42 protein-coding genes, 1 other RNA gene and 2 pseudogenes are annotated in these 42,791 nt (G+C 63.0%); 23 read left to right on the forward strand and 22 right to left on the reverse strand.

What is annotated here, in order from left to right:
- Positions 1 to 121: 121 nt before the first annotated feature.
- The 5 genes from AB7E35_RS10440 to AB7E35_RS10460 form a co-directional block, all read right to left on the reverse strand.
- A complete protein-coding gene (locus AB7E35_RS10440) occupies positions 122 to 280 on the reverse strand; it encodes a hypothetical protein (protein WP_010791738.1) in 159 nt (52 codons plus the stop codon).
- Position 281: 1 nt separating this feature from the next.
- Positions 282 to 932: a methyltransferase family protein gene (locus AB7E35_RS10445; RefSeq protein ID WP_428167512.1), complete on the reverse strand. Its 651-nt coding sequence runs from the start codon at positions 930 to 932 to the stop codon at positions 282 to 284.
- On the reverse strand, positions 929 to 1,168 hold the full coding sequence (locus tag AB7E35_RS10450) for a DUF2933 domain-containing protein (RefSeq protein ID WP_003090237.1): 240 nt from the start codon (positions 1,166 to 1,168) through the stop codon (positions 929 to 931). The genes AB7E35_RS10445 and AB7E35_RS10450 overlap by 4 nt, the downstream gene beginning before the upstream one ends.
- An 11-nt stretch (positions 1,169 to 1,179) precedes the next feature.
- A complete protein-coding gene (locus tag AB7E35_RS10455) occupies positions 1,180 to 1,434 on the reverse strand; it encodes a hypothetical protein (protein WP_003121532.1) in 255 nt (84 codons plus the stop codon).
- A 301-nt stretch (positions 1,435 to 1,735) separates the two neighbouring features.
- A complete protein-coding gene (locus AB7E35_RS10460) occupies positions 1,736 to 2,170 on the reverse strand; it encodes a hypothetical protein (protein WP_155714379.1) in 435 nt (144 codons plus the stop codon).
- 143 nt (positions 2,171 to 2,313) lie between these two features.
- Between AB7E35_RS10460 and AB7E35_RS10465 the strand changes: the two genes are divergently transcribed.
- A complete protein-coding gene (locus tag AB7E35_RS10465; RefSeq protein WP_428167513.1) occupies positions 2,314 to 2,757 on the forward strand; it encodes a MerR family transcriptional regulator in 444 nt (147 codons plus the stop codon).
- A gap of 121 nt (positions 2,758 to 2,878) precedes the next feature.
- Here AB7E35_RS10465 and AB7E35_RS10470 read toward each other — a convergent pair.
- Positions 2,879 to 3,448: pseudogene (locus tag AB7E35_RS10470) on the reverse strand (IS256 family transposase); the annotation flags it as partial.
- Between the two features lie 246 nt (positions 3,449 to 3,694).
- Between AB7E35_RS10470 and AB7E35_RS10475 the strand changes: the two are divergent.
- Positions 3,695 to 4,042, forward strand: coding sequence for a DUF4148 domain-containing protein (locus AB7E35_RS10475; protein ID WP_404302283.1), 348 nt, complete (start codon positions 3,695 to 3,697; stop codon positions 4,040 to 4,042).
- 85 nt (positions 4,043 to 4,127) lie between these two features.
- Positions 4,128 to 4,370 carry a hypothetical protein gene (locus AB7E35_RS10480; RefSeq protein ID WP_220637467.1) on the forward strand — a complete coding sequence of 81 codons (243 nt, stop codon included), beginning with the start codon at positions 4,128 to 4,130 and terminating at the stop codon, positions 4,368 to 4,370.
- A gap of 34 nt (positions 4,371 to 4,404) precedes the next feature.
- Here the strand turns inward: AB7E35_RS10480 and AB7E35_RS10485 are convergent.
- The 12 genes and pseudogenes from AB7E35_RS10485 to ompA all read right to left on the reverse strand — a co-directional run.
- Positions 4,405 to 4,541, reverse strand: a pseudogene (locus AB7E35_RS10485) (AAA family ATPase); the annotation flags it as partial.
- A 259-nt stretch (positions 4,542 to 4,800) separates the two neighbouring features.
- Positions 4,801 to 6,084: a tyrosine-type recombinase/integrase gene (locus AB7E35_RS10490; RefSeq protein ID WP_287952974.1), complete on the reverse strand. Its 1,284-nt coding sequence runs from the start codon at positions 6,082 to 6,084 to the stop codon at positions 4,801 to 4,803.
- 187 nt (positions 6,085 to 6,271) lie between these two features.
- Positions 6,272 to 7,759: a ribonuclease G gene (rng, locus tag AB7E35_RS10495; RefSeq protein WP_428167514.1), complete on the reverse strand. Its 1,488-nt coding sequence runs from the start codon at positions 7,757 to 7,759 to the stop codon at positions 6,272 to 6,274.
- Between the two features lie 204 nt (positions 7,760 to 7,963).
- Positions 7,964 to 8,542, reverse strand: a complete 579-nt coding sequence (locus AB7E35_RS10500; protein WP_428163494.1) for a hypothetical protein — start codon at positions 8,540 to 8,542, stop codon at positions 7,964 to 7,966.
- Positions 8,543 to 8,737: 195 nt separating this feature from the next.
- Positions 8,738 to 9,943 carry an MFS transporter gene (locus AB7E35_RS10505; RefSeq protein WP_428167515.1) on the reverse strand — a complete coding sequence of 402 codons (1,206 nt, stop codon included), beginning with the start codon at positions 9,941 to 9,943 and terminating at the stop codon, positions 8,738 to 8,740.
- A 61-nt stretch (positions 9,944 to 10,004) separates the two neighbouring features.
- Positions 10,005 to 10,508, reverse strand: coding sequence for a MarR family winged helix-turn-helix transcriptional regulator (locus tag AB7E35_RS10510; RefSeq protein ID WP_428163496.1), 504 nt, complete (start codon positions 10,506 to 10,508; stop codon positions 10,005 to 10,007).
- A 335-nt stretch (positions 10,509 to 10,843) separates the two neighbouring features.
- Positions 10,844 to 11,365: a tyrosine-type recombinase/integrase gene (locus AB7E35_RS10515; RefSeq protein WP_428167516.1), complete on the reverse strand. Its 522-nt coding sequence runs from the start codon at positions 11,363 to 11,365 to the stop codon at positions 10,844 to 10,846.
- The gene (locus AB7E35_RS10520; protein ID WP_428163498.1) at positions 11,343 to 11,669 is read right to left on the reverse strand and encodes an Arm DNA-binding domain-containing protein; all 327 of its coding nucleotides are present in this window, start codon (positions 11,667 to 11,669) and stop codon (positions 11,343 to 11,345) included. The genes AB7E35_RS10515 and AB7E35_RS10520 overlap by 23 nt, the downstream gene beginning before the upstream one ends.
- A 259-nt stretch (positions 11,670 to 11,928) precedes the next feature.
- Positions 11,929 to 12,307: a transfer-messenger RNA gene (gene ssrA, locus AB7E35_RS10525) on the reverse strand.
- 13 nt (positions 12,308 to 12,320) lie between these two features.
- Positions 12,321 to 13,004, reverse strand: coding sequence for an HAD family hydrolase (locus AB7E35_RS10530; protein ID WP_428163499.1), 684 nt, complete (start codon positions 13,002 to 13,004; stop codon positions 12,321 to 12,323).
- Positions 12,989 to 13,702: a bifunctional 2-polyprenyl-6-hydroxyphenol methylase/3-demethylubiquinol 3-O-methyltransferase UbiG gene (gene ubiG, locus AB7E35_RS10535; protein WP_428163500.1), complete on the reverse strand. Its 714-nt coding sequence runs from the start codon at positions 13,700 to 13,702 to the stop codon at positions 12,989 to 12,991. The genes AB7E35_RS10530 and ubiG overlap by 16 nt, the downstream gene beginning before the upstream one ends.
- 77 nt (positions 13,703 to 13,779) lie before the next feature.
- A complete protein-coding gene (ompA, locus tag AB7E35_RS10540) occupies positions 13,780 to 14,439 on the reverse strand; it encodes an outer membrane protein OmpA (protein ID WP_428163501.1) in 660 nt (219 codons plus the stop codon).
- Between the two features lie 228 nt (positions 14,440 to 14,667).
- Here ompA and gyrA point away from each other — a divergent pair, with 228 nt between their 5' ends.
- From gyrA to AB7E35_RS10630, 18 genes are all read left to right on the forward strand, one after another.
- On the forward strand, positions 14,668 to 17,340 hold the full coding sequence (gene gyrA, locus AB7E35_RS10545) for a DNA gyrase subunit A (protein ID WP_428163502.1): 2,673 nt from the start codon (positions 14,668 to 14,670) through the stop codon (positions 17,338 to 17,340).
- Between the two features lie 72 nt (positions 17,341 to 17,412).
- The gene (gene serC / locus AB7E35_RS10550; RefSeq protein WP_428163503.1) at positions 17,413 to 18,534 is read left to right on the forward strand and encodes a 3-phosphoserine/phosphohydroxythreonine transaminase; all 1,122 of its coding nucleotides are present in this window, start codon (positions 17,413 to 17,415) and stop codon (positions 18,532 to 18,534) included.
- Between the two features lie 117 nt (positions 18,535 to 18,651).
- Positions 18,652 to 19,767: a prephenate dehydratase gene (gene pheA / locus AB7E35_RS10555; RefSeq protein WP_428163504.1), complete on the forward strand. Its 1,116-nt coding sequence runs from the start codon at positions 18,652 to 18,654 to the stop codon at positions 19,765 to 19,767.
- A 9-nt stretch (positions 19,768 to 19,776) separates the two neighbouring features.
- A complete protein-coding gene (locus AB7E35_RS10560; RefSeq protein WP_428163505.1) occupies positions 19,777 to 20,661 on the forward strand; it encodes a prephenate dehydrogenase in 885 nt (294 codons plus the stop codon).
- On the forward strand, positions 20,661 to 22,691 hold the full coding sequence (locus AB7E35_RS10565) for a bifunctional 3-phosphoshikimate 1-carboxyvinyltransferase/cytidylate kinase (RefSeq protein WP_428167517.1): 2,031 nt from the start codon (positions 20,661 to 20,663) through the stop codon (positions 22,689 to 22,691). The genes AB7E35_RS10560 and AB7E35_RS10565 overlap by 1 nt, the downstream gene beginning before the upstream one ends.
- Positions 22,692 to 22,846: 155 nt before the next feature.
- Positions 22,847 to 24,550 (forward strand): 30S ribosomal protein S1, encoded by a 1,704-nt coding sequence (rpsA, locus tag AB7E35_RS10570; protein ID WP_428163507.1) that lies wholly within the window; start codon positions 22,847 to 22,849, stop codon positions 24,548 to 24,550.
- 119 nt (positions 24,551 to 24,669) lie between these two features.
- Positions 24,670 to 24,963 (forward strand): integration host factor subunit beta, encoded by a 294-nt coding sequence (locus AB7E35_RS10575; protein WP_428163508.1) that lies wholly within the window; start codon positions 24,670 to 24,672, stop codon positions 24,961 to 24,963.
- 158 nt (positions 24,964 to 25,121) lie between these two features.
- Complete coding sequence (locus AB7E35_RS10580) at positions 25,122 to 25,433, forward strand: LapA family protein (protein WP_428163509.1); 312 nt, start codon at positions 25,122 to 25,124, stop codon at positions 25,431 to 25,433.
- Positions 25,423 to 26,577 (forward strand): lipopolysaccharide assembly protein LapB, encoded by a 1,155-nt coding sequence (gene lapB / locus AB7E35_RS10585; protein ID WP_428163510.1) that lies wholly within the window; start codon positions 25,423 to 25,425, stop codon positions 26,575 to 26,577. Before AB7E35_RS10580 ends, lapB begins: the two co-directional genes overlap by 11 nt.
- A 3-nt stretch (positions 26,578 to 26,580) precedes the next feature.
- Entirely contained in the window at positions 26,581 to 26,931 is a 351-nt protein-coding gene (locus AB7E35_RS10590; protein ID WP_428163511.1) for a ComEA family DNA-binding protein, read from the forward strand.
- Positions 26,932 to 27,019: 88 nt separating this feature from the next.
- A complete protein-coding gene (locus AB7E35_RS10595) occupies positions 27,020 to 29,977 on the forward strand; it encodes a monovalent cation/H+ antiporter subunit A (protein WP_428163512.1) in 2,958 nt (985 codons plus the stop codon).
- Complete coding sequence (locus tag AB7E35_RS10600; protein WP_428163513.1) at positions 29,977 to 30,342, forward strand: Na+/H+ antiporter subunit C; 366 nt, start codon at positions 29,977 to 29,979, stop codon at positions 30,340 to 30,342. The genes AB7E35_RS10595 and AB7E35_RS10600 overlap by 1 nt, the downstream gene beginning before the upstream one ends.
- Positions 30,339 to 32,060 carry a monovalent cation/H+ antiporter subunit D gene (locus tag AB7E35_RS10605; RefSeq protein WP_428163514.1) on the forward strand — a complete coding sequence of 574 codons (1,722 nt, stop codon included), beginning with the start codon at positions 30,339 to 30,341 and terminating at the stop codon, positions 32,058 to 32,060. The genes AB7E35_RS10600 and AB7E35_RS10605 overlap by 4 nt, the downstream gene beginning before the upstream one ends.
- A complete protein-coding gene (locus tag AB7E35_RS10610) occupies positions 32,057 to 32,548 on the forward strand; it encodes a Na+/H+ antiporter subunit E (protein WP_428163515.1) in 492 nt (163 codons plus the stop codon). Before AB7E35_RS10605 ends, AB7E35_RS10610 begins: the two co-directional genes overlap by 4 nt.
- Complete coding sequence (locus tag AB7E35_RS10615) at positions 32,545 to 32,826, forward strand: K+/H+ antiporter subunit F (RefSeq protein WP_428163516.1); 282 nt, start codon at positions 32,545 to 32,547, stop codon at positions 32,824 to 32,826. The genes AB7E35_RS10610 and AB7E35_RS10615 overlap by 4 nt, the downstream gene beginning before the upstream one ends.
- Complete coding sequence (mnhG, locus tag AB7E35_RS10620) at positions 32,823 to 33,194, forward strand: monovalent cation/H(+) antiporter subunit G (protein ID WP_428163517.1); 372 nt, start codon at positions 32,823 to 32,825, stop codon at positions 33,192 to 33,194. Before AB7E35_RS10615 ends, mnhG begins: the two co-directional genes overlap by 4 nt.
- 160 nt (positions 33,195 to 33,354) lie before the next feature.
- Positions 33,355 to 33,750, forward strand: a complete 396-nt coding sequence (gene crcB / locus AB7E35_RS10625; protein WP_428163518.1) for a fluoride efflux transporter CrcB — start codon at positions 33,355 to 33,357, stop codon at positions 33,748 to 33,750.
- 143 nt (positions 33,751 to 33,893) lie between these two features.
- Positions 33,894 to 34,757 carry a TIGR00730 family Rossman fold protein gene (locus tag AB7E35_RS10630; protein WP_428167519.1) on the forward strand — a complete coding sequence of 288 codons (864 nt, stop codon included), beginning with the start codon at positions 33,894 to 33,896 and terminating at the stop codon, positions 34,755 to 34,757.
- A 52-nt stretch (positions 34,758 to 34,809) separates the two neighbouring features.
- Here the strand turns inward: AB7E35_RS10630 and rmuC are convergent, their stop codons facing one another.
- The 4 genes from rmuC to pncB all read right to left on the reverse strand — a co-directional run bounded on the left by rmuC (position 34,810) and on the right by pncB (position 40,290).
- Positions 34,810 to 36,519 carry a DNA recombination protein RmuC gene (rmuC, locus tag AB7E35_RS10635; protein WP_428163519.1) on the reverse strand — a complete coding sequence of 570 codons (1,710 nt, stop codon included), beginning with the start codon at positions 36,517 to 36,519 and terminating at the stop codon, positions 34,810 to 34,812.
- Between the two features lie 63 nt (positions 36,520 to 36,582).
- Positions 36,583 to 37,587: a 2-hydroxyacid dehydrogenase gene (locus AB7E35_RS10640; protein ID WP_428163520.1), complete on the reverse strand. Its 1,005-nt coding sequence runs from the start codon at positions 37,585 to 37,587 to the stop codon at positions 36,583 to 36,585.
- A gap of 20 nt (positions 37,588 to 37,607) precedes the next feature.
- Positions 37,608 to 39,023 (reverse strand): sodium:proton antiporter, encoded by a 1,416-nt coding sequence (locus tag AB7E35_RS10645; RefSeq protein ID WP_428167518.1) that lies wholly within the window; start codon positions 39,021 to 39,023, stop codon positions 37,608 to 37,610.
- 70 nt (positions 39,024 to 39,093) lie between these two features.
- Positions 39,094 to 40,290 (reverse strand): nicotinate phosphoribosyltransferase, encoded by a 1,197-nt coding sequence (pncB, locus tag AB7E35_RS10650; RefSeq protein ID WP_428163522.1) that lies wholly within the window; start codon positions 40,288 to 40,290, stop codon positions 39,094 to 39,096.
- 334 nt (positions 40,291 to 40,624) lie between these two features.
- Between pncB and AB7E35_RS10655 the strand changes: the two genes are divergently transcribed.
- Both AB7E35_RS10655 and AB7E35_RS10660 read left to right on the forward strand, forming a co-directional pair.
- Entirely contained in the window at positions 40,625 to 41,191 is a 567-nt protein-coding gene (locus AB7E35_RS10655; protein WP_428163523.1) for a phasin family protein, read from the forward strand.
- 384 nt (positions 41,192 to 41,575) lie between these two features.
- Positions 41,576 to 42,619, forward strand: coding sequence for an extracellular solute-binding protein (locus AB7E35_RS10660; protein WP_428163524.1), 1,044 nt, complete (start codon positions 41,576 to 41,578; stop codon positions 42,617 to 42,619).
- Positions 42,620 to 42,791 lie beyond the last annotated feature (172 nt).

The following is a 42,791-nucleotide window of genomic DNA, read 5'->3' on the forward strand; positions in this document are numbered from 1 at the left end:
GGAAATCGGGCCTCAGCGCCCCGCGAACTGCCCAAATGGGCCGCGCGAGAGGCATAAAAGTCCAAAAAACTGCGTCATCCAGGTTTGCGCGGAAATTTTCGACGGCTTGTTCAGCGTAGCCTTAGGTCTGGTCGCAGGCGATCAGCATTGCGTGTGTCGACGCCCGGCGGGGCGCGGCGCTCATGTCCGCATCCGAGCGGGAGCCGCAGCCATCGCCTTGTCCGTAGGCTGCAGCCAGGTACGGTCGATTGATGCGCTGACGCCAGCGGGTCTTCTTCATGTCAGCCTCGCTGGCGCGTGTCCGAGAGGGAGGGAAGGAAGCCCGGCGTGCGCGCGGCATAGGCGTCGAACTCGGCGCCGAACTGCTTGCGCATGTCCTTCTCCTCGTTGACAGCCAGCCTCGAATACATCACGACGAGGAAGGGGAACATCAGCAGCGTCAACAGCGTCGGCCACTGCAGCAGAAAGCCGAAAAGGATCGCCACGAAGGCCACATACTGCGGGTGCCGAATCCTGGCGTATGGGCCGCTCACGGCAAGTTGGGCGTGCCGTTGCGCGTGGTAGAGCACCGTCCAGGCGCTCGACAGAAGCCAGAAGCCGCCCCCGATGAAGATGTAGCTCGCGATATGAAGCGGGCTGAAGTGAGGGTCGCCGCTCTCGCCCAGCAGGGTCGACCAGAGATGGCCGCTGTTGTGCGACAGCAAGTCCAGACTGGGATACTTGGTCTGAAGCCAGCCGGACAGCACGTACAGCGTCAGCGGAAAGCCGTACATCTCGACGAACAAGGCAACAATGAACGCTGCGAATGTCCCGAAGGTTCTCCAGTCGCGCGAGGTCTGCGGTTTGAAGAAGCTGAAGGCGAACATGATGAAGACCGCCGAGTTCACGAGGACGAGCAGCCAAAGCCCATAAGCGGGCGCATCGTGGTTCATTTGCGCTCTCCCGGGTACGGTGGATTCGCCTTGCTACCGTCGCCTGGTACGGCATGGCGATGCATCAGCACATGAGCGATGACGCAAGTCGCCAGGAGGACCAGTGGCAGCGCGGCCAGGTAGTGCCCGCGGTGTTCCGTCAGCAGCATGTAGATGCTCACGGCCAGGAAGACCAGAAAGCCCAGGAACCATCGCGAGCGCGAAAACCTTGGACCGGTGCGGTGAGAAGTTGTCATGGTCGTCCTCCTCACTTCGCCGGCTCAGGCATCCGGTCCATCATCATCTGCATCATGGACTGGCACATGTCCATGCGCATTTCGAGCATTTGCTGCCGCTCAGCTGTCGGCGCCGACTCGGCTCCATCCTTCATTGCGCCCATCATCGCCATGCCAGCCCGCATGGCCTGCATGTGTTCGGCCATGAGCGCCTTGCGCTGCGCAGGCGTCTTCGCAGCCACCATCCGTTCGTGCATGGCCTGCATCGACTTCAGTTGCGCATCCATGCCCTCGGTGGTCGGCGCCCTTGGCGTCTCGGCCGCGGTCGGACTCGCACCTGCGGGGTGATGGGCCTGATGGTTGTCCTACGCGAACGCAGACAAGGTGACCAGTGCGGCGCCAACGATGGCCGCGATCGAATGCGTGAATTTCATTTCTCTCTCCTTTAGCCGCGGGTGCCTGCCATTGGGGCGAAACCGATGTCGCCGCAAGCGGACAAAGCCCTATGAAAACTCCGTAGTCGGGTACAGAGTCAAGGCTTATGAGTTGTGCGCCGGGTGTGACCGACACGGCAACTCAAAGGAGGCGCTACAGCGCGAGACGCTCGAACAGCAGCCACGACGGCCGCTTGGGAGGTGGTCGCTGGTGACCCCTCGATGGGATGGCTCGCAGAGCCAACGTCGGAGCCAGCAGCTGGTCTCCATAGGCGGGAGGCGCCAAACCGACGAGGTCGAACGCGAAGGTTGGTGCTTTCTGAATGGCGGACTGGTTGACGTCGCCGCAGAGCTTCAGGCACGGGGCCTTCGACGGGTCGTGGGAACCTTCTTCGTGCTCACCATTGAGGCCTTCATGATTTCCATGCCCGGACGATGGGACATGCTCATACCCGACAGCATGCCGATGTTGCTGCGGAGACTCCAGAAGGCAGGCATTGGCCACCCCGGCCCCGAGCGCAAACAGCCATACCCCGAGCACCATCCACGCGATGGCGCGAATCCTGCGGTGGTTGAGAAGTGTGCGCATGTGCGGCCTATTGACCCATTGACACCTGTGATCCTATTCCCAACTGAGCTGCGGGAAATTGATTTGGATCAAATGGAGGCAAGGGTCAACTACGCGGTACTGCGTTATTCTGTGTTGCTCGTGAATAGACAGTGGATCGCTCGATGAACGAAGGTTTGGGTGATTGGATGACGGTTGGCAGGCTGGCGAAGGTCGCTGGCGTCGGCGTGGAGACAATCCGCTACTACCAGGGACGCGGCCTGTTGCCGATCCCGAAGAACGCCGGCAGCTTCCGGCGCTACCCCGCTTCGATGATCCAGCGGATCGGCTTCATCAAGCGGGCGCAGAGCCTGGGCTTCTCGTTGGATGAGGTGGGATCGCTGCTGGACCTTGAGGACGGACGGAATCGCCGGGCCATCCAGACGGTGACGCGGCGACGCCTTGAGCAGATCGATGAGAAGGTCGGGGATCTGGAACGCATGCGAGGTGCACTGCGTGACATGCTCGCGCGGTGCGAGGAGGCGGGGCAGGCGTCTCCCTGCCCCATCATCGCTGCACTTGTTTGCCCGCCTGCGGACCCACAACCGCCTATCCATCGATTGCGATAGCTCGCTGGAGCGACATCGCTGGAGGATGCGCGAAAGCCAGGGCTGCTCAATTGCACCCGGGCTGTTGCCGTGACACAAAATCTCTGGGCGTGTCCGAATTTTTGTGTAAACGGTTCGGACTTCAGTTGACGGAGATGCGGTCTCCGAACTGAATGGTAAAGCGGGTCAGCGCAGCCTTCCAATCCCGAATCGGCATGGTCCACTTCTGACTGATGTTGCGCAGGGCCAGGTAGAACAGCTTGGTCAGCGCCTCATCGCTGGGGAATGAGCCCCGGTTCTTGGTCAGCTTCCTCAGCCCCATGTTCACCGACTCGATGGCATTGGTGGTGTAGATGACCTTGCGGATGTCGGGCGGGTAATCAAAGAATGGGGTCAGCCGCCCCCAGTTCCTGCGCCAAGACTGGCCAATGGGCAGGTACTCCTGGTCCCATTTTTCTTCAAACTCCCCGAGCATCAGTTCGGCCTCATCCAAGGTGGCGGCGGCGTAAATGCGACGCAGGTCAGCGGCCACTTCCTTCCTGCGTTTCCACGACACGTAGTTCAGGCTGTGGCGCACCATGTGCACGATGCACAGCTGCACCACCGTCTTGGGGAACACCGCCTCGATGGCCTCGGGGAAGCCCTTGAGCCCATCGACACAGGCAATGAAGATGTCCTGCACACCGCGGTTGCGCAGTTCCGTCACGACCTCTGACAGGCTCGCGCCGATCCACTGGCGACTTCTGTCTACCCGTGTGGTAGATCCTCCGTCCTCCGCGTTTGTCCCCCGCGCAGGTCCACCAACTTGCGCTCCAGCTCGCGCCGCTCCCTGATAAAAATGTCATCGGGCTGTCTAGATTCTGTTGGGGTGCGCTCCCTACGATGAACACATCTCCTCAACGCCCAAGCAAGGCATGAGAGATGCAAGTTTTATTCACCATCGCTAGGAGCTTCAACCATGATCCAACAACGCCTCTCCCTTTCTTCCATGATTGCCGCCGCGGCCGCAGTGGTTACCCTGGGCCTTCCAGGGATAGCTTCGGCCGCATACGAACATCCTGCCAACAATGAAAAGGGCGTAATCGTTCACCCGGAACACTTCAAGAGTGAGAAAACGCGAGAGCAGGTCATTGCAGAAACCAAGGCTGCTATGCAGCAAGGACGACACTCTTACGGCCAAAGCAACTTCCCGATGCGCACACCCGATGCAAGTCCTGGCAAGACACGTGAGCAAGTAATCAACGAACTGCGGAGCGAGTCCCCTGAAGAACGCGACGCGCGTCTGCGTCTCAACTCCCAAGGTTGATGGCCAGTTGGGGTTGCAGCGGATTACCGGGGAGGCCGAGGATCGCTGAATCACACGTTCGGTTTTTCTATCCAAGGAGTTCATCATGAAATACTTGCTCATCGCTCTCGTTGGCGCCACGACCCTTGGCTTCAGTCTCTCGGCCAGTGCCGCACCAGACCAAGAAAAGGTCTGTCCTCCCAAGAAACTCGTATTGCAGCTCGACCATGGCCCGCGCGCACAGACGACGCCGTACCTGAACCAATTGCGCAAGGCGCGTTATGAGGCCGAAGTCAAGGCCTGCAAAGATGCCGCAAAAGAAGTCGCCAAAGAAACCAGTACCCCGTAACTTTGGAGATGGGATTGGTCGCTGCGTGCATCTAATGGCTGACCGAGCGCATCGCACGGTCCGTGCCTTCGGCCTGCAGCAGATGCTCGATCAGCCAGCGCGAGTACTTCATGCCCACACCGCCCCCTCGCCGCCGCCTTGCTCGACCAGATCGGCCCACGCGCCGGCCATGCCGTGCGGGCGCAGTGCCTTGAGTTCGACCAGCACAGCACTGCCAGCGATTGGCTGGCCTCAGCCTGCCGAACCGCCTCCGCTTTGTACTCCTGCGTGTACTTGCCACGCACTTGCTTGCCGACCATTTCTTCGCTCCCTTCCAGCACTGTGGTCATGAGCTAAGAAGTCCATTCTTCGGGGGCACTACCCATGCGCAGACAAATCGAGGCACAAGGGCAGGCGCGAGCGCGACCCAGACTTGCAAGCATCGAAATTCTCAACAGGGGCACGCCGCAGTCCTGGGAGACCGCTCCCGCCTTACGACGCTTCGCGAAGAACCCAAAATCGCCGGCGGAGACAATGACCGTTCGCACCCAACGAGAAAGTCCGTCCAGATATGGAGCGCTTCTCGGCGCTCTTCGTAGTAGGTGTACTGGTCATAGATGCCTTCGACCCCCGTCAACTTGTGGTTTAGGCACATCTCCGAAATGTCCCGTTGAACACCAAGTGCACGCATATGCGACTTCATCGTGCTGCGGAAATCATGCGGGGTGAACCGACGAACGTCTGGCTCGTATTGATTGATCCAGTAATCGATTGCCTCGCGTATGGTGTCCTTCGAAACATGAGTGTCGCCGTTCTGGCGACGCACGCGCGCCTGCTTTCTCGCTGGCATCACGTACGCGGAAGATCCGGCCATCACACGCAATTCCTCAAACCAACCGACGACCGTAGGAACCAATGGGATATCCATGGCAGGCCCGGTCTTGCTCTCCGGCACATGCCAGCGAACTTCATCCAGGTGGACGTTCTCCCACTTTGCCATGTAAAACTCAGCACTCCTCACACCACAGGCCAGCAAGATTTTCATCGCCAGGGCGTTGACGCGTCGCATCTTGGCATTAAACAGAAGATGCAGTTCCTCCCGGGTTAGCATCAAGCGCTTCCTAATCGGAGGCCGCGGCCCCAGAAGGGCTGCCAACATGATCCCCTTGCAGGGGTTGGCATCAAGCAGTCGCTTTCCGCAAGCATGGGTGAACACGCTCTTTGTCGCCACGAGCAACATGTTTGACTCCACCCAGGTCAGTTTGCTTTCCTCGATGAGAGCGACGATATCGCCGGCTTCGGCTTCGCGAACGTTCAACGTTCCAAGGCGTCGATCCAACAGCTTGAGATGGCGGCCGTAGCTGCGTTGCGTGCTGCTGCCTAGAGCGGCCAGTTTTTTGAGCCGATAGTCCTGAATGAGATTGCGCAGCGTCCAGTCCCTTGCAAGGACAACCTTGGCTTTGTGCTTCTCGGCGACCGGGTTGACGCCTCGAAGAATGTCAGCCCGCTTTACTGTCGCCATGGCTCGGGCCTCCGCCAAGCCAAGATCGGGATAGGGGCCGAGGGTCAGTTCAAACCGCCGCGTACCAAACCGATACCGCAGCACCCATACCGCCTTGCCCGCGGCGGACAGCGTGAACGTCAAGCCGTTGCCGTCACTTTTTGCCAGAGATTTGCCCGCCTTGGCCCACTGCTTCAACTGCAGGTCGGATAACAGTCCATTCTTGGTCGCCATACTCAATGCTCCTGGGCGCTACGCAGAAGCCGGGTCCAGCGCACCGGCTAGCTACCCACGCAGCTACCCAATAGTGTTGCGAAAGGATGGGACCACAAGACACGACAAGAATGCTCGCCTGACGAAATCTCCTTTCACGACAGTCACTTATGTGTGGCGATTGAGGCAGGATGAGCCCGCCTGAACCTCACAGCAAAACAATGTCGTACTGCTCCTGGCCCATGGCGCTCTCAGCCTGCAGCGAGATCGGCTTGCCGATGAAATCCGACAGGCCTGCCAGGTGCTGGCTTTCCTCGTCCAAAAACAGCTCCACCACCCGCGGCGACGCCACCACGCGAAACTCGCGCGGGTTGAACTGGCGCGCCTCACGCAGCACCTCGCGCAGGATGTCGTAGCACACGCTGCGCGCCGTCTTCACCTGGCCCGCGCCACGGCAGGTGGGGCATGGCTCGCACAGCATGTGGGCCAGCGACTCGCGCGTGCGCTTGCGCGTCATCTCCACCAGACCCAGCTGCGAAAAGCCGCCCACCATGGTTTTGACCCGGTCGCGCGCCAGCTGCTTTTTGAATTCAGCCAGCACAGCCGCCTGGTGGTCTTCGCGCACCATGTCGATAAAGTCCACGATGACGATGCCGCCCAGGTTACGCAGCCGCAGCTGGCGCGCAATGGCGCCGGCCGCCTCCAGGTTGGTCTTGAAGATGGTGTCGTCAAAATTGCGCGCGCCCACGTAGCCGCCGGTGTTCACGTCGATGGTGGTGAGCGCCTCGGTCTGGTCCACGATCAGGTAGCCGCCAGACTTCAGGTCCACCCGCCGCCCCAGCGCGCGGGCTATCTCTTCGTCGATGGCGTACAGGTCGAAGATGGGCCGCTCGCCCTTGTACAGCTGCAGCTTGGCCGACGCCGCCGGCATGAACTCGTTGCCAAACGCCTGCAGCGCCATGAACTGCTCGCGCGAATCGATGCGGATGCTTTGCGTGTCCTCTCCCACCATGTCGCGCAACACGCGCTGCAGCAGGCTCAGGTCTTGCAGCAGCAGCGACATGGGCGGCTGGCGCTGCGCGGCCTCCTTGACACGCGCCCAGGTCTTGCGCAGGTAGGCGATGTCCTCGGCCAGCTCGGCATCGGTGGCGTCCTCACCATTGGTGCGCAGGATGAAACCGCCGCCACCCCCAGCTTCTTTGCTGCCGACCAGCGCCTGCAGGCGCGCGCGCAGCGCCTCGCGCTCATGCTGCGGAATCTTTTGCGATACGCCCACATGGTCGTCCTGCGGCAAGAACACCAGCAACCGTCCGGCAATGCTGATCTGCGTGGACAGACGCGCGCCCTTGGTGCCAATCGGATCCTTGATGACTTGCACCATCAGCGCCTGGCCTTCAAACACCTGCTTTTCAATCGGCACGGGCGGTTCGTCCTTGCGGGCAAACATGGGCGCCTCGCCGCCTTCCTGACGGTGCCAGACGTCCGCTACATGCAAAAAGGCCGCGCGCTCCAGACCAATGTCAATGAAGGCCGACTGCATGCCGGGCAACACACGCGAGACCTTGCCCAGATAAACGTTGCCCACCAGGCCGCGCTCCAGCGTGCGCTCTACGTGAAGCTCTTGCACAGCCCCGTTTTCGACCACCGCCACGCGCGCTTCATGGGGCGACCAGTTGATGAGAATGTCTTGTTGCATGGGCTTTGACTGATAAGACGCTCATGATGCCTGAAACCCAGCTGCGCCATGACGGCAGCGGATCATCCAGCCGAATTGGATCCGCCTCGGTTTCGAGGAGGCTCCAACTCTTGAGCAGATGGAGCCATGAACAAGTCCCCGAAGTTCTCCCCGCCACTGGGCGAGCGCGCCGTACGCCTGACCCAAGATCGCGGATGTCTGCTGCTACACCTGCCTGGCCGTCTGGGCCGGCTGCGCCTTGAGCCAACTGTCGTGCAACCACTTCTCGGTCTTGCGGTGACCGGGGAAGGTGATCCACACGATGTCGCGCTCGAAGACCATCGGACGTTCGTCGCTACCCACGATGACCCAGAACCACCGGCCATCGGCCAGATTGCGCGCTTTGACCTTCATGCCCGTCAGCGTCACGGTTTCACTGCGTCCGTCGCGCTGGACACGGATGGGTTCGTCGTGCGGCTCGATCCAACTGATCTGCATGCGTGGCAGCAGCTCGGGTGCATGGCTTTGCAGGAAGGCGCGTGCAATGGTTTCGGTCCGCTCACGCGACGGCAGCGGCTTACCCGCCAGATCCAGGGAGATATTGGCAAAGCCCTTGAGCGTGCCGTCCGCCGCCACCACGGTGCTGAAGTGTTCACCTTCCAGGCCGGCATTGCGACCATCTTTGCGCTCGTAGCGCGTCAGCTGCGCCGACTCCCCGTCCACGACCACGCTGCGCTGGCTGACCAGTTGGCAGGAGGCTGGAATCAATGCGGACAGCAAGTCGCTTGCATTTTGCGGGGGCATGGTAGTTCCTTTCCGGGAAGTGATGGAGGGAGCAGCAGGCGCGGTGGATGAACGTTCAGTCTGGGCATACGCGACGAGCGCCCCAGAGACACTTGCAACGGCCATGCAAATGGCAAAAGAGCGATGAAGACCTCTCATGTTGAATCTCCTGGTAAGGTGGTTGAACAGACTCCATTGGCAAGGCAGCATCGCCTCTCACGCCGGGTTCATTGCGGACACAGCGGCATTGCGTCCCGTGAATACGTAGAGGGCACCCATGCCCAATAGCGCGGCCAGCAGCGACAAGGTGTACGGCAACGGCCATTGCGCTGTGATTTGCCCAAGCAAGGGGCCCAGGCTGGCGCCGACGAACAGCACGAATGTGTAAAGCGCCACCGCAAGGCCTCGCGCAGGCGCATCCGCTAGTCCCGCAACACGGGCGATGAAACTGGGCACGCTGATACCGACGCCCGCAACAAACAACACACTTGCCCCGAGCAGGCCGTGCAGATGGTCGGTGCCTGCCCAGGCGCACAGGGCCAGTCCCGCCGTGGCGGTGCACAAACCAACCATGACCATGCGCTGCGCGCCAACGCGGGACATCACCACGGCAACGGCCAGCGGCGCCAGGAAGGCCGGCAGTGCCACAGCCCGCGCCGTCAGGGACGTGATGCCTTCTGCGTGGAGTGCAGCGCCGGCATGGATATCCAAGGCCAGGTAGAACGTCACAAAGCACATGAGCAGCAACACTGCCGGCCCATAGACGCGCCGCAGGCGTGCATCCGCCAGCAGGCGGCCCAAGGGCCGGTAGCCGGCCAGCCAGGACGATGGGCCGGACGCCTGGCGTGTGTCGGCGGGCGTCATGGACAACGCCAAGGCCGTGCAGGCATACACCAGCGCAAACGGCAGCATGGCCACGCCCAGGCCCCATCGACCCGCTACTGTGCCGCCATAGATCTGCCCCAGCAGCCCGGCGGACAGAAAGGCCGTGCTGATCCAAGCCACACTCCAGGTGCGCTGGCGGGTGGTTCCGCGTTCGGCCAGATACGCGATTACGACGGGAGGAAACGCGGCGGCAATAAAGCCTTGCAGCGCACGCCCGGCGATCAGCATCGGCGCAGAGTCCGTCCAGGCGATCGTCCCGGAGACCAGGGCTAGCGCGGCCAGTCCCCAGACCATGACGCGACGCCGACCCAGCCGATCCGACAACGGGCCGAAAACCATGAATCCTGCGGCATAGGCCAGGCCGAAGGCGCTCACCACGCCCGCCGCCACACCCGGCGCCACGCGCAGGTCATGGGCCAGTTGCGGCAGGATGGGCAAAGGCAGATAAAGCTGAGAGACCACGGCCAGTGCACACAGAATCAGCAGCAAACGCAGTCCGATCGTTGGTGTGTAGAGGGTTATGTTATTTTTGTTCATCACTGAAATACAGTCAGCTACATATAAAACGAAGAATAGCCAAGCATCGTGGATAGACCTCCTACTCCGATGCGAGGCCCGCAGCGTGGAGTTTGTGCATGAGTTGCTTGAGCATCTGGCGTTCCTCGGCGCTGAAGTGGCGCATCAGGTTCGCCACCCAGGTGTAATGCCCAGGCAGCGCCTGACTCAACAATTCATCGCCCGGCGGAGCAAGGCGGATCAGCCAAGCCCTGCGATCCTGCGGATCGGGGGTGCGCTGGCAAAGGCCCGCGCCCTCCATGCGGTCGATGATGCGCGTCATGGTCTGGGAAGTAACGGTGACTCCCTGTGCCAGCGCACCCACGCTGAGCCCATCGGGGTTACGCTTGAGCAGCAACAGCACGAAGAACTGAGACTGCGACAGCCCCCCATTGCGCGCCAAGTTACCCTCGAAGGCCGACAGCATCTCGCTGGTGGCCGACGCCCACACCAGCCACGTATGCAGGCCGTCCACATCCCGGTTGCCATAGGTGGCCCCGAAGGCGGCAAGCGTGTCATAACTGGGTAGATCCTTGAGTTCAAACATCCAACACCCCCTTAACTGAAATGTAGCAAGCTACATTTATTAAGTCAAGCCAGAAGAATCAGAATTTCGGTGGCTCCTTGGGTAAGGTATGAGGCATTTCGCCGTGCCCGAAAAAGCGCCGACTCGTTGCTTCAACCACATCCGTTTGCGTCGCGCACGGAATGTGCCGATTGCGCCTCTGTTGATTTCCACGCAAACCTAACCAACTATTTCCATCTCGATCTGACCCACCCTTTTGCGTGAACTCGATGCTTGGCCGAATCCCCCGGGTCGAGTACCGTGTCAAACTGTTTCCCAACTTCTACTTCTGACTGACCCAGGAATTCGAGGGGACTTCAAACAGATATGCACGGCCTGGGTAGGCGGGGAACAAGGTGGGGCCGTCCGTTCTCCTTGCCGTCCTTGGTGCGCTTCATGCGCGCAGCAGGGATCGTCCACAGCGCTGCCTCCAGGTCGATTTCTGCCCAACTTGCGCCGCGCAGTTCTCCGGGGCGCAGGAACAGCAGGGGTGCCAGCCGCAGCGCTGCCCGCACCACGGGGCCACCCTTGTAGCCTTTGATGGCGCGCAGCAGCTTGCCCAGCGTGTCGGGGTCAGTGATGGCGGCAAAGTGCTTTCCTCGGTAGGGGGACAGCGCGCCTTTCAGGTCACCGGTAATGTCCCGATTCACCCTGCCTGTGGCTACCCCGTAGCGCCACACCTGCCTAGCCAGCATCAGGCCACGGTCGGCAGTCTCAATAGCGCCACGTTCCTCGATCTTGCGCAGCGTCGCCAGCAGTTCCACGGGTTCAATATCGGCCAGCCGGCGATCCCCCAGCCAGGGAAACAGGTCACGCTCAAACTGGCGCTTTGCCTGCACTGCATGGGCTTCGCTCCACTGAGGTTCTTGCTTTTTCGTACCACTTCAGTGCCACCACTTTAAAGCTGTCGCGCTCAGGATTCGTCGCCTTGGGCTTACTCAGCTTACGGGCTTGGATCACGTCTTGCCCTTCAGCCTTTTGTAGCTTGGCAGCATCACGCGCCCGCTGCGCTTCGCTCAACCCCACCGCCGGATAATTGCCCAGCGCCAGACGGGTTTCCTTATCGTCGCGGTAGATTTTCTGGAACCAGCGCTTGGAGCCCGCCAGACTGATCTCCAGGTACAGCCCCGCGCCCTCGGTCAAGCGCTCCCGCCTCTTGTCGGGCGGGCAGGTGGCATTTCGGCATCGGGCATCATCATGTCCCCCAGTAGGGCCGCTCCCCGGTTCTCTAGGGAAGTTGTTCCCCGACGGCACCCAAAAACAGCATTTGTTCCCCAATGTGTTCCACAGTCACTGGTTGGCTGTCAATATTTGCCCTGATCGCCCTTGCTGTGTAAGCTCTTGATTTGCCAATGAAAAAGGCCACCAAGTGTATGTCCTTGGTGGCCTTTGTTTGGGTTAATGGTGGAGCTGGCGGGAATTGAACCCGCGTCCGCAAGCCTTCGTCAGGCAGATCTACATGTTTAGTGCTCTGATTTGAATCTCGCCATGTAAGCCGCGCAGACACACGCTGCAAACAAGGCCAGCCCCCTTGAGTCTCGCCAAGTACCAAGGTGCCCGGTACCAAGCCAGCTGATGTAAATTCCCTTGCAGCCGGGAGGTATTGCTACCCCCTTGCCCAGCCCATCAGCGTGCTGTTGCAAGGCTCACCGGATTTAAGCGGCGAGTGCGAAACGTTCGTCGTTTGCAGTTACTTTTGTTGAATGGAGATTTACGAGCATCACTCAAGCTCGACATGCACCACACTGATCCCGAACCCACGTCGAAACCGGGACAGCCCCTAGAACTCGTATTTTAGTCCGCTTCCAACATTTTCAAGAGCTCCGCGGGAGAGAAAATCATTGCATCTGCACCCCAGCCGTCTTGCGGCACTTTCGCACCCAAGTAGCCATACATCGCCGCAACCGTTTTCATCCCTGCAACGCGGCCAGCCTGGATGTCTCTTTCATCATCACCCACGTAGATGCACTGATGAGGGGCAACGCCAATCCGTCGTGCGGCTTCAAGCAATGGAGCGGGATGGGGTTTCGGATACGGCGTGGTATCTCCGCTCACTATCGCTCCCGCCCTGGCAAACAGAGGCATGCGCTGCGTTATGAGCGACGTAAAACGCGATATCTTGTTTGTCACTACGCCCCACATGAGCGCGCGATGCGCCAGGGACTCCAAAAGTTCCGGGACGCCGTCGAAAGCGTTTGTCCGCTCATGTAGACAGCGCTCGTAGTTCACAAAGAACTCTTCACGCAAAACTGCAAAGTCGGGATGCTCGGGAGTGATACCGAGCGCTACCGACAACATTCCGCGAGCTCCAGCGCCTGCCATAGAACGATAAAGATGCAGTGGAATTGAGTCCATGCCGCGGTCTGTTCGTAACCTGTCTGCCGCGGCACCAAGATCCGGCGCACTGTCGATCAAGGTTCCGTCCAGATCAAACAAAACTGCACGCACTTTGCCAAAGGGGCTTACGAGACTGGGCATCGCGTCGCAAAAAGGTAGTTCACGCTCGTATCGTCACTGAGCCAATAGCGCCCAGTCAGTGGGTTGTATTGCATTCCTCGCACATTCAGCACATCAAGGCCTGCGTTACGGCATGCGGAAGCGAGTTCACCCGGTTGTATAAATTTTGCATACTCATGCGTGCCACGCGGCAGCATTTTTAGTATGTACTCGGCCCCCACAATGGCCAGCGCGAATGACTTGAGATTGCGGTTGATAGTGGAAAAAAACACCCATCCACCGGGTTTGACAAGCTGGGAACACGCTGTCACCACGGATTGCGGATCCGGCACATGCTCCAGCATTTCCATGCATGTCACCGTGTCAAACGAGGCTGGAGCTTCGCGTGCGAGTTCTTCAACACTGACTTCACGATACTGCACGCGCGGGGTTTGCACCTCTAGAGCATGCAAGCTTGCAACGCGCAAAGCCTTGGCGGCAAGATCAATGCCGAGTACTTCCGCCCCTTTGCGAGCCATGGCGTCTGCAAGAATCCCGCCTCCACAGCCTACGTCCAGGACTTTTTGCCCCTCAAGTGGAGACAGCTGATTAATCCAGTCGAGTCGTAAAGGATTGATTTGATGCAAGGGGCGGAATTCACTATCAGGATCCCACCATCGATGCGCCAACTCTGAAAACTTGGCTAATTCAGCCGGATCGGCGTTTAGAGGCTCAGTCATTTGCTTGCTATCTCGATACGAGCACTTCAGTTAAAAAAAAAGCCCCGTTACCGGGGCTTTTTCTGATTCGCAGACGATCAGTTGGCGCGAGTACCAACCACTTCGATTTCCACGCGACGGTTCTTGGCACGACCTTCTTTGGTCTTGTTGTCGGCAACAGGCTGCTTTTCGCCCTTGCCTTCAGTGTAAACGCGGTTGCGCTCAATGCCCTTGGACACCAAGTACGCCTTCACTGCTTCAGCACGACGCACCGACAGCTTCTGGTTGTAGGCATCAGTGCCCACGGAGTCAGTGTGACCGACTGCAATGATCACTTCCAGATTGATGCCCTTGACCTTGGACACCAGATCATCCAGCTTAGCCTTGCCTTCGGGCTTGAGAACAGACTTGTCGAAGTCGAAGAAAGCGTCAGCGGCGTAGGTCACCTTGCTGGCAATAGCGGGTGCAGCAGCGGCTGCCGGTGCGGCAGCGGCAGGTGCTGGAGCCGCAGGAGCGGCAGCAGGAGCAGCAGCAACCTTGGCAAGAGCGCCATCACAGCCTTCAGCGGCCGTGGCGGGCGTCCAGCCGGCATCGCGCCAGCACAACTCGTTCGTGCCGTTCTTCCAGACCAGCTGGCTGGTACCGTTTTGCCAGTTATCAACGGTTTTACCGCCGTCTGCCGCCTTCACTTGGGCACCAGCCGAGGTAGCAAGCACGGCAGAGGCCAACAACATCGCCAATTTGTTCAGTTTCTTCATGGTTCTCCTCTTGGGGAAAAAGCCGCAGCCGCGCTGCGTATCGGGGACGTCGTCAGTGACCATCACCAAAAACGTTGAAATCATTGTGCCATACGTAACAACCCAAAGGCGGCTTTGACTCGGTACAGACCGTAGGACAAAAGCGCAATCCCGCAGATATGTTGCTTAGCCGCGACAAGGTCTTGCACCTAGAATGCTTGACTCTCGCCGCATCCCTTCACTGCCGTCATGACTCAGTTTGCCAAAGAAACCCTGCCCATCAGCCTCGAAGAGGAGATGCGTCGCAGTTACCTAGATTACGCCATGAGCGTAATCGTGGGCCGGGCACTGCCCGATGCCCGGGACGGCCTCAAGCCGGTGCACAGGCGCGTGCTTTTTGCCATGCACGAGCTCAACAACGACTGGAACCGCCCCTACAAGAAGTCGGCACGTATCGTCGGTGATGTGATTGGTAAGTACCACCCGCACGGCGACAGCGCGGTGTACGACACTATCGTGCGCATGGCTCAGGACTTTTCGCTGCGCCACATGCTGGTGGATGGCCAGGGCAACTTCGGCTCGGTGGATGGGGACAGCGCCGCAGCGATGCGATACACCGAAATCCGCCTGGCAAAGATTGCGCACGAGATGCTGGCGGATATTGACAAGGAAACCGTCGATTTCGGCCCCAACTACGACGGCAGCGAGAAAGAACCGCTGGTGTTGCCCAGCAAGCTGCCCAATCTGCTGGTCAACGGCTCGGCCGGCATCGCCGTGGGCATGGCCACCAATATTCCACCGCACAACCTCAACGAGGTTGTGGACGCCTGCCTGCACCTGCTGCGCAACCCTGAAGCCACCATCGACGAGCTGATGGAGATCATCCCCGCGCCCGACTTTCCCACGGCCGGCATCATCTACGGCATCAATGGCGTCAAGGACGGCTACCGCACCGGGCGTGGCCGGGTCATCATGCGCGCCAAGTGCCACTTCGAGGACATCGACAAGGGCCAGCGTCAGGCCATCATCGTTGATGAGCTTCCCTATCAGGTCAACAAAAAGACGCTGCAAGAGCGCATGGCCGAGCTGGTGCACGAGAAAAAAATCGAAGGTATCAGCCATATCCAGGACGAGTCGGACAAATCCGGCATGCGCCTGGTGATCGAGCTCAAGCGCGGCGAGGTGCCCGAGGTGGTGCTCAACAACCTGTACAAGCAGACGCAGCTGCAGGACACCTTCGGCATGAACATGGTGGCGCTGATCGACGGCCAGCCCAAGCTGTGCAATTTGAAGGAGCTGATCGAAGTCTTCCTGCAGCACCGGCGCGAAGTGGTGACCCGCCGCACGGTGTTCGAGCTGCGCAAGGCGCGTGAACGCGGTCATGTACTGGAAGGCCTGGCCGTGGCGCTGGCCAACATCGACGAGTTCATCCGCATCATTCGCAACGCACCCACCCCGCCCGTTGCCAAGGCCGAGCTGATGACTCGGTCCTGGGACAGCCAGCTGGTGCGCGAGATGCTGACGCGCACGCGCGCCGACGGCGGCCTGGTCAGCGCCGACGACTACCGCCCTGAAGGCCTGGAGCGCGAGTTCGGCATGCAGGAAGGCGGTCTGTACCGCCTGTCGGACACCCAGGCCCAGGAAATCCTGCAAATGCGCCTGCAGCGCCTGACGGGCCTGGAGCAGGACAAGATCGTGGCCGAATACAAAGACGTCATGTCGGTCATCGAAGACCTGCTGGACATCCTGGCCAAGCCCGCGCGCGTCTCCACGATCATCGGCGATGAGCTCTCGGCATTGCGCCAGGAATTCGGCCAGTCCAAGCTGGGCGCGCGGCGCAGCACCATCGAGCACAGCGCGCAAGACCTGTCCACCGAGGACTTGATCACGCCCACCGACATGGTGGTCACGCTGTCGCACACTGGCTACATCAAGAGCCAGCCCTTGTCCGAGTACCGTGCGCAAAAGCGCGGCGGGCGTGGCAAACAGGCGGCTGCCACCAAGGAAGACGACTGGATCGACCAGCTGTTCATCGCCAACACGCACGACTACATCCTGTGCTTTTCCAATCGCGGCCGGCTTTACTGGCTCAAGGTGTGGGAGGTGCCGGCTGGCTCGCGCGGCTCGCGCGGGCGGCCCATCGTCAACATGTTTCCGCTGCAGGACGGCGAAAAAATCAACGTGGTACTGCCGCTCACCGGCGACATGCGCAGTTTCCCCACAGACCGCTATGTCTTCATGGCCACCCGCATGGGCACGGTCAAGAAGACCGCGCTCGACCAGTTCAGCAACCCGCGCAAGGCCGGCATCATCGCGGTTGACCTCGACGAGGGTGACTACCTGATCGGCGCCGCGCTGACCGACGGCGCGCACGACGTGATGCTGTTCAGCGACGGCGGCAAGGCGGTGCGCTTTGACGAAAACGACGTGCGCCCGATGGGCCGCAACGCGCGCGGCGTACGCGGCATGGCGCTGGAGGAAGGCCAGAGCGTGATCGCGATGCTGGTGGCCGAGGACGAACAGCAGAGCGTGCTGACCGCCACTGAGAACGGCTTCGGCAAGCGCACCGGGATCACCGAATACACCCGCCACGGCCGTGGTACCAAGGGCATGATCGCCATCCAGCAAAGCGAGCGCAACGGCAAGGTCGTGGCCGCCACCCTGGTGCATGCCGACGACGAGATCATGCTGATCACCGATACCGGCGTGCTGGTGCGCACCCGCGTGTCCGAGATTCGCGAGCTTGGCCGGGCCACGCAGGGCGTGACCCTGATCGCGCTGGACGAGGGCGCCAAGCTCAGCGGCCTGCAACGCATCGTGGAAAACGACGCCAACGTCGCCGATGTGGGTACAGATGCCGAGGTGGATGCTGGCAACGACTCCGACGCCGCCGAGGACACACCACGACCCGCCGACGCGTAACAAATCACTCCTGAAATAATAGCTACCAGCGCTTGCCATGCAAGGGCTAGTGACATATTTGACCTATAAACCATGAACCGCCCTTACAACTTCTCCGCCGGCCCGGCCGCCATTCCTGAAGAAGTGCTGCAGCAGGCCGCAGCCGAGATGCTGGACTGGCGGGGCAGCGGCATGGGCGTGATGGAGATGAGCCACCGCGGCAAGGAGTTCATCGCCATCTACGAACAAGCCGAAAGCGACCTGCGCGAGCTGCTGGCCGTGCCGCCCGAGTTCAAGATTTTGTTCATGCAAGGCGGCGGCCTGGCCCAAAACGCCATCGTGCCGCTGAACCTCTCGCGCGCGGCCACGGTGGACTTTGTGGTCACCGGCGGCTGGAGCCAGAAGTCGCGCAAGGAGGCGCTGAAGTACGCCGCCGAGGTGCGCACCGCCGCATCGGGCGAGGACAGCCAGTTCACCACCCTTCCCGACCCGGCCGGCTGGCAGCTGAGCCGCGGCGCCAGCTACGTGCACATCTGCAGCAACGAGACCATCCACGGCGTCGAGTTCCACGAGCTGCCCGACCTGAAGGCCCTGGGCAGCGATGCGCCGCTGGTGATCGATTTTTCCTCCCACGTCGCCTCGCGCCCCGTTGACTGGAGCCGCGTGGGCCTGGCCTTTGGCGGCGCGCAAAAGAACATCGGCCCCGCGGGCCTGACCATCGTCATCGTGCGCGACGAACTGCTGGGCCACGCCCTGCCCGCCTGTCCCAGCGCGTTTGATTACCGCGTCGTGGCCGACCACCAGTCCATGTACAACACACCGCCCACCTGGGGCATTTACATGGCGGGCCTCACTTTCCAGTGGCTCAAGCGCCAGACCGAAGGCCAGGGCGCGGGCACTGTCACCGGCATTGCCGCCATGGAGCAGCGCAACATCGCCAAGGCTCGCCTGCTGTACGACTTCATCGACCAGTCGGCTTTCTACGTGAACAAGGTGGTACCGCACTGCCGCTCGCGCATGAACATCCCGTTCTTCCTGGCCGACGAGTCGCGCAACGACGCCTTCCTGGCAGGCGCCAAAGCGCGTGGCCTGCTGCAGCTCAAGGGCCACAAGTCCGTCGGCGGCATGCGCGCCAGCATCTACAACGCCATGCCGCTGGCAGGTGTGCAGGCGCTGGTGGCCTACATGCAGGACTTCGAACGCACCGCCGCCTGACACCACCGCAAGGCAGCCTCCCATAAAAAGTACGGGCTGCGCGCTTGCCTCGCAGGGATTTATTAAGGTTTTCGGCCTTAAACCCACTACAGACAAGCGCGAGCAGCTATCAAAATCATGGCAGACAACCGCTCAAACCCCACTCTCCAGGCCAGCCCCGCGCTGGCCGATCTACGCGTACAGATTGATTCGCTGGATCATCAACTGCTGCAGTTGCTCAACCAGCGCGCCCGCGTGGCCGAACAGGTGGGCGAGCTCAAAAAGCGCGAGGGCACGCCCTTTTTCCGCCCCGACCGCGTGGCCCAGGTCATCGAAAAGATCACCAAGGCCAACCCCGGCCCTCTGAAAAGTGCCCATGTCGCCGCCATCTGGCGCGAGATCATGTCGGCCTGCCTGGCGCTGGAGTCGCCCCAGCGCGTGGCCGTGCTTGGCCCCGAGGGCACGTTCTGCGAGCAGGCGGCCATCGAATACTTTGGCGGCGCGGCCGACCTGATGTATTGCGCCAACTTTGACGAGGTCTTCCATGCCACGGCGGCTGGCAGCGCGCAGTACGGCGTGGTGGGCGTGGAGAACTCCAACGAGGGCGTGGTCACGCGCTCGCTGGACATGTTCCTGCACACCCCCTGCCATGTGGTGGGCGAAGTCAGCCTGCTGGTGCGCCACAACCTGGTGCGCGCCAGCAATTCGGCCGAGGGCATCCAGGCCGTGCTGGCACATCCCCAGGCACTGGCGCAGTGCCAGGGCTGGCTATCCAAGCACCTGCCGCATGCCGAACGCCGCCCGGTGTCCAGCAACGCCGAAGGCGCCCGCCTGGCGGCCACGAACCCCCAGTGGGCCGGCATTGCCAGCGAGCGCGCCGCACAGCAATACGGCCTGCACGTCGTGGCCCACGCCATTCAGGACGACGCCTACAACCGCACGCGCTTTGCCGTGATCTGCCTGCCGCACACGCTGGCCACACCGGCGCCCAGCGGCAAGGACTGCACCAGCCTGATCATCTCGGTACCCAACCGGCCCGGCGCCGTGCACGACCTGCTGGTGCCGCTGAAAAAACACGGTGTGTCCATGACGCGATTCGAGTCGCGTCCCGCGCGTACGGGCCAGTGGGAGTACTACTTCTACATCGACCTCGAAGGCCACCCGGCCCAGCCCAACGTGGCTGCGGCGCTGGCCGAGTTGCAGCAGCTGTGCGCCTTCTACAAGGTGCTGGGCACCTACCCTGTCTCGGCATAAGGGGGCGGCATGTTTGAACAACTGGGATTGATCGGCTGCGGCCTGATGGGCGGCTCGTTCGCCCTGGCGCTCAAAAAGGCAGGCCTGGTCAAGCGCGTGGTGGGCTACAGCAAGTCGCCGTCCACCACCGACCGCGCGCGCCAGCTGGGCGTGATCGACGTGGAGGCGCCCTCGGCGCTGCTGGCCGCGGCGGGCGCCGACATCGTGCTGGTGGCCGTGCCGGTGGCGGCCACCGAGTCCACGCTCAAGTCCATCAAGCACCTGGTCACGCCGCAGATGCTGGTCATGGACGTAGGCTCCACCAAGTCTGACGTGGTGCAGGCCGCGCGCGTGGCGCTGCGCGACCAGATCGGCTCGTTTGTGCCCGCGCACCCGATCACGGGGCGCGAAGTCTCGGGGGTGGAACATGCCGACGCCACACTCTACGACGGCCGCCAGGTCATCCTGACACCCACCGAGCGCACACTGCCCGCCTGCCTGCAACGGGCCGAAGAAGTCTGGCGCGCCCTGGGCTGCCATGTGAGCCGCATGTCGCCCGACGCGCATGACGCCACATTTGCCGCCGTCAGCCACCTGCCCCATTTGCTGGCGTTTGCCATGATCTCGTCGATCACCTCGCAACCCCACGCAGACGAGATGCTGGCCATGGCCGGGCCGGGCTTTCGCGACTTCACCCGCATTGCCGCCAGCGACCCCAAGATGTGGCGCGACATTCTTCGCGCCAACCAGGGCGAGGTGCTGACCCAGTCGCGCCTGTTCAGGCAGGCGCTGCAAAACTTTGAAGACGCCATGCAAACCGACGGCGACCAGGCACTCGAAGACCTGATCACGCTGGCCAGCCACACGCGCGCGCACTGGCGCATGGGCGCGCACCGCAAGAACAAGGATCACTGATGTTCTCCACTGCGTTCCTCGACCTGCCGCCGCTGGCAGGCGCCGCGGGCAGCGTGCAGCTGCCGGGCTCCAAGAGCATTTCCAACCGCGTGCTGCTGCTGGCCGCCCTGAGCCAGGGCACCACCGAGGTGCGCGACCTGCTGGCCTCCGACGACACCCGCGTGATGCTGGACGCACTGCGCCAGCTGGGTTGCGGGGTCGAGGAGTCCGGCGGCGGCACGGTGCGCATCACCGGCCTGGGCAGCCCGCACGGTGCACGGCCACGCTCGCCCGCCAGCCTGTTCATGGGTAACGCCGGCACGGCCATGCGTCCGCTGACCGCTGCGCTGGCGCTGCTGGGTGGCGAGTACGAACTGTCGGGCGTGCCGCGCATGCACGAGCGCCCCATCGGCGACCTGGTGGATGCCTTGCGCCAACTGGGTTGTCGCATCGACTACCTGGGCAATGACGGCTTTCCGCCGCTGCGCATCGCCCACGCAGCGGGCGTGCCGCCGCTGCAGCTGGCAGCGCCGATCCGCGTGCGCGGCGACGTGTCCAGCCAGTTCCTGACCGCGCTGCTGATGGCGCTGCCGTTGGCGGCCCGTCAGCATGACGTGGTGATCGAAGTAGTGGGCGAGCTGATCTCCAAACCCTACATCCGCATCACCCTGGAACTGCTGGCGCGCTTTGGCATTGCCGTGCGGCACGAGCGGTGGCAGCGCTTCACCATTCCCGCGGGCAGCAGCTTCCAGTCGCCGGGGCTGATCCACGTTGAGGCGGACGCCTCCTCTGCTAGTTATTTCATAGCTGCTGGCGCAATAGCAGCGGGCGCCACAGGCCAGGATGGCATCAAGATTCTGGGCGTGGGGCTGGACTCAATTCAGGGCGACATTCGCTTTGTCGAAGCCGCCCAGGCCATGGGCGCACGCATCACTGGCGGCCCCAACTGGCTGCACATTGCGCGCGGCCAGTGGCCGCTGCAAGCCATCGACCTGGACTGCAACCATATCCCCGACGCCGCGATGACCCTGGCGGTGATGGCGCTGTACGCACAGGGCACCACCGTGCTGCGCAACATCGCCAGCTGGCGTGTCAAGGAAACCGACCGCATCGCCGCCATGGCCGCCGAGTTGCGCAAGCTGGGCGCCACGGTGAAAGAAGGCCTTGACTTCATCGCCGTGACGCCGCCTGCCAGCGCCGCCGACTGGCGCGCCGCCCGCATCCACACCTACGACGACCACCGCGTGGCCATGTGCTTCTCGCTGGCGGCCTTCAACCCCGCCGGGCTGCCGGTGCGCATCGAAGACCCCCAATGCGTGGCCAAGACCTTCCCGGACTACTTCGAGGCGCTGTTCCAGGTGGCACAGGCACAGGCCGGCAGCATCCCGGTAATCTGCATCGACGGGCCTACCGCATCGGGCAAGGGCACCGTTGCCGCGGCCGTGGCGCGCGCGCTGGGCTATCACCTCCTGGACTCGGGGGCGCTCTACCGCATCACTGCCCTTGCGGCCAGCCGTGCAGGCCTGCAGATCGGCCCTGCCGACGAACCGCGCATCGCCGAGCTGGCGCGCCAGCTGCCCGTGCGCTTTGAGGGCGCGCGCGTCTGGCTGGGCGACGACGAAGTCACTGCCGCCATCCGCACCGAAGAGGCCGGCATGAACGCATCGCAGGTCTCCGCACTGCCCGCCGTGCGTGCGGCGCTGCTGGCCCTGCAGCACAGCTTTCGCCGTCTGCCGGGCCTGGTGGCTGACGGCCGCGACATGGGCACGGTGATTTTTCCGCAGGCGCCGCTCAAGATATTTCTGACGGCCAGCGCCGAATGCCGGGCCGAAAGGCGCCACAGGCAATTGCTCTCCAACGGGGTTTCGGCTAATATCGCCGACCTTCGCGCACAGCTTGAGGCGCGCGACGCCCGCGACAGCAGCCGCAGCGTTGCCCCCCTGAAGCCCGCGCACGACGCCCTGGTTCTGGACAATTCTGAACGCACGATCGATGAAATCGTCGCGCAAGTGATTGCCTGGTGGCAGGCACGCCAGCCGTTCGGCGCATAAGCTGCCGCGGCAGGTACATGGCCCACACGGCTCCCGCCGCGCCCCAACTGCGCACTGGCCGTGTGGTTCTTTCAACCTCAACCCCGCGGTGTGACGCCGCACAACCTCCGCAAGCAGTCTTAGAAACGAAGGCAATGGTGCCGTCGGAAACCTGCATGCGGGCAAGGAACTACATGTCTGAATCTTTTGCCGCCCTGTTTGAAGAATCGTTGCAACGCACGGAAATGCGTCCCGGCGAGGTCATCACCGCCGAAGTCGTGCGCGTGGAGCACAACTTCGTCGTCGTGAACGCCGGCCTGAAGTCCGAAGCCTACGTGCCGATCGACGAGTTCAAGAACGACCAGGGCGAGATTGAAGTCCAGGTGGGTGACTTCGTGTCGGTGGCCATCGGCTCCATCGAAAACGGCTACGGCGACACCATCCTGTCGCGCGACACCGCCAAGCGCCTGGCCTCCTGGCTGTCGCTCGAAAAGGCCCTGGAGTCCGGCGAATTCGTCACCGGCACCACCAGCGGCAAGGTCAAGGGCGGCCTGACGGTGCTGGTCAACGGCATCCGCGCCTTCCTGCCCGGCTCGCTGATCGACACCCGTCCCGTCAAGGACCTGACTCCGTACGAAAACAAGACGATGGAGTTCAAGGTCATCAAGCTGGACCGCAAGCGCAACAACGTGGTGCTGAGCCGCCGCGCCGTGGTCGAAGCCTCCATGGGCGAAGAGCGCGCCAAGCTGATGGAAACGCTGCGCGAAGGCGCCATCGTCCACGGCGTGGTCAAGAACATCACCGAGTACGGTGCGTTCGTGGATCTGGGCGGCATCGACGGCCTGCTGCACATCACCGACATGGCATGGCGCCGCGTGCGTCACCCCTCCGAGGTGGTGCAGGCCGGCCAGGAAATCACTGCCAAGATCCTCAAGTTCGACACCGAGAAGAACCGTGTGTCTCTGGGCCTCAAGCAAATGGGCGACGACCCCTGGATGGGCGTGTCGCGCCGCTACCCCCAGGGCACCCGCCTGTTCGGCAAGATCACCAACATTGCCGACTACGGCGCGTTTGTCGAACTCGAGCCCGGCATCGAAGGCCTGGTGCACGTCTCCGAGATGGACTGGACCAACAAGAACGTGGCACCCAACAAGCTGGTGTCGCTGGGTGACGAGGTCGAAGTCATGGTCCTGGAGATCGACGAAGACAAGCGCCGCATCAGCCTGGGCATGAAGCAGTGCCGCGCCAACCCCTGGCAGGAATTTGCCCAGGAAACCAAGCGCGGCGACCGCGTCAAGGGCCCGATCAAGTCGATCACCGACTTCGGCGTGTTCGTGGGCCTGGCAGCCGGCATTGACGGCCTGGTGCACCTGTCTGATCTGTCCTGGAACGAGCCCGGCGAAGCCGCTGTGCGCAACTACAAGAAGGGCCAGGAAGTCGAAGCCATCGTGCTGGCCGTGGACGTGGACCGCGAGCGCATCTCCCTGGGCATCAAGCAGCTCGACGGCGACCCGTTCACCACCTTCGTGACCGTGAACGACAAGGGCCAGACGGTGACCGGCAAGGTCAAGACCGTGGACGCCCGTGGCGCTGAAATCGACCTGGGCGAAGACATCGTGGGCTACCTGCGCGCATCGGAAATCTCCCGCGACCGCGTGGAAGATGCCCGCAACGTGCTGAAGGAGGGCGACGAAGTCACGGCCGTGGTGGTCAACGTGGATCGCAAGACCCGCAACATCCAGCTGTCCATCAAGCAAAAGGACATGGTTGACCAGCAGGAAGCCATGGCGCACCTGTCGGCCCAGTCCGCCAAGGAAAACGCCGGCACCACCAGCCTGGGCGCACTGCTGCGTGCCAAGCTGGACAATTCCGACAAATAATCTGTCGCAGCCTGCTTGCAGGCACCTGTGCTGCGCCACCTGCGGGTGGCGCCAGCCGCATCAGCGGGCGCTCTGGTAGCGCCCGTTGTCATATAACCCATCACCTATCTGACTGACCCATGACCCGATCAGACCTCGTCGAAGAACTGGCAGCACGTTTCAGCCAGCTCACCCAGCGTGATGCCGAATATGCCGTCAAGACCATCCTGGACGCTGTCAGCGACGCCATGGTGCGCGGCCACCGCATCGAGATCCGCGGCTTCGGCAGCTTTTCGGTCAACCGCCGCCCACCGCGCATCGGCCGCAATCCGCGCACCGGCGAATCCGTTCACATCCCCGAAAAACGCGTGCCGCACTTCAAGCCGGGCAAGGCGCTGCGCGAAGCCGTTGATCAGCGCCCCATCGAACCCTGACCGCTGCGCAACCGACAAATCAATCGCTGCCAGCGATTGATGCACCCGGGCACGGTGGCATTCGCCAGTTGATGCCGCTGCAAGCGGGGAGCCTTCTTTGCTCATCGACGTGCCGTCGCCCACAGCCTTCTAGAATCGTGCAACCATCGGGGAGACGCATGAAATACCTCCTGTGGCTGCTGAAGGCGGCCATTTTTTTCACACTTTTTGCCTTCGCGCTGAACAACCAGCAGGACATCACGGTGCACTTCTTCTTCGGCACCCAATGGACTGCGCCCTCCGTGCTGGTGGTGCTCGCCGCATTCACACTGGGTGTGGTCGTCGGCGTGCTGGGCATGGTGCCACGCTGGTGGCACCATCGCAGTGCAGCGCGGCGTGCGCACACTGCGCCGCCAATACCCGCCGTATCACCTGCGCAGCCGCTGGCTGCCAGCCCCACCCCCCAGCCGCCGCCCATCGATGGAATTTGACCTCACCTGGCTTCTTCTCGGCCTGCCGCTGGCTTTTGTGTTGGGCTGGCTGGCCTCGCGCTTCGACCTGCGCCAGCTGCGCGAGGAGAATCGCCGCGCTCCCAAGGCGTACTTCAAGGGGCTGAACTACCTGCTCAATGAGCAGCAGGATCAGGCCATTGACGCCTTCATCGAGGCGGTGCAAAACGACCCCGACACCACCGAGCTGCACTTTGCCCTGGGCAACCTGTTTCGCCGCCGCGGCGAGTACAACCGCGCCGTGCGCGTGCACGAGCACCTGCTGTCGCGCGGCGATCTGAGCCGCGCCGACCGCGAGCGCGCCCAGCACGCGCTGGCGCTGGACTTTCTCAAGGCCGGCCTGCTGGACCGGGCCGAGGACGCGCTGCGCCGGCTCGAGGGCACCCGCTTCGAAGCCCAGGCCCGCATGGCGCTGCTGTCCATCTACGAGCGATCGCGTGATTGGCAGCAGGCTGCCGACATCGCACGGCGCATGCAGGAGGCCCAGCAGGGCGACTTCAGTACCCGCCAGGCCCATTACCTGTGCGAGCAGGCACTGGCGCTGGCAGCCCACGGCGAACAATCCGCTGCGCAGGCGCTGCTGGAGCGCGCCATCGTTACCGCGCCGCAGGCTGCGCGCGCTCGCATCGAACTGGCCCGCCTGCAGCAGCGCATGGGACAGGCCGACTTGGCCCTGGCAACGCTGCATGACCTGGCGCGCGCTGCGCCCCCTGCCCTGGCGCTGGCCGCGCCGCTGATCGTGGAGACGGCCACCGCCACCGGGTGCGAGCCGCAGGCCCTGGCCCTGCTGCAGCAGCATTACCAGAACCTGCCGTCGCTGGACTTGCTCGAGGCCGTCGTGACGCTGGAGACCGCTGCACGGGGACCAGCGGCGGGGCGCGAGTGGTATGTGCGCCATCTGGACAAAGAGCCTTCACTGGTGGCCGCCACCCAATGGCTAGCCGGCGAAACGCTGGCGCACGAGGAGTTTCACCCCCAGATCCAGCGTGCGCTGGAACAAGCTGCCAAACCGCTCACACGCTACCGCTGCGCGGCCTGCGGCTTTGAAGCACGCCAGCATTTCTGGCAATGCCCCGGCTGCCAGACCTGGGACAGCTACCCAGCACGCCGCGTCGAGGAGCTTTGACCCATGCCCGCCCTGAAACCCCGCACATCCCTGTGGCGCAGCCTGTGCCTGTGGGCGCTGCTGCAGGCCGGCGCCGCCCTGGCCGCCACGGACGTCAACAGCGCCCGCGAAGCCGACCTGGACGGCGTGAAGGGCATCGGCCCGGGGCTGTCCTCGCGCATCCTGGCCGAGCGCGCCAGGGGGCCGTTTCGGGATTGGCCCGACCTGATCGCCCGCGTCAAGGGCATTGGCCCCGGCGCGGCAGCACGGCTGTCAGCCAATGGGCTGACGGTCAATGGCGCCGCCTATGCACCACCCCAGGGCACCCAAGCCAGCGGCGCCCTGGCTGCACAGCCCGCAGCAAGCAGGGATTGATTCCGGCCCTGACGCTGGTGCATTCACTGGTGCATGCTCGGGTTTTAATAGCATCAAAAACCCTGCTTGCGCCTAGAATCAGTCACCAATGTCGCTGATTTTGCTCGTCATCCTCCCCTTTGCCGCTAGCTTCGTGGCGGCCCTGCTGCCTGCCAATGCGCGCAACACGGAGTCCACGCTGGCCGGACTGGTCGCGCTGTTTTGCACTATTCAGGCAGCGATGTACTTTCCGGGCATTGCAGACGGCGGCGTGTTGCGCCAGGAATTCGAGTGGCTGCCCGCACTCGGCCTGAACCTGGTCATCCGCATGGATGGCTTCGCCTGGATGTTCTGCATGCTGGTGTATGGCATCGGCACGCTGGTGGTGATTTATGCGCGCTACTACATGTCGCCAGCCGACCCTGTGCCACGCTTTTTCTCGTTCTTCCTGGCCTTCATGGGCGCCATGGGCGGCGTGGTCCTGTCGGGCAACATCATCCAGCTGGTGTTCTTCTGGGAGCTGACCAGCCTGTTTTCGTTTTTGCTGATCGGCTACTGGCACCACCGCGAAGACGCGCGCCGCGGCGCGCGCATGGCGCTCACGGTCACCGGCACGGGTGGCCTGTGCCTGCTGGCTGGCATGCTGGTGCTGGGCCACATCGTGGGCAGCTATGACCTGGAACACGTACTGGGCGCAGCCGAGCTGGTGCGCGACCACCCCATGTACCTGACCGTGCTGGCGCTGGTGCTGCTGGGCGCGTTCACCAAAAGCGCGCAGTTTCCGTTTCACTTCTGGCTGCCCAACGCCATGGCGGCGCCCACGCCGGTGTCTGCCTATCTGCATTCGGCCACCATGGTCAAGGCGGGCGTCTTTATGCTGGCGCGCCTGTGGCCGGTGATGGGCGGCACCGAGCCGTGGTTCTGGCTGGTGGGCGGCGCCGGCCTCGCGTCGCTGCTGATCGGGGGCTACGCGGCCATGTTCCAAAGCGACCTGAAGGGGCTGCTGGCTTACTCCACCATCTCGCACCTGGGCCTGATCACGCTGCTGCTGGGGCTCAACAGCCCGCTGGCTGCCGTGGCCGCGGTGTTCCACATCATGAACCACGCGACCTTCAAGGCCTCGCTGTTCATGGCTGCCGGCATCATCGACCACGAAAGCGGCACGCGCGACATCCGGCGCCTGTCGGGCCTGCGCCGCATGATGCCCATCACTGCCACGCTGGCCACGGTGGCCAGCGCGGCCATGGCGGGCGTGCCGCTGCTCAACGGCTTCCTGTCCAAGGAAATGTTCTTTGCCGAGACCGTCTTCATCGACGCCACGCCCCTGGTGGCCACCGCGCTGCCCATTGCCGCCACCGTGGCCAGCATGTTCAGCGTGGCGTATTCGCTGCGCTTCATCGTCGATGTGTTCTGGGGACCGCCAGCCACCGACCTGCCGCACCAGCCACACGAGCCGCCGCACTGGATGCGCGTGCCGGTCGAGCTTTTGGTGCTCGGCTGCCTGGTGGTGGGTATTTTTCCGGCGTGGTCGGTGGGTCTTTATCTGGACGCCGCAGCGCTGCCGGTGGTGGGCGGGGATCTGCCGGCCTTCAGCCTGGCGGTGTGGCACGGCATCAACGCCCCGCTGATCATGAGCCTGGTAGCCATGCTGGGGGGCACGGCCCTGTACCTGCTGCTGCGCCACGGCCGGGCGCGCGGGCGCATCGGCGTGCCGCCCTTCATGCACCGCATCAGCGGGCGGCGCTTTTTCGAGCTCACGCTCACCCTTCTCACGCAGTGGGGCTGGCGGGGCCGACGCCTGCTGTCCACCCAGCGCCTGCAGTGGCAGATGCTGTGGCTGATGCTGTTCACGCTGGTGGCGGGGGCCATGCCCATTTGGACGCGGGGCCTGCAGCTGGGAGACCGCGGCACGCTGGCGCCGTCGGCCGCCTTCGTGCTGATCTGGCTGCTGGGCTGCATCTGCGCCGTGGCTGCGGCCTGGCAGGCCAAGTACCACCGGCTGGCGGCGCTGACGCTGATGGGCGGCGCGGGGCTGTGCACCAGCATTACCTTTCTGTGGTTCTCCGCGCCCGACCTGGCACTCACGCAGCTGGCCGTAGAGGTGGTCACCACCATCCTCATCCTGCTGGGTCTGCGCTGGCTGCCCAAGCGCGATGAGAGCCTGCCCGCCACCCCGGCCAGCGCCACGCTGGCACGCACGCGCCGCGTGCGCGACATGCTGGTCGCGGTGGCTGCCGGGGGCGGCATGGCCTGGCTGGCCTACGCCATGATGAGCCGCCCGTTCGCGCAAAGTACCTCCACGTTCTTCCTGGAGCGCGCACTCACCGAGGGCGGCGGCACCAACGTGGTCAACGTCATGCTGGTGGACTTCCGGGGCTTTGATACGTTTGGCGAGATCGTGGTGCTGGGCATCGTCGCCCTCACGGTGTATGCACTGCTGCGGCGCTTTCGCCCGGCGGGCGAGGCCATGGACTTGCCCGAGCAGCAGCGTGACCTGCCAGCCGACCTGCAGACCGACCTGCTGAACCCGCGCAACGCCACCGACACGGCCATCGGCTATCTGATGGTTCCTGCCGTGCTGGTGCGCCTGCTGCTGCCGTTCACGGCGCTGGTGGCGTTCTACCTGTTCATGCGCGGCCACAACCAGCCAGGCGGCGGTTTTGTGGCGGGGCTGGTGTTCTCGGTAGGGCTGGTGCTGCAGTACATCATCTCGGGCACCTCGTGGGTCGAGGTGCACATGCCCCTGTACCCGCGCAAATGGATCGCGGCGGGCCTGCTGCTGGCCCTGGGCACGGGCCTGGGTGCGGTGGCGCTGGGCTACCCCTTCCTGACCAGCCACACGGCTCATCTGAGCCTGCCGGGCATCGGAGACATCCATGTGGCCAGTGCCATGTTCTTCGACATGGGCGTGTTCGCGCTGGTCGTGGGCTCCACGCTGCTCATCCTTACGGCCATCGCCCACCAGTCGGTGCGCAGCCATCGCTATCACGCCCGCCTGCTCGAAGAGCAGCAGCTCGCCATGGCGGCCGTGGTGTCCTACGACGACGACCTGCAGGAGCCGCGCTGATGGAAATCGTGCTGACCATCGCCATCGGCGTGCTGACCGGCTCGGGCGTGTGGCTGCTGCTGCGCCCGCGTACCTTCCAGGTGATCATGGGCCTGTCGCTGCTGTCCTATGCCGTCAACCTGTTCATCTTCAGCATGGGCCGCCTGGGCCTGTCCGTGAACAAAGAGCCGGTGCTCAAAGCCGGCGTGCCGCAAGACCTGCTGCACTACGCCGACCCCATGCCGCAGGCCCTGGTGCTCACGGCCATCGTGATCGGCTTTGCCATGACGGCGCTGTTCCTGGTGGTGCTGCTGGCCTCGCGGGGCATGTCCGGCACCGACCATGTGGACGGCTCGCACTCGCGTGAAACGCAGGAGATGCCATGAGCGCCCTGGCAGATTTCACCGCCTTGCTGATGCCGCACCTGATGCTGGCGCCCATCGGGCTGCCCATGCTCACCGCCGCCGCGCTGCTGCTGCTGGGCGAGGAGCAGCAGCGCCTCAAGCTGCGGGTCAGCATTGCGTCCACGTTGCTGGGGCTGGTGGTGGCCACGGCGCTGCTGCAATGGTCGGATCAATCCGGCGCGACCGCGACCATGGGTGTCTATCTGCCCGGCAACTGGCCTGCGCCGTTTGGCATCGTGCTGGCGCTGGATCGGCTGTCAGCCCTGATGCTGGTGCTGACCAGCGGCGTCGCCCTGTGCTCCATTTTGTTTGCCAGCGCGCGCTGGCACCGCGCCGGCGTCAACTACCACACGCTGTTCCAACTGCAGCTCATGGGACTGTCGGGCGCCTTTCTCACGGCAGACCTGTTCAACCTTTTCGTGTTCTTCGAGATCATGCTCGCCGCCTCCTACGGTCTGCTGCTGCATGGCTCGGGACGCGCACGCGTGCAGGCGGGGCTGCATTACATCGCCATCAACCTGGCGGCGTCGTCGCTCTTCCTGGTGGGCGCATCCATGCTCTACGGCATCACGGGCACGCTGAACATGGCGGATCTGGCGCAGGCCATACCGCAGGTGTCTGCCGGCGACCGTGGGCTGCTGCATTCGGCGGCCGCGATCCTGGCCACCGCCTTTCTCATCAAGGCGGCTGTGTGGCCGCTCAATTTCTGGCTGGTTCCGGCGTACAGCGCGGCCACGCCGCCCGTCGGCGCGCTGTTTGCGCTGATGACCAAGGTAGGCATCTACACGCTGCTGCGGCTGTGGACGCTGATGTTCAGCAGCGAGGCCGGCCCCTCCTCCCTGTATGGCAGCCTGTGGCTGATCGGCGGCGGCATGGTCACCATGGCCTTTGGCGCCATCGGCATGATGGGCTCGCAGCGCCTCACCCACCTGGCGGGCCATGCGGCCGTGCTGTCGTCGGGCACGCTGCTGGCGGCGGCGGGCTTTGGGCAGAACGCGCTCACGGCCGGCCTGCTGTACTACCTGCCCAGCTCCACGCTGGCCGTGGGCGCGCTGTTCTTGCTGGCCGACCTGATCGACCGCTGGCGCAACGCGGGCTCCACGCTGGCGCCCTACGAGGTGGACGACGTGGCCCCGTTTCTGACTGCCGAGCTGATTCCTGCCCCCGGCCTGAACCTGGACGACGACGAGGAAGTGCTGGTGGGCCGCGTCATCCCCGCGGCGGCCGCGTTCCTGGGGCTGTCCTACCTGGCGTGCACGCTGGTCATCGCCGGGCTGCCGCCGCTGTCGGGCTTTGTAGGCAAATTCGCCATGCTCACCGCCCTGGTCAACCCGTTGGGGCTGGGTTCATCCGCTGGCACGCGGCCAGGCCTGCCGGGCTGGACGCTGATGGCGCTCATGATCGGCACCGGGCTGCTTGCGCTGCTGGCGCTGACGCGCACGGGCATTCGTCACTTCTGGGCCAGCCATGACCGGCCCACGCCGCAGTTGCGCCTGCTGGAGGGCTTGCCGATTGCCATGCTGCTGGGCGCCTGCGCAGTGCTCACGGTGCAGGCCGATGGCGTGATGCGCTTTACCCAGGCCACCGCCAACGCACTGCACGCGCCCGGCACCTATGTGCGGGCCGTGATGTCGGCTGCGCCCAAGCCCGGCCCGACCACGGCCACCACGCCAGCGCCCGCCCCGGAGGCCGCGCCATGATGAAAAAGCTCTTGCCCGCGCCGCTGGTTTCGGTGGCGCTGTTCGTGATGTGGCTGCTGCTCAACCACTCGGTCAGCACCGGCCACATGATTTTGGCCCTGCTGGCGGCGCTGATCCTGCCGGTGATGTTCAGCGAACTGCGGCCGCAAAAAGTGCGGGTGCGTCACCTGGGCACGGTGCTGCGGCTGTGCCTGGCGGTCATGGCGGACAGCACGCAGTCCAACATCGCCGTGCTGCGCCTGCTGCTGCAGCCGTCGCGGCGCCGGCATCCGCCGGACTTCGTCAAAATTCCCCTGGAATTGCGCGACCCCAACGGCCTGGCCGTTCTGGCCATGATCGTCTGCATCACGCCCGGCACCGCCTGGGCCGAGCTGTCGCTGGACCGAAGCATGCTGATGCTGCACGTGCTGGAGGTGGATGACCCGCAGCACATCATCGACCAGGTCAAGACGCGCTACGAGCGTCCGTTGATGGAGATTTTTGAATGACCAGCCCCGTCACCTCCTGGGCCTTGCCCATTGCACTGATCCTGCTGGCGTCGGCCATGGCGCTATGCCTGGTGCGCATGCTGCGCGGCCCTACCGCGCAAGACCGCGTGCTGGCACTGGACTGCATGTACCTCAACGGCATGCTGTTCATGCTGGTGCTGGGCATCTACTACGGCAGCACCAACTACTTCGAGGCCGCAATGCTCATCGCGCTGCTGGGCTTCGTCAGCTCCACGGCCATGGCCAAATTTCTGCTGCGCGGCGAGGTGATCGAATGACCCCCGCAACCTTGCCCCTGTGGGTGGACATCACCGTATCGGTGCTGGCGTTGTGCGGCGCGGTCATTGCACTGCTGGGCTCGCTGGGGCTGCTGCGCCTCAAGAGCTACTTCGAGCGCGTGCATGCGCCCTCCATCATCGCCACCATGGGCTGCTGGTGCATCATGCACGCCACGCTGGTGTACTTCACGACCACCGACGAAAGCCTGGGAGTGCATGCGCTACTAATCGCCCTCTTCGTCGCCATCACGGTGCCCGTGACCAACATTTTTCTGATGCGCGCGGCGCTGTTTCGCGCGCGCCGCATGGGCGAGAAAGTGCCGCCCAGCCTGAGCCGCGGCGCTGGCGGCGACCAGATCGATTCCTGATACTTTCGCTATCATAAAAATAGCTATCAGCGCTTGCAAATAGTGCGCCAGCGCCTATTTTGGCTATAAGCCGTACACCAACAAGCACACGGTAGCCGCGCCTTGCCGGCGGCGCCAGGGCACGCTGGCCCAGGCTGCTACGCCTGCCTACAATGCCGCGATGTTTCATGCTCTTGCCATCTGCGTCGGCGCCTGCGCCGGTGCGCTCATGCGCTGGCGGCTGGGCCTGTGGCTCAACACACAGGGCACGCTGCTGCCCTGGGGCACGCTGGCGGCGAACCTGATTGGCGGCTACCTCATCGGTTTATGCCTGGCGCTGTTCCAGACCGTCCCGCAGCTCGACCCCGTATGGCGCGCCCTGCTCGTCACCGGCTTTCTGGGGGCGCTGACCACGTTCTCCACCTTCTCGGCCGAGGTGATCGGCTTGCTGCAGCAGCAACGTCTGGCCCAGGCACTGGGCCTGTGCGGGCTGCATGTGGCGGGCTCGTTGTGCATGACCTGGGTGGGGCTGCAAACCTTGCCGCTGCTGTGGTCCGGGGCCCGGCAAGCTGCATGAAAGCTATCATTACAATAGCTGCCAACGCCTGATGCACAAGGGCTGGCTGCTTTTTCAACTCAAAAAATACCGAAGCCCTTCCCATGAGCGGACAGCCGCTGCAGCAGCCCGCATCGCCAGGCACTGCCCACACCACAACCACCATGCTCGCCAACACCGACCTTCAAGACAGCCGCCTGGCCAATGCCTGGGCCGAGCTGCACAACTACGCCGTTGCTGGCAACCCCCTGCACGCGGACTCCCACCGCCTGGCCTTTGCCGACCCCGAGTTTTTGCTGCGCCGTGAAACCCGCGGCATCCGCTTTCAGCTGGAGCTGCTCAAACCCGACCTGGAGCAGGGCGCGCAGGGCATTGACCACACCGTGGTGGTTTACGGCAGCGCGCGCTTCGTGGCACCCGAAGAAGCTGCGCAGCAGCTTGACGACGCGCGGGCCGGCGGCGATGCCCGGCGCATTGCGCTGGCCGAACGCGCCGTGAAGAACGCCCGTTACTACGACCTGGCCCGCCAGTTTGCGCGCCATGTGGCCGAGTACAGCCAAAGCCGCCCCGCCCCCGAGCGGCTGTACATCTGCACCGGCGGCGGCCCCGGCATCATGGAAGCCGCCAACCGCGGCGCGCACGAAGCCGGCGCACTGACCCTGGGCATGAACATCTCGCTGCCACACGAGCAAAGCGGCAACCGCTACATCTCGCCCGCGCTGTCGTTCAAGTTCCACTATTTCGCGCTGCGCAAAATGCACTTCATGATGCGCGCCAAGGCTCTGGTGGCTTTCCCGGGCGGCTTTGGCACGCTGGACGAACTGTTCGAGGTGCTGACCCTGGTGCAAACCGGCAAAGCCAAGCCCGTGCCCATCGTTCTGTGCGGCTGCGAATTCTGGAAGCGGCTCATCGACTTCGACCTGCTGGTGGAGCAAGGCACCATCTCCGAAGAAGACCTGCAGCTGTTCCACTACACCGATGACCCCGCCGAGGCCTGGGCCATCATCCGCGACTTCTACGAACTCTGACCCACCCACCGCCCGCCCCTGCGCCCAAGAGCGTGTCTGCGATCTGAGGCAGTTACTCGCCCTCGCCCTCGTCCTCGATCAGCAGGTCAGGCAAGGCAAGACCGCCCGCATTCGCGCCCTGCCCAGGCTCGGGTTCGGGCGCAGGCAGCTCCTGCACGCCGCGCAGCTTGCGCTGAATGGCGCGTGTGCGCACATCCACCTGCTCAAACCGCTTGGCGGCCGCGTCGATGGATTTGCGCGTGGCTTCCACCACGTCGCCGAACTTGGCGAATTCGGTCTTCACTTGGCCCAGAACGCTCCACACCTCGGACGAGCGCTTCTCGATGGCCAGCGTCTTGAAGCCCATCTGCAGGCTGCTGAGCATGGCCGCCAGGTTGGCCGGCCCGGTGATCATGACGCGGCAGTCGTTTTGCACCGCTTCGACGAGCCCGGGGCGGCGCATGACTTCGGCAAACAGACCTTCGGTAGGCAGGTAGAGCACCGCGAAGTCGGTGGTGTACGGCGGCGCCACGTACTTGCTGAAGATTTTTTTGGCCTCCAGGCGGATGGATGACTCGAAGGCGTTGCCCGCTGCCGTGATGGCCGCCTTGTCCGCCGTGTCCTGCGCGTCCAGCAGGCGCTGGTAGTGTTCCACGGGGTACTTGGAGTCGATGGGCAGCCACACGGGCTGCTCATCACTCTTGCCCGGCAGGCGGATGGCAAATTCCACCAGATCGTCGCTGCCCGGCATGGTCTTGACATTGCGGGCGAACTGCTCGGGCGTGAGCACGTTGTCGATGATTGCGCCCAGCTGCATCTCGCCCCAGGTGCCGCGCGTCTTCACGTTGGTCATCACGCGCTTCAAGTCGCCCACGCTGCCGGCCAGCGTCTGCATCTCGCCCAGGCCCTTGTGCACCTGCTCCAGCCGGTCGCTGACCAGCTTGAAGGACTCGCCCAGGCGCTGCTCCAGCGTGGCGTGCAGTTTTTCGTCCACGGTGCGGCGCATCTCTTCCAGCTTGGCGGCGTTGTCGCCCTGGATGGCGGCCAGGCGCTCGTTGAGCACACTGCGCAGCGCCTCGGCGTTGTTCTGGTGGCTGGCCACCAGGCCCGTGAGCTGCTGCCCCATCGACTCTTGCAGGGCCGAGAACTGGCTGCGCAGCTGGTGCGTGGTGCCCTCCAGCTGATCGCGCAGCGCGCCGGACATGGTGCCCAGCTGGCCCTGGATGTCGCCCTTGAGCGAGTCCAGCGTGCCGCGCGTGGTGCCGCTCAGCGCCTCGAAGCGCTCCTGGATGCGCTGGCCAAACAGCTGCGTGCTCTCGGCCATGGCGTCGCGCGACTTGAGGCTGTCGGCTGCCAGCGCCTGCGCCGTCTGGCTCAGCTCGGCGCGAAAGGCGGCCAGCGCATCGGCCTGCTCCTTGCGGGCTACGGCGGCATCGGCGCGCGCCTGCGCCAGGTGCTGCTCCAGGCGCGACTGCAGCGTGGCAAACGACGCCTGCAGCTCGCCGCGGCTGGTGCGCGACTCCTGCGCGGCCAGCGCCAGCCGTTCGTCCAGCAGGGCCTGCGTGGCCTGGGTGAACCCGCGCAGCTGCTGGGCCATGGCATCGAGGGCACCATCATTCTTGGCCACGGCCAGCTGCGTGGCCTGCACCGAAGATTCCAGCGTCTGCAGGCGCACCAGCCATTCGGGCGGCAGGTCAACGCGCGGGCGGCGCAACAGCAGCACCGCCAGCAACGCCACGGTGAGCACCAGCAAAACCAGTGCTGCAGTCATTTCCAATGTCATTTTTCCACTATCAAAAAAGTAGCTGCCAGCGCTTGCCTATCAAGCGCTACAGGCTGATTTCATTCAAATCTTGCCCAGCGTGCTCACTGGCGTATTGACGGGCGTGTTGACGGGCGTGAGGGCGCCCCGCCCCTCGAAGAACGCGATCAGGTTGTCCACAGCCTTGTGCGCCATGGCCAGTCGTGTGGGCACGGTGGCGCTGGCAATGTGCGGGGTGAGCACCACGTTGGGCACTTCCAGCAACGCGGGGTGCACTGCGGGCTCGCCTTCAAACACATCCAGCCCTGCGGCAGCGATGCGGCGCTCCTTGAGCGCCTGGGCCAACGCCGCGTCATCCACGATGCCGCCGCGCGCGATGTTGATCAGCGTGGCCGTGGGCTTCATGCGCGCGATCTCGGCCGCGCCAATGGCATGGTGCGACTCGGGCGTGTACGGCAGCACCAGCACCAGGTGGTCGGCCTGCGCCAGCAGCTCGTCCTTGCCCACGTAACGCGCCTTGCACTCCTGCTCCAGCGCGGGCGACAGGCGCGAGCGGTTGTGGTAGATCACGCTCATGCCAAAGCCATGCGCCCCGCGCCTGGCAATGCCCTGTCCGATGCGGCCCATGCCCAGAATGCCCAGCGTGCTGCCGTGCACCTCGCAGCCGGCGAACAGGTCGTAGCTCCAGCGTGTCCACCGGCCGGCGCGCAGGTAATGCTCGGCTTCGGTGATGCGCCGCGCCGTGGCCATGAGCAGCGCAAAGCCGAAGTCGGCCGTGGTCTCGGTCAGCACATCAGGCGTGTTGGTGCCTTGCACGCCAGCAGCGGTCATGGCGGCCACGTCGAAATTGTTGTAGCCCACGGCCATGTTGGCGACGATCTTCAGACGCGGGCAGGCAGCCAGCAGGTCGGCGTCGATGCGCTGGCTGCCGGTGGTCAGCGCGCCGTCCTTGCCCTGCAGGCGTTCGATGAAGTCGGCTTGCGTCCACAGGTTGTCGTCCTGATTGGCATACACCTCGAAATGCTCCGCCAGGCGCTCAATCACCTGCGGAAAAATCTTGCGTGCGACAAGGATGTGGGGCCTGGACATGGGCGGTGCCTTTCCTGCGATCAACGCAGCCAAATGAATGTGATCAGGGCGAACAGCGGCACCAGGATGCCGCCGGACCACAGCATGTAACCAAAGAAGCTGGGCATCTTTACGCCGCGGTCCTCGGCAATCGCTTTCACCATGAGATTGGGCGCGTTGCCGATGTAGGTGTTGGCGCCCATGAACACGGCACCGGCCGAGATGGCGGCCAGCGTGGCCGCATGCGTGGTCATGAGCGTGGCCGCATCGCCCCCGGCCGTGTTGAAGAACACCAGGTAGGTGGGCGCGTTGTCCAAAAACGAGCTGAGCAGGCCGCTGGCCCAGAAGTACATGGCCGGGTCGGGCGAGCCATCGGGCCGCGTAACGGCGGAAACGATAGCGCCAAACGGCCCATTCACGCCCGCCTTGAGCATGGCGATGACGGGAATGATGGTCAGGAAGATGCCCGCGAACAGTTTGGCTACCTCCTGCATCGGCCCCCAGCCGAACTGGTTGTCCGCATGCACCTTGCGCGGCGTGAGCGCCAGAGATGCCACGGTCACTGCGAGCAGGCCCGCATCGCGCACCAGCCCGGGCAGGCCCACCGGCGTGCCGGCGATCACCCATTGCACCGGCGACTTCCAGATGCCGCTGAGCAACACCAGCCCCACCACGGCCAGCAGCAGCAGGAAGTTGATCTTGCCGTCGAAGCCCAGCGCCGTCGGCGGCGTATCCGGGGTGGGATCGGTACGGCTGGCTTCACCGGCCTGGCGGTAGTACCAGCTGTCCAGCGCATAAAACAGCACCAGCAGCGTCCCGATCAGGAACAGCGTTTCCGGGAACACATGCCGCGCCGTCCAGAAGAAATCCACGCCCTTGAGGAAGCCCAGAAACAACGGCGGATCCCCCAGCGGCGTGAGAGAGCCGCCGGCATTGGAGACGATGAAGATGAAAAACACCACCACATGCGCCACATGCTTGCGGTTGTCATTGGCCCGGATCAGCGGGCGGATCAGCAGCATGGACGCGCCCGTCGTGCCCATGAAGCTGGCCAGCACCGCACCGACCGACAAAATGCCCACATTCAGCGCAGGGCTGCCGTGCAAGTTGCCGCGGATGTAGATGCCTCCCGCGACGGTGAACAGGGCCGTCAACAAAATGACGAACGGCAGATATTCAGCCAGCAGTGCATGCACGACACCCGCCGCCGCAGCGCCTGGGCCAAAGGCTACGGCAAACGGCAGCAAAAAGGCCAACGCCCAAGCCGCCGTCACCTTGCCAAAATGGTGGTGCCAAAACAGCGGCGCCAGTAGCGGCAGCAACGCGATGCTGAGCAAAACCCCCGCAAAGGGCACACCCCACAGCACCGAAAGCTGGCTGCCATCGATCTCGGCAGCGCGGGCCAGGGCCGGCGCCAGGCATGAAAAAACCAGCGCCAGCGAACGAAAACGCTTCATGGGCTCGGAGCTCCTCGGTGGTTGAATGTCGTTGGTCCGCCAGTGGCGGCTCGGTCGGGGCAGGCCCACGTCAGGGGCTGGGGATATCAAACACTTGGCGCAGATAGGCCAGATACTTCTCGTCATCACACATATTTTTGCCTGGCGCATCCGACAGCTTGGCCACGGGCTGGCCGTTGCAGCGGGTCATCTTGATGACCACCTGCAATGGCTCGTAGCCCAGGTCGTTGGTCAGATTGGTGCCAATGCCAAAGGCCAGCTGGCAGCGGCCGTGGAATCGCTGATACAGCTCAATGGTGCGCGGCACCGTGAGCGCATCGCTGAAGATCAGCGTCTTGGTCAGCGGATCGACGCGGTTGTCGCGATAGTGCTGCAAAAGGCGCTCGCCCCAGGAGAACGGGTCTCCGCTGTCATGGCGCGCCCCGTCAAACAGTTTGCAGAAGTACAGGTCAAAGTCGCGCAAAAAAGCGCTCATCCCGTACACGTCAGACAGCGCAATCCCCAGGTCACCGCGGTACTCCTTGGCCCACATCTCGAAGCCAAACACCTGGCTGTCGCGCAGCCGCGGGCCCAGCGACTGGCAGGCCTGCAAGTATTCATGCGCCATGGTGCCCAGCGGCGTGACACCCAGCTTCATCGCATACAGCACATTGCTGGTGCCCGCGAATTGCCCGTGCAGTCCCTGTCGCCAGTCATCCACGCCCAGCCGCCCGCACAATACGCGCAGCATTTCCTCATGCCATGCACGGGAAAAGCGCCGGCGCGTGCCGTAGTCGGCAATCTTGAGGTTTTCGAGCCCAGGTTGCTGCAACTGCGCGATCTTGGCGTCCAGCCGCTTGCGACCCTCGGGAAAATCCGGCACCTTCTGGGTGTTGCGAAAGTACACCTCGTTGACGATGGCCAGCACGGGTATCTCGAACAGGATGGTGTGCAGCCAGGGGCCGGTAATGGTGATGTCGATCTCGCCCGTGGGCAGCGCGCTCACACGGATGTATTTTTCATTGAGTCGAAACAGCCCCAGAAAATCGACGAAGTCGCTCTTGATGAACCGCAGCGAGCGAAGGTACGCCAGCTCCGCATCCTGGAACTGCAGACTGCACAGTGCGCGAATCTCGTCGCGAATCTCACTCACATGGGTCGCTAGCTCTACACCCGGGTTGCGGCACTTGAAACGATATTCGACCTGCGCCCCCGGAAACTGGTGCAGCACCACCTGCATCATGGTGAACTTGTACAAGTCGGTGTCAAGCAGGCTGGTGATGATCATGGATGCTTTTCTAGGACGCGCGGCCCGCTGATTGGATCGGTGAAAACGTCCGTCTGTGCAAGCGGCAAATTGACCGGCCCATGATTTTGTCATCAACCCGCCTGGCCCACGCAGATGGCCGGGAAATGACCGCCCGCCTAACGAACCCAAGCACCGTAACAAACCGAACATTGGGGCAACAACCCTAAAAATGCTGCAATGCAGCAAATAACGCTTGCATGCAGACAATGAATTCGTAGAATCCATCGCATGCTGCACTGCAACATGACGAAAAAGGTCAGACAGGGCAGATGTCTCAACCTGCCCTGATGGGCTTTTTACCTGGAGCTAAGACATGTCCCTGACCCCCGAGCAAATCATCGCCACCCAAAAGGCCAACTTCGAAACCCTGTTCGGCCTGACGAACAAAGCCATCGAAGGTATCGAAAAGCTCGTCGAGCTGAACATGACCGCATCTCGCGCCGCCCTGTCGGAAGCTGCTAGCCACACCCAGGCTCTGTTGTCCGCCAAGGACGCGCAAGAGCTGCTGACCCTGCAGTCCAGCATGCTGCAGCCGATGGCTGAGAAGGCCGTTGCTTACAGCCGTCATGTCTATGAAATCGCTTCCGGCACCGGCAGCGAGTTCGGCAAAGCTTTCGAAGCCCAGTCTTCCGAAATCCAGCGCAATTTCAGCAACATGGTGGAAACAGCCGCCAAGAATGCTCCCGCTGGTTCCGAAACCACTGTTGCCGTGATCAAGAGCGCTGTCTCTGCCGCCAACAATGCATTTGAATCGGTGCAGAAGGCCGTCAAGCAAGCCAGCGACGTGGCTGAAGCCAACTTCAACGCAGTGGCTAATTCCGCAGCCAACGCAGCCAAGACGGCAACAGCCACCGCCACTGCTGCCGCACGCAAGCGCTAATTGTCACGCCAGTTCTGAAGGCTGGCTTCAGGGGGAAAAAATCAAGAATTGAGCCCCGATGCTGTTGCGATAAGCAATAAGCGGTAACGATTGTCTCCTTGGATCCTCTCGGAACCTCCTGTTTCCTGGATCCTTTCAAGCCCAGTCTCTGACTGGGCTTTTTTTGTCCTGCACCCGTAGCACTTTTAAGTAGTTGCCCACGGGCGACTTCAAACTGAAAAATGCTTTGCGAGGCCACCGACCGGGAGCAGAGCCCCGCTGAGCATTTTTGAGTTTGAAGCAAGCATTCTCAGCAGATCAACACTCCAGCACAGCAATCATTTGCGAACAATTCTCGTTTGTTTTATCATCTGCTCATTGCTTCTGGAGAAAACCTTGACACACTTGACCTTGAAATCCTTGCTGACCGCTTGCGCCTTGGTAACTGCTGGCACTGTCTGTGCGCAAGACCAAGTCATCAACCTGTACTCTGCACGCCACTACCCAACGGACGACGCTCTTTATTCTGGTTTCACCAAAACCACAGGCATCAAGATCAACCGCGTTGACTCGGATGACGCCGGCATCATGGCTCGCCTCAAGGCCGAGGGCTCGGCATCGCCTGCAGATGTGATTTTGCTGGTGGATGCGGCGCGGCTTTACCGCGGTGAGGTCGATGGACTTTTCTTGCCGGTGCGCTCCAAGGTGCTTGAGGATGCCATTCCTTCCAACCTGCGCGCTACACCTGGCACCGATGGCGGCATTCCCTGGTTCGGTCTGTCAACACGTGCCCGCGTAGTGGTTTACAACAAGGCCAAGGTGAGCCTGGAAGATATAGACACCTATGAAGAACTGGCCGATGCCAAGAACAAAGGCAAGCTATGCATACGTTCTGGCTCACATCCCTATAACTTGAGTCTGTTTGGTGCGGTGATGGTGCACATGGGCGAACAGAAAACAGAAGCTTGGCTCAAAGGCTTGGTCAGTAATCTGGCACGCTCTCCAAAGGGGGGAGATACAGATCAGATCAAGGCCGTGGCAGCGGGCGAATGCGACATCGCCGTGACCAACAGCTATTACTTGGCTCGCTTGATGCGGTCTGAGAAACCGGAAGACAAGGCTGTTGTCGAGAAAGTGGCGGTTGTGTTCCCGAATCAACAATCGTGGGGCACTCACATGAACATCGCGGGAGGTGCCGTTGCTCGCCACACCAAACAGCAGGCGAATGCGATCAAGTTCCTGGAGTACCTGTCCAGCCCGGAGGCGCAAAATTACTTTGCTAATGGCAATAACGAATGGCCTGCTGCCAAGGGTGTAAACCCCGTCAATCCCGCCCTGCAAGCCATGACCGGCGGCAAACCGTTCAAGAGCGAGACCATCCCCATCAGTTCGGTGGGAGCCAATACCGTCAAAGTTCAACAGATGCTCGATCGCGTTGGCTTTCGCTGATACCCACTGCTACGAGCAAAAGCCTGGTTCTACCAGGCTTTTCTTATTGAAGTCCCCTCGAATTCCTGAGCCAGTCAGAAGTAGAGGTTGGGGAACAGTTTGACACGGTACTCGACCGGAGGGATTCGGCCGAGGGCTTCATGGGGTCGATGGTGGTTGTATCGGTGCAGCC

Origin of the sequence: Diaphorobacter sp. (assembly GCF_050251835.1) — a bacterium.
Taxonomy (GTDB): Bacteria; Pseudomonadota; Gammaproteobacteria; order Burkholderiales; family Burkholderiaceae_C; genus JBFXIE01.

Coding starts and splice junctions, on each gene's coding strand:
- AB7E35_RS10440 (WP_010791738.1), bottom strand. CDS start 280: ATGAAGAAGACCCGCTGGCGTCAGCGCATCAATCGACCGTACCTGGCT.
- AB7E35_RS10445 (WP_428167512.1), bottom strand. CDS start 932: ATGAACCACGATGCGCCCGCTTATGGGCTTTGGCTGCTCGTCCTCGTG.
- AB7E35_RS10450 (WP_003090237.1), bottom strand. CDS start 1,168: ATGACAACTTCTCACCGCACCGGTCCAAGGTTTTCGCGCTCGCGATGG.
- AB7E35_RS10455 (WP_003121532.1), bottom strand. CDS start 1,434: ATGGATGCGCAACTGAAGTCGATGCAGGCCATGCACGAACGGATGGTG.
- AB7E35_RS10460 (WP_155714379.1), bottom strand. CDS start 2,170: ATGCGCACACTTCTCAACCACCGCAGGATTCGCGCCATCGCGTGGATG.
- AB7E35_RS10465 (WP_428167513.1), top strand. CDS start 2,314: ATGAACGAAGGTTTGGGTGATTGGATGACGGTTGGCAGGCTGGCGAAG.
- AB7E35_RS10475 (WP_404302283.1), top strand. CDS start 3,695: ATGATCCAACAACGCCTCTCCCTTTCTTCCATGATTGCCGCCGCGGCC.
- AB7E35_RS10480 (WP_220637467.1), top strand. CDS start 4,128: ATGAAATACTTGCTCATCGCTCTCGTTGGCGCCACGACCCTTGGCTTC.
- AB7E35_RS10490 (WP_287952974.1), bottom strand. CDS start 6,084: ATGGCGACCAAGAATGGACTGTTATCCGACCTGCAGTTGAAGCAGTGG.
- rng (WP_428167514.1), bottom strand. CDS start 7,759: ATGCAACAAGACATTCTCATCAACTGGTCGCCCCATGAAGCGCGCGTG.
- AB7E35_RS10500 (WP_428163494.1), bottom strand. CDS start 8,542: ATGCCCCCGCAAAATGCAAGCGACTTGCTGTCCGCATTGATTCCAGCC.
- AB7E35_RS10505 (WP_428167515.1), bottom strand. CDS start 9,943: ATGAACAAAAATAACATAACCCTCTACACACCAACGATCGGACTGCGT.
- AB7E35_RS10510 (WP_428163496.1), bottom strand. CDS start 10,508: ATGTTTGAACTCAAGGATCTACCCAGTTATGACACGCTTGCCGCCTTC.
- AB7E35_RS10530 (WP_428163499.1), bottom strand. CDS start 13,004: ATGCCCAGTCTCGTAAGCCCCTTTGGCAAAGTGCGTGCAGTTTTGTTT.
- ubiG (WP_428163500.1), bottom strand. CDS start 13,702: ATGACTGAGCCTCTAAACGCCGATCCGGCTGAATTAGCCAAGTTTTCA.
- ompA (WP_428163501.1), bottom strand. CDS start 14,439: ATGAAGAAACTGAACAAATTGGCGATGTTGTTGGCCTCTGCCGTGCTT.
- gyrA (WP_428163502.1), top strand. CDS start 14,668: ATGACTCAGTTTGCCAAAGAAACCCTGCCCATCAGCCTCGAAGAGGAG.
- serC (WP_428163503.1), top strand. CDS start 17,413: ATGAACCGCCCTTACAACTTCTCCGCCGGCCCGGCCGCCATTCCTGAA.
- pheA (WP_428163504.1), top strand. CDS start 18,652: ATGGCAGACAACCGCTCAAACCCCACTCTCCAGGCCAGCCCCGCGCTG.
- AB7E35_RS10560 (WP_428163505.1), top strand. CDS start 19,777: ATGTTTGAACAACTGGGATTGATCGGCTGCGGCCTGATGGGCGGCTCG.
- AB7E35_RS10565 (WP_428167517.1), top strand. CDS start 20,661: ATGTTCTCCACTGCGTTCCTCGACCTGCCGCCGCTGGCAGGCGCCGCG.
- rpsA (WP_428163507.1), top strand. CDS start 22,847: ATGCGGGCAAGGAACTACATGTCTGAATCTTTTGCCGCCCTGTTTGAA.
- AB7E35_RS10575 (WP_428163508.1), top strand. CDS start 24,670: ATGACCCGATCAGACCTCGTCGAAGAACTGGCAGCACGTTTCAGCCAG.
- AB7E35_RS10580 (WP_428163509.1), top strand. CDS start 25,122: ATGAAATACCTCCTGTGGCTGCTGAAGGCGGCCATTTTTTTCACACTT.
- lapB (WP_428163510.1), top strand. CDS start 25,423: ATGGAATTTGACCTCACCTGGCTTCTTCTCGGCCTGCCGCTGGCTTTT.
- AB7E35_RS10590 (WP_428163511.1), top strand. CDS start 26,581: ATGCCCGCCCTGAAACCCCGCACATCCCTGTGGCGCAGCCTGTGCCTG.
- AB7E35_RS10595 (WP_428163512.1), top strand. CDS start 27,020: ATGTCGCTGATTTTGCTCGTCATCCTCCCCTTTGCCGCTAGCTTCGTG.
- AB7E35_RS10600 (WP_428163513.1), top strand. CDS start 29,977: ATGGAAATCGTGCTGACCATCGCCATCGGCGTGCTGACCGGCTCGGGC.
- AB7E35_RS10605 (WP_428163514.1), top strand. CDS start 30,339: ATGAGCGCCCTGGCAGATTTCACCGCCTTGCTGATGCCGCACCTGATG.
- AB7E35_RS10610 (WP_428163515.1), top strand. CDS start 32,057: ATGATGAAAAAGCTCTTGCCCGCGCCGCTGGTTTCGGTGGCGCTGTTC.
- AB7E35_RS10615 (WP_428163516.1), top strand. CDS start 32,545: ATGACCAGCCCCGTCACCTCCTGGGCCTTGCCCATTGCACTGATCCTG.
- mnhG (WP_428163517.1), top strand. CDS start 32,823: ATGACCCCCGCAACCTTGCCCCTGTGGGTGGACATCACCGTATCGGTG.
- crcB (WP_428163518.1), top strand. CDS start 33,355: ATGTTTCATGCTCTTGCCATCTGCGTCGGCGCCTGCGCCGGTGCGCTC.
- AB7E35_RS10630 (WP_428167519.1), top strand. CDS start 33,894: ATGCTCGCCAACACCGACCTTCAAGACAGCCGCCTGGCCAATGCCTGG.
- rmuC (WP_428163519.1), bottom strand. CDS start 36,519: ATGACATTGGAAATGACTGCAGCACTGGTTTTGCTGGTGCTCACCGTG.
- AB7E35_RS10640 (WP_428163520.1), bottom strand. CDS start 37,587: ATGTCCAGGCCCCACATCCTTGTCGCACGCAAGATTTTTCCGCAGGTG.
- AB7E35_RS10645 (WP_428167518.1), bottom strand. CDS start 39,023: ATGAAGCGTTTTCGTTCGCTGGCGCTGGTTTTTTCATGCCTGGCGCCG.
- pncB (WP_428163522.1), bottom strand. CDS start 40,290: ATGATCATCACCAGCCTGCTTGACACCGACTTGTACAAGTTCACCATG.
- AB7E35_RS10655 (WP_428163523.1), top strand. CDS start 40,625: ATGTCCCTGACCCCCGAGCAAATCATCGCCACCCAAAAGGCCAACTTC.